Raw genomic sequence first — 57,671 nt, forward strand, 5'->3', positions numbered from 1 at the left:
GATCTCCGCTCCGTCGAACACTTTGGCGGCGATCGGCGCCGGCATCAAGGAGCTCAGCAGTTTGTGGATCTGGCTGCGCTGTTCGGTCAGCAGATCCTCCTTGACCGAGAGACTGCGGCTCATCTCGTTGAACATGCCGGTGAGTTCGCCGATCTCGTCGCGGGACTCGACCGGGATCTCGACGTCGAATTCCCCGGCGCCGATGCGCTGCACGCCGGCTTCGAGTCGACGGATCGGGCGCAGGAAAACCTGAGCGAGTACTACAGCGAGCAGGCAGACCAAAAAGACGATTCCGGTGGTGGCCAGAATCACGGTCCGGGTAAACGTTGCTTCCCGCGCGAAGGCCTCCGTGGTGCTGACTTTGGCCACGATTGACCAGTGCAGGCTCGTCATGGTGCCGATCGACGCATACGCCTGCAGGCACTCCTGGCCGAGGTAGTCCCGGGCGATCACGGTGCCGGACAGGCCTTCCTGGGCCTTCCTGTGCACCTCCCCGTTCACCGGCTGGATGAGTGTCGTCCCGCCCTGGCGGATCGCGATATCGGGAATGTCCGGCGGAGTGCCCGCATCGATGACGGACTGTCGGTATTTCTCCGGATCCTCCAGGAAAAGTCTTGAGTCAGAACGCATCAGGAACTCCGGTCCGGCCAGGACGGTCTCCCCTGTCTCACCCAGGCCGGCCTCAACCCACCTCTTGTCGAAGGTCATTATCTTGTTGATCTTGGTGATCGGGAATTGCAGTGCCAGAACCCCATCGGGCTTACCGGTGGCCGGAATCGGGGCGACCATCCAGGCTGTGGGCGCCATCGTGGCGGGCTGGTACAACTCGAAGTCGGTCAACACCACCCTGTCGGCCTTGTTGCTCGACATGGCTTCAAGGTAGGCGCCGCGCAATTTGGAAGCGTTATACGGGCCGTTGAGGATGTTGGTACCCAGATCGGCATTCTTGTAGGCGCTGTAGACCACATTGCCCCGCCCGTCGATCAGCAGCGCGTCCTCGAATGCGAACCGGGTCACGATCTCGCGGTAGAAACCGTGGTACTTCGCGTTAGCCGCCGACCATGCGCTGCCGTCGCGTTCGTCGTCCATCGCGATGGCGAGATCGTCTGTCGGGACTTTGGCGGTGTAAGTCGCCTGCAGATAGCGCTCGGCGTTGGATGTCGGCAGCAGTGCGCTGGCATCCAGTCTCGTGCCGCTGTACTTCTCGGTCTCCTTGGCGAAGTAGTCGTAGTAATCGACGATCGACTTCTGCATCTCCGGCGTCACCGTCGCGGTGGACAGCTTGTCGAACCCCGCACTGAAGTCGCGGAGGGCGTCCTGGGTCATGATGCCGTGGGTGTAGGTCACCAGTGCGCTCTTCAGGTCGGCGAGTTGGGTCCTCAGCTCACGCCTCTGCGCCTCCCGGATCTCGGTGAGCCGGTTGAACGCCCCCTCCCGCAGCGAATTGCGCCCGGTCTGATAGGCGATACCGCCGACCACCGCCGCGGCAAGGATGGTGCACAGGGCCAGCATCAAAATCAGCTTTGACTGGATGCTGATGCCGCTGAGCACCGTGCTGCCCGGAAGCCGGACCTGGCGCACAGCTGTCCTGAGCGTCGATCGGCCCGGAGCGTCCGGCTCCGTCATTGCGCTGCCTCCTCGGGCGGGGAGTTGCAGATTACCAGCAGATGTGACGTTTGTGACAGGAGTGACCTCTGGTTTCAGGCACGATAGGTCCATGACGACCACCGATTCAGAGTTCGACGAGACCGTCGACGTCATCGTCGCCGGGTCCGGCGGCGGTATCACCGGCGCGTACACCGCCGCCCGCGAAGGGTTGTCGGTGGCGCTACTTGAGGCCAGCGATAAATTCGGCGGAACCACGGCCTACTCCGGCGGTGGCGGGATGTGGTTTCCGTGCAACGCGGTCCTGCGTCGTGCCGGTTGCGACGACACCATCGAGAAGGCGCTCACCTACTTCCACGCTGTCGTCGGCGACCGCACCCCCGCTGAGCTGCAAGAGACCTATGTGCGTGGCGGGGCCGGGCTGATCGACTACCTGGAATCCGACGAGAACTTCGAATTCGCCGTACTGCCCTGGCCGGACTACTTCGGCGCCGCGCCCGAGGCCCGGACCGACGGCCTGCGGCATATCGTCGCTGCGCCGCTGCCGGGAGAGCGCCTGGGCCCCGACGCCGCCCTGGTCCGCGGACCTCTGGACAACGACCGGTTGGGCGCCCCCGCCCCGGACCTACTGATCGGCGGCCGGGCACTGATCGGACGGTTCCTGGCCGCCTTGCGGTCACTGCCCGCGGCCGCCCTGCACCGCAATACCGAACTCGTCGATCTGATCACCGACCACGGAGCCGGTGTGGGTGCCGGTGCGGGAGCCGTTGTCGGAGCCGTGGTGCGCCGGGACGGGACGGATATCCGGATCGGTGCCCGCCGTGGCGTGCTGCTCGCCGCGGGCGGCTTCGAGCGCAACGCTCGCCTGCGTGAGCAGTTCGGCGTGCCGGGGCGCGTCGAGGACAGCATGGGTGCGCCCGGCAATACCGGGGTGGCGCACGAGGCGGCGATCCGGGCCGGTGCCGGCACCGACCTGATGGAGCAGGCGTGGTGGTCCCCCGGCCTCATCCATCCGGACGGCCGGGCTGCATTCGCGCTGTGGTTCACCGGTGGCGTCTTCGTCAACCAGACGGGTCGGCGATTCGTCAACGAATCCGCCCCCTATGACCGGATCGGGCGGGCCATCATCGACGAGATGGATGCCGGCCGGCTGCAACCGCCGTTCTGGATGGTCTACGACAGCCGCTCCGGTGACCTGCCCCCGGTCAAGGCCACCAACGTGTCGATGGGCGACCCCGCGGATTATCGGGCTGCCGGGTTGTGGCGCACAGCGGACACCCTCGAGGACCTCGCCGCACTCATCGGCACACCGCCCTCCCAACTGGCTGCCACCGTGGCCCGCTACAACGAGATGGCCCAGACCGGGGTGGACAGCGATTTCGGCCGCGGCGACGAGGCGTACGACCGGGCCTTTTCGCGGGGCCGCTCGCCGATGACGCCGATCGATACGCCGCCGTTCCACGCCGCCGCCTTCGGGCTGTCCGATCTGGGAACCAAGGGCGGTCTGCGTACCGACACCCGCGCCCGGGTGCTGGACCGCGGAGGATCGGTCATCGGTGGGCTCTATGCGGCCGGCAACACGATGGCGGCGGTCAGCGGTATGACCTACCCCGGCGGCGGCAATCCGATTGGCGCCTCGATGCTCTTCAGTCATCTCGCCGCGCTGGACATGGTTGGACGGCCATAATGAGCGGCATGCGCAGAATCGGAGCGGGCGTGCTGATCTGGACGGCGGCGGTCGCCATTGTGCCCGCCGCGCCCGCCTCAGCCTCGGCGGACGGAGCGCTCAACGGCACCTACACGGCGACCTCCAACGGTGAGTGGGCCCGCACCAACGACGTCTTCCACAACGAACAGAGCGTGCGCGCCATCTGGACCATCTCGTCGCAGTGCAGCTATCCGGGGGAATGCACCGGGACGGTCAGCAGTGACCAGGGCTGGAGCACGCCGATCTACCAGACCGGCGGCCTGTGGTACGTCAAACATGTTGTGCCGAAATGGATCACGTGCTGGGACGGTTCGAACTATGACGGCTTCCAGGTCTATCACTTCAAGGGGATGACTTCCGGTGGCGACATGACCGACCCGACCGCCGACGTCCTGATCGGCGAGGACGGCACAACCGGCCCGAGTGGCGCCTGCGGTCGCAGCTATCCGCTCTTCGTCAACATGCCGTTCAAGCTGGCCAAACTGAGCTGATCCGGCTCAGCCGGTCTGCATCAGATCGGTCCAGTTCTGCGCACCGCCCGGCGAGACCATGCTGGTCTGGCGCCCCACATTGCCGTCCGGGGTGGCGAACTGACCGGTCGTGGGGTCATACGTCGCAACCGCCACCGACGGACCATTCGCACCCGGGGTGAAGGCACTGGGAGCGACCACGGGCACATTGCCTGCCGGTGCAGCCGGCGCCGGGCCGGGCGGCCTCGGGGTGCCATCCAGCGGACCGTAGATGTTGTCGTTCAACGTCACCCGGTCATCGAGACCGATGCCCTGCGAGATCAGGTTGGGGTCGATCGGGTACGGGCCGGTCACATGCTGGCGCATCGACAACGGCGAGAACGGCGCGTCACTCTCGCAGATTTCAACGGTGGGCGCGCGCTTCCCCGGCTGACCCATACACGGATAGTTGCGCGCACCGCGCACCGCGATCGGTGAATCCTGCGGCAGTTTGCAGTACAGCCCGTCCGGTGTGTCGATATCGGACAGGTCAGCCGGCGTACGCCACGACGAGGGCGGCAGGAACCCCACCGAGCAGGCCGGCGGGTCGTTGATGGTCAGGGTGAACTCACCCTGGGTGAACCCTGTCGGATTGTTGCGCGGGAGCCCGACCGCCTGGATCGAGGCGATGTACGGCGGCAGCAGCACCAGGAGCTGTTCCAGTGAGGCGTGGTAGGTGACGCCGACCTGACCCACGGTGACGAGGTTTGCCAGTAACACCGGCAGGGTGGGCTTGATCTGGGTGAGCAACTCAGAGGCCTCGTCGGCCGCAGCCGCGCCGTTGTTCAGCAGCCCGCGCAACTGCTCATCGTCGGCGGCGATCTGGCCGGTCACCCCAGCGAGGCTGCGCGACCACGTGCGCAGGGCATCAGCGGACGCAGCCTGACCGTCGAGCAGCGGCTTCCCGTCGTCGATCAGCGCCTTGGTCTGGTCGGCAGTCGCGTTGAGATCGTTGGTGAGCCGTGTCGAGGAATCAAACAGCACGGCGAGATCGTCGGCGGATCCGTTGAGGCCCTTGAACGATTCGTCGAGCAGCTTGGAGAGCTTCTCCTTCGGAATGCTGTTCAGCAGGGAGCTCACCTTGGTCAGCATCGGGCCGACCTTCACCGGGACGGTGGTGTTCTTCATCGCGATTACCGAACCGTTGTTCAGGTACGGAGCGGAGTCGGTACGCGGCTGCAGGTCCACGTACTGCTCGCCGACCGCCGACACGCTCAGCACGTTCGCCTGTAGGTCAGCGGGGATTTTCGGCGAGGTCTGCAGCGACAGGGTCGCCACAACACCTTCGCGAGTGGCTCGGACATCGGTGACCCGGCCGATCTGAACCCCACGGTAGGTGACGTTCGAGAACTTGTAGAGCCCACCGGTTCTCGGTAGTTCCACCTTCACCGTCATCCGGCCGATGCCGAGCAACGTCGGCACCTGCATGTACACGAAGAGCATCGCCGTGATACCCACAACCGAGGCGATCGTGAAGATGATCAACTGATTGCGCACGAAGCGGGTCAGCATCAGTTGCCTCCTGCATTCGGCGGTGTCAACGGCATATTCGCGGGCATATTCGCCGGCATGTGCGGCACACCCTCTGACCCGTCAGCCGCCACCGACGGTGCGGGCTGCGTGGCCACAGCCGAGGTTGCGCCGATCACCGGAGGCATCGCCACCCCGGCCGGCGGCGTGAACGGTGCGTTGAGCGGATCGTAGGTGTAGGTGGCGTACCACGGATCGCCGGGTGCCGGAACGAGTTTCGCGCCCTCCTGGCCCCAGCTGGTGCCCAGGAACAGAGTCTTCTTCAACCTCGGGATGGTGAAGTCGAAGATGATGAACTGATTGAGATAGTCACCGCGGATCGCCCGGTCGATGGTCTCCTGACCGTATGGGAACGCGGTGACGTAGCCGATGGCGCTGTCCAGTTGCGGCCCGACGTCAGCCAGCGAGCGTAGCGTCGGCTCCAGGTTCGTCAGGTTGCGCACCAGATCGGCCTTGGTGTCGGTGATCAAGCTGCCGGCCACCGAACCGAAACGGCCGAGTTTATCCAACGCTTCGGTGAGCCTGGGCCGTTCGGCGACCAGGACGTCCAGCGCCGGTGGTATCCGTTCCAGCGCGCGCGTCAGCACCTCGCGCTGTCCGGCGAAGGTTCCGGCCAGGCGATTCAGGGAATTCACGGTGGCGTTGATGCTGTCGCGCTGGGTGGCCAGAACGCCGACGAAATCGTTGAGTTGGGTGAGCAGATCGCGGAACTGCCCCTCATTACCGTTGAGCGCCGCATTGAGTTCGGTGACGATGTCTCCGAGTTGGCCTATTCCCCCGCCGTTCACGACAACCGACAGCGCCGAGAGCGTCTGTTCGGTCGACGGGTAGGTGGAGCTCTTGGTCAAGCCGAGCGTCGATCCCGGCTGCAGCCGGCCGCTCGGAGTCTGCCCCAACGGCGGGTTGAGGGCCAGGTGCATAGACCCCAGCAGGCTGGTCTGCCCGACGACTGCCACGGCGTTCTCGGGAATCACCACATTGGGCTTGACCGAGACATCGACGACGGCATGCCAGTCCCGCACCGTCATCGAGTTCACGCTTCCCACGACAACGTCGCCGATCAGGACCGGCGAGTTCGGTTCCAGCGTGCTGACATTGGCCAGCTCGACATGGTAGGTGCTGGCCTCCGGACCGCGGCCCACCGCGCCGGGCAGCGGCAGCGAGTTCAGCCCGCCGAACGAACACCCGGTGGCGGTGAGTGCGACACCGGTCGCGATTGTCATCGAGCGGCGCAATCCGGAGAGTGTCATGACGGCGACCCTCCGTTGGGCAGTGGCACCGGAGGCGGCATCGGTGGCGGCATTATCGGTGCCGAATCGGATTCGGCCGGCAGCAGAATGTCGTTCAGGGTGGACGGCGGTGTGCCGGGTTGCGCCCGGGGAACCCCCGGCGGAATCGGCGCACCCGGGAACAGCGCAGGTTGCGGATCGGCGGGCAGCCCGTTGGGAGCGTAGCTGCCGGCCTGGCCGCCGGGCGGTAGGCCCCAGCCCGCCGGCGGTGGGACATCGCCATTGAGACCGGTGTATGCCGACACCGCCGGCGGGGCTTCCGGCGGTGCCGGGCTGCCCTCTCCGCCGGGTGCCAGCTTCGGTTCGGAGTAGATCAGATTCCACGGACTCGGCGACTTACCCAGGTACGCGTTGAACGGGAACGGCAGATTGTTGAAGTTGATCAGTCGCAGTGCCGGACCGAGGTACTGCGAGCAGATCTTACCGGTCTCGGGACCCGTCGCGTTCTCGATCGCACCGATCGCCGCACACACAACCTGCAGCGGATTTGCGAAGTTCGCGAGGGCGAAACCGCCTACGGCGCTTTGAATATCGGGGTTATAGATGTTGTAGCTGTTACCTATTGCGTTCGGCGCGACGTGCAGCAGATTCTTCAGAGCCATCTCGTTGTCGGCGATATTGCGCACCAGGTCGCCGAGCCGGTCGATCTGCTCGGCGGTCTGGTCGCGGCTGCCGGCTACGAATCGCTTGACGTCGACCACTGCGCTGGACAGGTTGGTCAGCGCACCGTCGAGGTCGGAGCGGCTGCCGTCCAGCACGCTCGTTACGGTGGCCAGCCGATCCTGGAACTGGACGATCTGTGCGTTGCTGTCGCGGAGCACCGTGACGAAGGTCTGCAGATTCTTGATCGTGTCGACGATGTTGCCGCTGCCTTCTGCCAGCACGCGGCTCAACCCGGACAGTTGCTTGATGGTCTCGCGCAACTTGTCGCCGTTACCGTCCATGGCATCGGCTGTGCTGCTGATGAAGCGACCGACCGAGGTGGTCGACACATCGCTTGTCGGCCCCAGATCATTTGCCAGGCGGGTCAGCTGGGCCTTGACCTCATCCCACTCCACCGGCACCGCGGTGCGGTCGGTGTCGATCACTGCGCCGTCACGCATGGTGGGTCCGCTGGTCTCGTACGCCGGAGCAAGCTGGACATAGCGCGACCCGACCAGATTTTGCGCGACGATGACGGCTTTGGCGTCAGCAGGGATCGGAACGTCGCGATTGACCGATAGCGTCATCTTGGCTTTAGTGCCCTGGGGCTCAATACCCTTGATGGTGCCGACTTTGATGCCGGAAATCCGGACGTCGTCACCCGGATAGATCGCGGTGGCGCTGCTGAAGTATGCGGTGATGGTGGTGGGCTTGAGCACTGTGCCGCGCACCAGCAGCGCTGCGCCGGCCACCAGCACCACAGCCAGCAGTCCGGCCAGCGCGACATTGAACCAGTTCCACTTACGGGATGTCATGGCTGCTGACCTCCGCCCGTGACGGCGCCGCCACCCGGCGGAGAGGCGTTGCGCGGCCAGGGGAACTCCGCGCGCGGGCCGGCATTGTCGGGCGGCTGTCCGGCGTCGACCCCGCGGCGGAAGCCCAGCGCCCAGTCGAAGAACGGCTGCAGGGTCTGTGCCGGGTTGAGGTTGGCCACGAAAGCGTTGTAGTAGTAGCCGTTGTTGACCGCCTCGGCCTGAGTCAGCTGGAACTTCGCCAAGCCGGCCATCGCCTTGGCGATGTTGTCATTGTTTCGCTGCAGCATCGCCGAGACCGCGTTCAGCTTCTCCAGTGCTGGTGCGAGGTCTTTTTCATTATCAGCGACCAGCCCACTGAGCTGCTGCGACAGCGCCGAGGTGTTGGCCAACAGGTTCACGATCGCGTAGCGGCGCTGCTCCAGAACACCGAGCAGTTCATTGGCGTTGAGTATCAGCGTGTTGACCTGTTGGCTTCGTTCGGAGAGCACGGCGGTGACCTCCGAGGCGCTCTTCAGCAGGCCGCCGAGTGACTCATTGCGTTCGTTGAGCGCCTTGGAGATTCGGCTGACGCCCTCGAAGGTCGGTCCGAGCTGCGGGGCAAGCCGATCGATGGTCGTCGACAGCGTGTCCAGGGATCGGTTGAGGGCGGCGGTATCGGTGCCCTGGGTGTTGGTCGTGAACTCACTGACCGCATCGGTCAGCGAGTATGGGGATCCGGTGCGCGACAGCGGGATCACCTGGCTCTGCGGCAGAGTGCCAGTGCCATTGGACTCGAGGGTGAGCACCCGCTGACCCAGCAGGGTTCCGGTGCGGATGTGGGCGGTGGTGTCCGAGCCGAGCCGGACCTTCCCATCGACACTGAAGGTCACCAGCGCCTTACCCTGTTGCAGCCGGACATCGGAGACGGTGCCGACCTTGACGCCGGAGACCTTGACATCGTTGCCGGGGGTGATCCCGCCGGCCTCGGTGAACAGCGCCTGATGGTGAACAGTGGTGGCCAGCGACCAGAGCTTCTGCGGCTGCAGGCCCACGGCGATGACCATCATGATCAGAACCAGTCCGATGAAGCCGGACCGGATGAGGTTGGAACCGCGATATTTCAGCATCAGGGCTCACCGCATCTTCCGTTGTGCTGCATGAGCCACGGGAAGTAGGCGGTGCGTCCTTCCAGATCAGTAACCCGCACCGACATCCCGCACAGGTACTGGTTGATCCAGCTGCCGTAGGAGCCCAGCCGCACCAGTTTCTTGTAGTTCTTGGGCGCCTTCTGTAATGCGATGTCGACGCGCGCTTTGTCGGAATCGAGGATCGGGGCGAGTCGGGCGAGCTGGTCGACGGTGCCTGCCAATGGCGCCCGTGCTTCGGTGAGCAGGTCGGTCAACGATGCGGTACCGCTGTCCAGTGCGGTGATCGCATTGCCGATCGGGTCGCGATCGGAGGCCAGTCCGGTGATGAACTGCTGCAATTTGTCGACCGCCCCGGAGAACTTGTCGCCATCTTTGGCGATGGTGGCCAGGACGGTGTCGAGGTTGTCGACGAGTTGCTGAACGGTCTGCTGATTGTCGGCCAGCGAGGTGGAGAAGGCCGAGGTCTTGGCGAACAATGACTCGAGGTTGCCGTCCTGACCCTGGAGAACTTGAATCAGTGAATTCGTCAGCGCGTTGACGGCCTGCGGATTCAGCCCTCGGACAAAGGGTTTCAGGCCGCCCAGCAGTAGGTCCAGGTCCAGCGCCGGCATGGTGCGATCCGCCGGAATGCGGGAGCCCGGCGGGAAGATCTGAGCGGAGCCAGGAGCGTCAATCAACTCCAGATAGCGATCACCGACCAGGTTGAGGTAACGGACCGCCGCTTTGGTGCCGGAGGTCAGGACGATAGAGCGATCGGCCCCGAATCCCACGATCACCGAGTTGTCGGGTTGTAGCCGGACGCTGTTGACAGTGCCGATCCGCACCCCGGCCACCCGAACCGAGTCTCCGGACCTCAGGCTCGAGGCGTCCTCGAAGACCGCGGAATAACGATTGTCGACGCCACCGCGGTACTGGGCGAAGATGGCGAACAGCGCGCCGGTCAGCAGCAGCATCACTGCCACGAAGATGCCCACCTTGACGGTGGTTCGTCTCAGGTCTCGAGTCTGGGGGCTGGTCATCCCGGCTGACCGATCTGCGCGGTGTTGCGCGGCGGGCCGTCCAGCGGTCCGAACAGCGCCTGCTTGAGACCGTCAGAATTCAGCAGGATGCCCTGATTTCCGTACTGAGCCTGATTGGCGCCGATATCGGTGACCACGAAAGGCGGGCGCTGCTCGTACCCGACGTTGGGTAGATCGGTGCACTGCGGCCCACCCTTGGCGGCGACCTTGGGCAGGTTGCCCGGGTAGCGGTACCGCTCGCGGCCCAGGAAGAACCCCTGCAGCAGAACAGCTCCGGGGAGCGGAAGGCCGGGGCCGTTCGCAAGTGGAAGCATGCCGGTGACCCCGCAGGTGATGGCGGAGTTGTACTGGTTGGTGAGGTCGGTGGTCGGCACCAGTAGACGAAGGGCATCGGTCAGCGGTCCCCGGTTGGTGACCAGCACGTCGGTGCCGATATCGGCAAGTCCCATCGCGCTGACCAACAACGCGTCGAGACTGTCCTGCTCGTCGACGACCGTCTGGCTGATCCGGCTGGTGTTGTCCAGTGTCGCAACAAGATCCGGTGACGCATCGGCGAACGCGTTGAACACCGTCGGCGCCACGGCCAGTTCATGACTCAGGGTGTCCAGGCTTGGGTTGATCTTGGCCAGCGCGCTGTCCAGAGCCACCAGTGCCTTGCCGAATTTGTCCCCGCGTCCGGACAAGGACTTGGCCAGCGCGCCCAACGTCTGATTGAGCTTGGCCGGTTCCACATACGACAGCACCGAGACCAACTGTTGGAACACGGTGTTCAGCTCAACGGTGACCTTGTCGCCGCCCCGGATCACCGTCCCGGCTCGCAACGAGTCCGCCGACGGCGATGACGGTGGGATCAGTTCGACGTACTTCGAGCCGAACACCGTTGAGGAGGTGATTTCCGCCCCGACATTGGCCGGGATGACATCGATCGAACCCGGGTCGATCGCCAGGTGCAGTACCGCACCCCCGTCTGCCATCGGTTCGATCGATGCAACCTTTCCGACCGGGGCGCCGTGCAGCTTGACCTTCGCGTCGGGGTTCATCACGAGCCCGGCCCGGTCGGCGATCACGGTCACCGGAACCGTGTCGCGGAAGCTGTCCCGGAACAGGCCCACTGCGAGGGCGGCGACCACCACGAGCGCGAGAACGGTGAGTAACCCGGCCAGGGGCCGGGTGAATGAACGATCCCGCAGTTCGTGGGTGGTCACGGTCTATCCCGCCAAGCCCTCGTCCAGCGTGGTACCACGAGGCTGGCGATCGGCAGATGTGTTTGCCATTCGGCTCGCGGTTCTCCTCCGGACTGCAACGTGTTCTAGGACTTGTCGGCAATCTATGTGATGTGGGAGGGAAATAGTTCGGATTGCCTGACCTTTACCGTCGGTGTCCCCCCACAATTGCTCCATGGCCACTCTGCAGCGTTATACCGACCGTCGCGTTCTGATCACTGGCGCTGGATCAGGGATCGGGCAGGCCTGTGTACTGCGGATACTGGGCGAGGGCGGGCATGTGGTCGCTGCCGACATCAGCGAGGCGGGCCTGGCCGACACCGCCGGCAAAGCCGAGCAGGCCGACACAGCCGAACGGTTGACCACCGTCGTCATGGACGTCGGCAGCGAGGACTCGGTCAGGTCCGGGGTCGGGACGGCGGTCGCCGAGCTCGGCGCGCTGGACACGCTGGTCAACGTAGCCGGAATCCTGCGCTCCTCGCACTTCCTCGACACCACTCTCGCCGACTTCGAGCAGGTACTCCGTATCAATCTTGTCGGTACCTTCCTGGTCATTCGGGAATCTCTGCCGGCCCTGCGCCGCGGTACCGCACCTGCGGTGGTCAACTTCGCCTCGACCTCGGCGGCATTCGCCCATCCCTACATGTCGGCCTATGCGGCGTCCAAGGGCGGAGTCCAGGCGATGACCCACGCGCTGGCGGCGGAGTTCGGTAAGGAGGGCATCCGGTTCAACTCGGTCCAGCCGGGATCGATCTCGTCGGGGATGACAGACGGAACCGGCGAGTCCAAGCAGAGCGTGGGCCCGGGCCTACCCGCCGACGCCAACTACAAGCTGTTCGACAGGGTCGCACCGTTGCTGCGGCTGCCGGACCGGGCGATCTTCGCCGACCCGGGGGCGGTCGCCGCTGTGGTGGCCATGCTCGGCAGCCAGGAAGCCTTTTTCGTCACCGGCACCGAGGTCCGGATCGACGGTGGGGCGCACACCTGATCGCTGGTCAGGACCCATCGCCGGTACCGCGGCATTTCGCGCCAATCCGTTGTCGATTGTGTTGCGGATAGATCCGAAATCGGCCATGGTTAGCTCCACGGAATTCAGCGGCCACCTGAGACGGGCTGTCCAGACCGTCGGCTCAGTGCCCTCAGATAATGAGGGCCTTTAGATTTGAGGGAGGTCGGGACCCTGACCGAGACCGGCGCCGCCGCAACGGCGGTCATCGAGATCGACCATGTCACCAAGCGGTTTGACGACTACATCGCGGTGGCGGACGCCGACTTCTCCATCGCCCCCGGGGAGTTCTTCTCCATGCTCGGGCCGTCCGGATGCGGAAAGACCACGACACTGCGGATGATCGCCGGATTCGAGAGCCCGACCGAGGGCGCCATCCGCCTTGAGGGTGTCGATGTGTCCCATGTGCCTCCGAACAAGCGCAACGTCAACACCGTGTTCCAGCACTACGCACTGTTTCCGCATATGACGGTCTGGGACAACATCGCCTACGGGCCGCGCAGCCAGAAGAAGGACAAGGCCGCCATCGCCACGAGCGTCGACGAGATGCTCGAGGTGGTGCGCCTCACGGATTTCGCCCAGCGCAAGCCGGCCCAATTGTCCGGTGGCCAGCAGCAGCGGGTCGCACTGGCCCGCGCACTGGTCAACTACCCCAGCGCACTGCTGCTCGACGAACCGCTGGGGGCCCTTGACCTGAAACTGCGCCATGTCATGCAGTTCGAACTCAAGCGTATCCAGCGTGAGGTCGGCATCACGTTCATCTACGTGACACACGACCAGGAGGAGGCGCTGACGATGAGTGACCGCATCGCGGTCATGAACGGCGGGCGCGTGGAGCAGATCGGCACGCCCACTGATATCTACGACCGTCCGGCGACTGTGTTCGTGGCCGGGTTCATCGGGCAGGCGAACCTGTGGCACGGCCGCCAGACAGGGCGCGCCAACCGCGACTATGTCGAAATCAGCGTCCTCGGAACGACGTTGAAGGCCAAACCCGGTGACACCACCATCGAGACCGGCGGTGCGGCCACCCTGATGGTTCGCCCCGAACGGGTGCGGGTTTCGATGGACCGGCCGGCGGGCGAACTCGCCAGCGTCCCCGCCAAAGTCGTCGACCTGACATTCCAGGGGCCGGTCCTGCGACTGGCCCTGGTAGCCCCGGACGGTTCAGCCATCCTCGCCCACGTCGGCGCCGAACAGGATCTCCCGATGCTGCGCCCCGGCGATGACGTCTTCGTGTGCTGGTCGCCGGACGCCTCACTGGTGTTGCCCGCCGGCGATATTCCCACTCCGCAAGAATTCGAAGAAGAGCTCGACAAATCCTGATGAAAGGCAACCCGATGGCAGAAATCGACCCCCGTGTCCTGGCACAGATGGCCTCCCGGCGCCGGTTTATCGGCGGCGGTGCCGCCGCCGCTGCTGCGCTGATCCTCGGCCCTTCGTTCCTGGCCGCCTGTAGCTCAGAGAACAAGTCCGCCTCCGGTTCCAGCGCCCCGGCCGCACCTGACGACGATGGCAACCCCGCGAGCGGCAAGCTGCGGGTCTCGAACTGGCCGCTGTACATGGCCGATGGCTTCGTCGCGGCGTTCCAGACCGCCACCGGCCTGGTCGTCGACTACAAGGAAGACTTCAACGACAACGAGGAGTGGTTCGCCAAGAACAAGGAGCCGCTCTCGCGTAAGCAGGATATCGGCGCCGATCTGGTGGTACCCAGCGAGTTCATGGCCTCGCGACTGGAGAGCCTGGGCTGGCTGAACCCGATCAGCGATTCGCGCTGGACGAACAAGAAGAACATGCGAACCGATCTGCTGGACTCGAAGGCAGACGCGGGTCGCAAGTACACCGCGCCGTACATGTCCGGGATGGTCGGCATCGCCTACAACCGTGCCGTCACCGGGCGCGACATCACCAAGGTCGATGATATGTGGGACCCCGCGTTCAAGGGCAAGGTCAGCCTGCTCTCCGATCTACGGGACGGCCTCGGCATGTTCCTCATGTCACAGGGCAGTTCGCCGGAGGATCCGACGATCGAGACCGTGCAGAAGGCTGTCGACGTCATCAAGGAGCAGAAGGACAAGGGCCAGATCCGGCGCTTCACCGGCAACGACTACGCCGACGATCTCGCTGCCGGCAATATCGTTGTGGCGCAGGCCTACTCCGGTGATGTCGTGCAGTTGCAGCAGGACAATCCGGATCTGAAGTTCGTGATCCCGGAGACCGGTAGCAGCACCTTCGTCGACACCATGGTGATTCCGTACACCACGCAGAATCAGAAGGCTGCGGAGGCTTGGATCAACTACATCTACGACCGGGCCAACTACGCGAAGCTGATCGCCGCCACCAAGTACGTGCCCGTGCTCAGCGACATGACTGACGAGCTTGACAAGATCGATCCCGAGCTGGGCAAGAACCCGCTGATCAACCCGTCGCCGGAGACCCTCGCCAAGCTCAAGTCCTGGGCGCCGTTGACCGATGAGCAAACCCAGGAGTTCAACAAGGCCTACGCCGCTGTCACCGGCGGCTGATACGTGGTCGATCTCTAATGGCGGGAGTAGCCAGCAGTAACCGGCAGCGCAGCAGGGTCGCGCCCTATTTGATGATCCTGCCTGCGCTGGCCTATCTCGGGGTCTTTTATGTGGTGCCGTTCTTCTCGTTGTTCCGCACCTCGCTGTCGACCATGGGCGGTTCCATCTATCTGCCCAAGCTGACCTTCGCGTGGGAGTTCGGAAATTACGCACGGGGGCTCAGCGAGTACCGCGATCAGATCCTGCGATCCTTCGGCTATGCGTTCTGCGCGACCGTGCTGTGCGTGCTGTTGGCCTTCCCGCTGGCCTATGTGATCGCCTTCAAAGCGGGGCGGTTCAAGAATCTGCTGCTCGGACTGGTGATCCTGCCGTTCTTCGTGACGTTCCTGATCCGCACCATCGCCTGGAAGACCATCCTTGCCGATAACGGATGGGTGGTTGAGGCTCTGGGCACGGTGGGCCTGCTGCCATCCGAGGGCCGGCTGTTGTCGACGAGTTGGGCGGTGATCGGCGGACTGACCTACAACTGGATCATCTTCATGATTCTGCCGCTCTACGTCAGCCTGGAGAAGATCGATGCCCGCCTGCTGGAGGCATCTCGCGATCTCTACGCGACCAACCGGCGAATGTTCGGGAAGGTGATTCTGCCGCTTGCCATGCCGGGTGTGTTGGCCGGCAGCCTGCTGGTATTCATCCCGTCGGTCGGCGACTTCATCAACGCCGACTACCTGGGCAGCACCAAGACGAGCATGATCGGCAACGTCATCCAGAAGCAGTTCCTGGTGGTCAAGGATTACCCGGTGGCCGCAGCGCTGAGTTTCGTGCTGATGGCGCTCATCCTCGGTGGGGTGTTGCTCTACACCAGGGCGCTGGGCACCGAGGATCTGGTGTGAGGCTGCCATGACGGTTCAAGCGGTCACGGAACTGGCATCGCCGGGCCGTAGTTTTCGGGGCTCATTCAAACTCGGTGACGTCGCGTTGCGGCTGGCCGCCGGGCTGACCCTGCTGTTCCTGTTCCTGCCGATCATGGTGATCATCGCCTTCTCCTTCAACAAGCCCAAGGGGAAGTTCAACTACACCTGGCAGGGCTTCACGTTGGAGAACTGGGCGCATCCGTTCAAGTATCCGGCGCTGACCCAGGCGCTCAAACTGAGCCTCAACGTTGCGGCGGTGTCCACCGCAATCGCCCTGGTTCTCGGCACCCTGGTGGCTGTGGCGCTTGTGCGGCAACGCTTCCGGGGCCGCACCGCGGTGGACACCTTCATGGTGCTGCCACTGACCTCGCCCGAGGTGGTGATGGGCGCGTCGCTGCTCACCCTGTTTCTGTCCATGGGGTGGGCCACCGGCTACGTGACCGTCGTGCTGGCGCATGTGGCCTTCGAGATCAGCTTCATCGCGATGACGGTCCGGGCCCGAATCCGCGGATTCGACTGGACCCTCGAGGATGCCTCACTCGACCTGGGCGCAAGTCCCGCCCGCACTTTCTTCAAGGTGACACTGCCGTTGATCGTTCCCGGCATCGTCGCAGCGGCGATGCTGTCGTTCGCGCTGTCCCTCGACGATTTCATCATCACGTATTTCGTCAGTGGATCGACGGTGACCTATCCGCTCTACGTCAATGCGGCCACCAAGGCGGCCGTGCCCCCTCAGATCAACGTGCTGGCAACCGCCATCCTGCTGATCAGCCTGATACTGCTCGCGGTCGGTACCCTGTACCGGCGCAAGCGAATCGACGCTTAGCGCGTGTCGGTCGAGGCGATACTCGAGGCGATCCCACCGATTGCGGTCTACCTGACCGTCGGCCTCATCATCGGTGTCGAAAGTCTCGGTATCCCACTGCCCGGCGAGATCGCCCTCGTCAGTGCCGCGTTGTTGGCCTCCCGGGAGCACCTGGGCATCAGTCCGCTGTGGGTCGGTGTCGCAGCGACCACGGGCGCGATCATCGGTGACACCATCGGCTACGCCATCGGCCGTCGGTACGGTATGTCGCTGTTCGAACGGTTGGGCCGGCGGTTCCCCCAGCACTTCGGAACCGGACACGTCGCGCTCGCCAAGCAGCTGTTCAGCCGGTGGGGCGTCTGGGCCGTCTTCTTCGGCCGGTTCATCGCACTGCTGCGGATCCTGGCCGGGCCGCTGGCCGGTGCGCTGCGGATGCGTTACCGGTACTTCCTGGTGGCCAATGCAACCGGAGCGGTGTGCTGGGCCGGCGGCACGACCGCCGTGGTGTACTTCCTCGGGCTTGCCGCCGAGAAATGGCTGTCCCGATTCTCCTGGGTGGCGCTGGTGGTCGCGATCATCGCGGGGATCGCCATGACGAAACTGCTCAGAGACCGAACCGGCAGACTGATCGCCCAGTTGGAGGCCGAACACAGCTGGGAGAGCCTCCGCAGGGCCCGCTGAGTTCACGGGGCCCGCTGAGATCAGAGGGCCTGAAGCAGGCTGACTCCTTGCGCGCGCATCTCTTCCAGCGCTGCCGCTGATGACTCAGGTGCCACCCCGGCTACCAGGTCGACCAACACCCGGGTCGTGAAACCCTCACCGATCGCGTCCAAGGCGGTCGCCCGGACGCAGTAATCGGTCGCGATTCCGGCCACGTCCACTTCGTCGACACCGTGGGAACGCAACCAGTCGGCCAGCCGGACTCCGCCGGCTGAGCCTTCGAATCCACTGTAGGCCGCGGCGTATTCACCCTTCCTGAACACCGCCTCGACCGCAGTCGTGTCCAGGGCGGGGTGAAAATCCGCACCGACGGTTCCAGCCACGCAGTGCCGCGGCCAGGACGCTACGAAATCGGGCTGGTCGCAAAAGTGGCTGCCGGGATCGATGTGGTGATCCGCGGTTGCCACCACGTGGTCATAGCCGGGCCCGGTGGCCAGGTATGCGTTGATGGCCGTAACCACCGCTGCCCCGCCGTCCACCGCCAGGGATCCGCCCTCGCAGAAATCGTTCTGCACATCGACGATCAGCAGCGCCCGCATCCATGAACCGTATCGCTAGAATGGGAGTCCCGATGACGCACTTCGACTTCTTCCACACGGCCGAACTTCCGGTCCCGGCGGTCAGCGTCGATGCGGCCCGTGTCATCGCCCGGGAACACTTCGGCCTGGACGTGACGCCGACCGGACTGGGCAGCCAGCAGGATGCGAACTTCCTGCTTCATGACCCTCACGGTGAGCCGCTCGGGGTGCTCAAGATCGCCAACCCGGTGTTCAGCCGGATCGAGATTGAGGCCCAGGATGCCGCGGCGGAATTCATCGCCGCCGGCGAAGGCCTGCGCGCCGCGACCAACACCTCGGGTATTGCCGCGGTCGGTGGTGAACCGATTCTGTTCGCGCGGATCCTGCGCTATCTGGGAGGCGGAACTCTCAGCGGCCCGCGCTACCTGAGCCCCATCCACGTGGCAGGTATGGGCGAGGTGGCGGGCCGGACCAGCCGGGCTCTGGCGGCGTTCGAGCACCCCGGCGTCGACAGAATTCTTCAGTGGGATCTGCGGCACGGTCAGCGGACCGTCGAGGTGCTGCTGGGTCACCTCCGGGACCGGACGCGGCATGCGCGGGTGGAATCGGCAACAGCAGCGGCCTGGCAGGTCCTTTCTGAGGTCGCCGAGGATCTACCCGTCCAGGTGATCCACGGCGATATCACCGATGACAACGTGGTCTGTGATCCACACGGAATGCCCGACGGACTCATTGACTTCGGCGACCTGACCCGATCGTGGGCGGTGTCGGAGCTCGCGGTGACATTGGCCGCGGTGCTGGGCCATGAGGGCGGGGAGCCGGCGGCGGTGCTGCCGGCGATCGAGGCGTTCCACTCGGTGCGCCCGTTGAGCCCGGCCGAGTTGGACGCCCTGTGGCCCATGGTGGTGGTCCGCGCCGCCGTCCTGGTGGTCAGCGGTGTGCATCAAACCTCTATCGACGCCGAGAACGATTATGCCAGTGCAAATCTCGATCACGAATGGAGAATCTTCGAGCGCGCCACCGCCGTACCGATTGATGTGATGACCGCGCAGATCCGACACGCTCTCGGAATGGCACACACTATCGAATCGGTTACCGGCACAGTCCTGGTCGATGGACTGGATCCGAGTACCATCGTGCGACTCGATCTCTCGGCCGACGCCGAGGCGATGGACGGCGGCGCATGGCTTTCCCCCGATCTTGAAGAACGACTGGCCGCTGCGGCGCTCGCCGCCGGCGCGGGCGCGGCGATCTCCACCTTCGGACAGCCGCGGTTGACCCGTTCGGCCACGCTGAGCGCGACCACACCGGCCACCATCGCGACCGGCGTCCAACTGTGGCCCGCCGGAGAACTTGCGCTGTCTGCCCCGTGGGCCGGCGTGGTGGCGATCGAGTCGGATGGCCAGGAATCCAGTGCAGCGCTGACTGTCACCGGGACGTCCGGCGTGGTCGAGATCCGTGGCGCGATCGGCTTCGAGGTCAGCGACGCGCAGACGGTGACGGCCGGAGCGGCGCTGGGCACCGTCGATGGTCCGGTGTGGATCCAGTGCCGCCGCCACCCGGCGGAGGCTGAGGTTCCAGATTTCGTCCGGCCCGACTATGCGGCGGGATGGCTGCACCGGGTCAGTGATCCGGCGGTGCTGCTCGGGTTGTCGGCCGCCAACGCAGCCGCCGACGACGGTGTGCTGCTCCGGCAGCGGCGGGCCCGGGCCTTCGCGTCGGTCCAGGAGCACTACTACCGGCATCCGCCGCGCATCGAACGGGGCTGGCGGGAACATCTCATCGCCACCGACGGGCGCGCCTATCTCGACATGGTCAACAATGTCGCGATCCTGGGCCACGGACATCCGGAACTGGCCGACGCGGTTGACCGGCAGTGGCGTCGGCTGAACACGAATTCCCGGTTCAACTACGACGCCGTGGTGACCCTGTCTGAGCGGCTGGCGGCCACCCTCCCGGATCCACTGGACACGGTGTTCCTGGTCAACTCCGGCTCCGAGGCCGACGATCTGGCGCTACGGCTTGCCATGGCAACCACCGGCCGCCATGACATCGTCGCGGTCGCCGAGGCGTATCACGGTTGGACGTACGCCACCGACGCGATCTCCACTTCGGTCGCGGACAACCCCAACGCCCTGGCGACCCGGCCGCCGTGGGTACACACCGTGCCCTCCCCCAACGCATTTCGCGGCCTGCACCGCGGACTTGAGGCCGCGAAGTACGCGCCCGAGGCGGTGGCGGTGATCGAAGAGCTTGCGGCACAGGGCAAACCACCGGCGGCATTCATCTGCGAACCGTTCTACGGTAATGCCGGCGGGATGGCACTGCCGGACGGCTACCTCAAGGCGATCTACGCGGCGGTGCGGACTGCCGGCGGGTTGGCCATCGCCGATGAGGTTCAGGTGGGATATGGCCGTACGGGTCGTTGGTTCTGGGCCTTCGAACAGCAGGATGTGATCCCCGATATCGTCTGCGTCGCCAAAGCGATGGGTAATGGGCAGCCGCTGGGAGCGGTGATCACCACCGGGGCGATCGCTGACGCCTACCGAACCCAGGGCTATTTCTTCTCCTCGGCGGGCGGCAGTCCGGTGTCCTGCGTGGTCGGCCTGACTGTGCTCGACGTTCTCGAAAGGGATGGCCTACAGGAGAACGCGCTGGCCGTCGGTGATCACCTCAAGGCCCGGATCTCCGAGCTGGCGACCCGGCACCCACTGATCGGCACCGTGCACGGCAGCGGGCTGTACATGGGAGTGGAACTGGTCCGGGATCGCGGCACTCTGGAGCCGGCCGTCGCCGAGACCGCCGGCATCTGCGAACGGATGCGCGAACTCGGTGTCATCGTGCAGCCCACCGGTGACCGGCAGAATGTTCTGAAGATGAAGCCACCGATGTGCATCACCCGGGAATCCGCCGACTTCTTCGTCGACATGCTCGACCGGGTCCTCTGCACGGGTTGGTAGCCCCACCTGGCCCTTTCTGAGTTAGGGCAGCCTCGGATATAGAGTGGACACATGTCCAGAACGACCGTTGCGAGGCCGTGAGTGCGGATCGCGCTGCTGTCGTACCGGAGTAAGACGCACTGCGGCGGCCAGGGCGTCTACGTCCGCCATCTGAGCCGCGGACTGGCCGAACTCGGTCATCACGTCGAGGTGTTCTCGGGCCAGCCCTACCCGGAGCACCTCGATCCGCGGGTCCGACTCACCGAAGTCCCCAGCCTGGACCTCTATCGCGAACCGGATCCGTTCCGGACCCCGCGGCCCGGCGAGTTCCGCGATCACATCGATCTTCTCGAGGTCGCCACCATGTGGACCGCAGGGTTCCCCGAGCCGCGAACCTTCAGCATGCGGGTGGCGCGACTGCTGTCGGCGCGCAGAGGCGAGTTCGACGTCGTGCACGACAACCAGTGCCTGGGCGCCGCACTGCTCGATATCGCCGAGTACCTGCCGGTGGTCGCCACCGTGCATCACCCGATCACCAGGGACCGCGATCTTGACCTCGCGGCGGCCAAGTGGTGGCGCCGTCCGCTGGTTCGGCGCTGGTACGGGTTCGCCGGCATGCAAAAGCGGGTGGCCCGTCGGATTCCGGACCTGCTGACCGTCTCGTCGTCGTCGGCCGCCGATATCGCCGCCGACTTCCGCGTGAGTCCCGGCCAGTTACACCTGGTTCCGCTCGGGGTCGACACCAACTTGTTCAATCCCGATGCCGCCCAGCGTGTTCCGGGCCGCATCGTCGCAATCTCCTCGGCCGATCGGCCACTCAAAGGTATCGGAAACCTGCTCCGTGCGCTGGCCCGGTTGCGGGTCCACCACGATGTCGAACTGCAGCTGATCGCCAAGCTGGAGCAGGACGGACCGACCGAGAAGCTGATCGCCGAGTTAGGTGTCTCCGATATCGTCCGGGTCTCCGGCGGCCTGACCGACTCCGAGGTCGCCGCGCTACTGGCCTCTGGCGAGGTCGCCTGCATCCCGTCGCTGTACGAAGGCTTTTCGCTGCCCGCCGTGGAGGCGATGGCCAGCGGCACGCCGATCGTGGCCAGCAGGGCCGGCGCTCTGCCCGAGGTGCTCGGCACCGACGGCGAGTGCGCCGACCTGGTCTCCCCGGGCGATGTCGGCGAGCTCACCGCCGCACTCGGGCGACTGCTGGACTCTCCCGAACGCCGGGCCCGACTCGGCGCTGCCGGTCGCCGGCGCGCGGTCGAGGTCTTCAGCTGGGAGTCGGTCGCCGCCCAAACCGTGCGGATCTATCAGCAGGCGATCGATCGGGCCGGGGCGTAACCAATGCTGACCGTCGACTACGACCGTCTGGGAGTCGGCCCGGCGACAAAGGTGATCGATGTCGGCTGCGGCGCAGGCCGACACAGCTTCGAGGCCTACCGGCGTGGTGCCGACGTGATCGCCTTCGACCAGAATGCCGAGGAACTCGCCGACGTCGACACCATGCTGCAGGCGATGGGCGCAGCCGGCGAAGCGCCGAAGTCCGCGAAAGCCCAGGTAGTGGTGGGCGACGCCTTGGCCCTGCCCTATCCGGATGCGACGTTCGACACGGTGATCGCCTCCGAAATCCTTGAGCACATTCCCGATGACGACGCCGCAATCGCTGAACTGACCCGGGTTCTCAAGCCCGGCGGGTCCCTTGCGGTCACCGTCCCCCGGTGGTTACCCGAGCGGATCTGCTGGCTGCTGTCGGATGCCTACCACGCCAACGAGGGCGGTCATATCCGCATCTATCACGCTGATGGTCTGCGCGCGAAGCTTGAGGCTGGTGGACTGCGGTTCACCGGATCCCATCACGCCCACGCACTGCATTCGCCGTACTGGTGGCTCAAATGTGCTGTGGGCGTTGACAATACCGACAATGTCGCAGTGAAGGCTTACCACAGACTGCTGGTGTGGGACATGATGTCGCGTCCCGCGCTGACCCGGGTCGGCGAAGCGGTACTGAACCCGGTGTTCGGCAAGAGTGTCGCGCTGTACTTCGAGAAGCCGGTCCGATGATGCATCGCTCCGATCTCGTCGGCGTGCCCGGAATAGCCGGAGTCTTCTCCCCTGCCGACTGCCGGCAGACCGCGCAATCCATTGCGTCAGTCCAGTTGCGCTCCGGCGAGATCCCCTGGTCGGCCGGAGGTCACACCGATCCATGGGATCACGTCGAGTCCGCCATGGCGCTGACGGTGGCCGGACTGCTCGAGGAAGCGCGGGCGGCCTACGAGTGGAGTCGGACGCAGCAACGGAACGACGGATCCTGGGCCATCCAGTATCGCCGTGGTGCTGTGGAGGACGCCAACAGCGACAGCAACTTCTGCGCCTATATCGCCACCGGGGTGTGGCACCACCTGTTGATCACCGGCGACCGTGACTTCGCCGAACGTATGTGGCCCACGGTTCGCGGGGCGGTCGACTTCGTCCTGGGCCTGCAGGCGGGCACCGGCGAGATCTACTGGGCCCAGGGGCCGACCGGGGCACTGCCCGAGGCCCTGCTGACCAGTTGCGCCAGCGTGTATCACAGCATCCGCTGCGCACTCGCTCTCGCCGACGTCGTCGATGAACCGCAACCCGAATGGGAGGTCGCCCTGGGCCGGCTCGGCCATGCGATCACCGACCATCCGGGAGCGTTCACCGCCAAGCCGCGCTACTCGATGGACTGGTACTACCCGATTCTCGGAGGTGCGGTGCGCGGTCCGTCCGCGCACGGCCGGCTCGCCGAACGCTGGGATGATTTCGTCGTCGACGGTCTGGGCATCCGGTGCGTCGACGACCGGCCCTGGGTGACCGGGGCTGAGACCTGCGAACTCGTCCTCGCGCTGGACGCGATCGGCGATATTGATCGGGCGCACCAGCAGTTCGCGGCCATGCAGCATCTCCGGGAGACCGACGGCTCGTACTGGACCGGGCTGGTGTTCGCCGATGGGAAACGCTGGCCGGTGGAGCGCACCACCTGGACCGGCGCGGCGGTCATCCTTGCTGCCGACGCGCTGTCACGGACCACACCGGCAAGCGGCATCTTCCGGGATGCAGAGCTGCCCCGCGGGCTGGAAGGCGACTACGACTGCGCGTGCGTGTCGCGCTGATCGACCCGCTCCAGGACCCGTAGCGATCCCAGACTGCTGACCTCGGTGAACTCACCGGATTCGATTGCCCTGCAGTAGATGTTGTAGGGCGGGCGACCACCGTCGCGGGGATCGGGGAAAACGTCATGGATCACCAGCGCGCCGCCGATCGACACCCATTTCGCCCATCCGTCGAAGTCCTGCTGGGCGGCTTCTTCACTGTGCCCGCCGTCGATGAAGAGCAGATCCAGCGGTGCCCGCCAGTCGCGGGCCACCACCGTCGACTTGCCGATCACCGCGACGATGCTGTCATCGAGTCCGGCGGCGTCCAGCGTGCGCCGGAAGGCTGGCAGGGTGTCGAACCGGCCGCTGACCGGGTCGACCATCGAGGTGTCGTGGAACTCCCAGCCCTGCTGGTGCTCCTCCGAGCCGTGGTGGTGGTCGATGGTGTAGAGAACACTGCCGGATCGCGCGGCGGCCGCTCCGAGCAGGACGGTGGATTTACCGCAGTACGTGCCTATCTCGACGGCGGGTCCGCCGCGCAGGTAGTGGCAGGCGGCACCGAATAACGCCCCGCCCTCATCAGCCGGCATGAAACCGACGACCGACTCGGCGAGAGCGAACAGGCGCGAGGTCTGCGCGGCGGCGTCGTTCTCGGTCTGGGCCATGTCAAGAACCTAACCTGCCCGCATCAGAAGCAGTCGGACGCACCGTCGACAACGAACAACGCACCACTGGTGTAGGAGCTGTGTTCGGTGCACAGGAAGGCGATCGTCGGAGCGATCTCCTCGACACGGCCGAACCGGCCCAGCGGAATGAGCGCCACCTCGGAATCGATCAGCTCGGGAATCCCCTGCATCGGAGCCGTCATGGGAGTGTCGATCGTGCCAGGCGCCACCACGTTCACGCGGATGCCCTGATTCGCCCACTTCACCGCGAGCGTTCTGGTCAGCGCGATGATCCCGGCCTTGGCGGCGCTGTATCCGGGAACCATCGTCACCGCCCGCAGCGCCGACATCGACGACAGGTTCACCACCGCGGCGCCGCCGGCTGCGGTGGATGCCTTCAGCGCCCGCCGCAGTGCGACGGTCAGCCGGTAGGTGCCGTTGAGGTTGAGGGCAACGGAGGCATCGAATCCGTCTGGAGCAGACTCATCGAGTCCGCCGGGAAAGTTGGCGCCGGCATTGTTCACCAGGACATCGAGAACATCGAAGCGCTCTTTCACGGCATCGATCGATTCCGGATCGGTGAGCACCAGTTGCGCGTAGGTCATGCCGGAGAGGTCGGTGTCGTACTCCCCCGCACCGGCCCGGGTTCCGGTGACGGTGACATCGGCACCGGCATCGCGGAACAGTACGGCCGTCGCATGTCCGATACCGCTGGTGCCGCCGGTGATCAGCGCGTGCGTGCCGGTGAAGTCGAAGGTGATGCGGGCGGTCATGCGTTGTTCGCGATCTGCTTCTTGAGCCATGCTGTCTCCCAGAAATTGGTGCTGCCGGCCAGCAGTCGCTCATGCGCCGCCGTGAGGACCCCGCGTGCGCCGGCGTGGTCGGGATCGGTGTCCGTCACCTTCTCCGCTAGGTGAATCGCCTGCACGGGCCGGTCGGCGGCGAGGTGCACCTGCGCTCTGGCCACGAGTGCGTCAGCTCCGGCCAGCTCAACCAGATCGGCGCTGATGTCGACCGGGTCGACCGGATAGAGCTCGGTCGTCGACCGGTGATGGAACCAACCCGAATAGTTCTCCCAGATCGCTCGTACACCCCAGGGAACCGTGCCGTATCCCTGGCCCAGTTCGAGGTGTTCCGGCAGGGTGATCTCGCGCATCAGGGTGCGAACGTCCTTTCCGGCGTTCATCCCCTCGACCGTCGCGTCGTGGACGTAGCGGACCGCGTCACGCAGCCGGGTGAGCTCGAACTGGATCTGCGCCTTGCCGGTGATCGGCCAGAAGTGGCCGCTGAGAAGGACTTCGGGCTCCAGCGCGCGGACCCGATCGATCGAGTCGATCACGGTGAGCGCATCGCGGTAGCGGTCGCCGCGCATGGTGACCAGGTTCGGCATATGTCCGAACAGTGCGCCGAACACATTGCCGCACAGACAGATCTTCTCGTCAGGCAACCAGACCACCATCGAATCGTTGGTCTCGCCGCCCGGGGTCGCAATCAGCTCGAAGGTGCGTTCGCCCACATTGAGGGTGAGGGTGTCCTCGACGACGATGTCCGCCTTCGGGGTGCTCTGGCCGGGAAGCTTGCGCCCGAACCGCTCCTGGATCTTGGCGATGCCCACGGCCAGGGTGTTGGAAAAGGCGAATGCGCTCCGCGAGACCCGGTATCGGGCCAGTCGCTCATTGTCGTCGCGCCACTGCTCCCAATTGGCCTGCGCGACGATTTTCGTGTCGGGATCGCGCACGCTGTCCAGTCCGCCGACATGGTCGTAATGACCCTGCGTCAGGAGGATGAAGCGAACCGGGGATGAGTCGACGGAATCAAGACTGGCCCGGTGGACCGGGCCCTCGAAACCCATACCCGTGTTGACGATCACCCGGCCCTCGGATGTCGGGATCATGAAGACGTTAGTGAGTCCGGGCGAGCACCAGATACCGGGACTGACCTCTTCGATAACGTCGGGAACCGCGGGCACCATCGCCTCGGCGCCGGGGCGGGTCAGGTAGACGGGCTCGAAATCCGTCATCAACGGCTCCTTCTAGTTCTCGCCTGCGCGGCTGCTGACTTCGGGCCGGACATCGAACCGGTCGAAGTAGAAATCGAACCGGGACCGCACGTCCTCGGGCGTCACACCGAAATGCCGTTGCAGGTCATATCGGATGCTGCCGTGTTTACCTCGTGGATTGCTACCGAGATACCGCTGGAAGCTCTTGCGCACGCCGGGAGTCAACTCGACGCCGGCTCGTTCGTAGAGCAAGTCCAGGACGCTGAGCTCGTTGCCGTTGAGCTGATGAAAACTGATGTCGATACTGCGTTCGGCCGGCACCAGTTCCCGATCGCGAACCCCCGCGCTGAGCAGTCGGTGCACCCGGTCGGTCCAGTAGTCGACGAGCCATTCGGGATCGATGCTGGTGCGACGCAGACGATCGGCATAGGCCATCATCGTGATGGTCGACTGGATGACTGCGACCGGATCGCGGTGGGTGAAGGCGACGGTGGCATCGGGGAAGGTGGCCACCAGCGCGGGAAGTTGCTCGGAATGCTGTGGCGATTTGAGCACCCAGGTCTGGGGGCCCCGGAAAAATGTCAGTGCTTGCAGCACCTTCTTCATATAGGCGTAGTGCCGGGTCTGGTCCAGCGCAAGGTAGGTGTCGCGCCAACTCGGAACGCGGGCAAGCCACTCCAGGATGTAACTGGCGAGGTCGAGATCGAGGACCTCGACCTCCTCCTCGATCGCCTCGGGGAACTGGTCGTGCATGGCGGCCACCAGTGGCGCATTCGCCATCATCGCGTCATGTTCAACCCTGGCGCGGGCATATCGCGGATCGACCCCGAATACGTCGGGTCCGCGCCCACGGGCCGGAATGGGCTCCTGACTCTCCCAGTACGGCAGCGCCCGACGGCGCCGGTCGGCCGCCAGCAGGTTCACCAGGTGCGTGGTTCCCGTTCGCGGCATGCCCACGACGATGATGGGCTTCTCGATCTCGATCGCCTCGATCTCCGGGTAGCGGCGAATCAAGTCGGCCAGCGAGATCCGATTGCGTAACAGCCGAACAATCCGTGACCGCAGGGTCCCGCGGCCAAGCTGGGTCAGACCCGCGTCGGCTTCGACCGCACCCACATAGGCGCCGAGACGTGCCGCGAAGTCGGTTGTGTAGCCGAGATCATCGGACCCCGCACCGGTGATGGCCTCGTCGATCATCTGGTCGATGTCGAAGGTGACCGGCCGCGATTCGGTGTAGTCGAGAACCTGGCGCTGCACATCGGTCAGGCGGGGCGAGGTGAGATCGTCGAGATCGATGGCCTCGGCCGATGAACCCATATCGCAGCTCCACCATCTTGCGTATGTCGAAAGTTCGACATACCGTTCGATATTATGACGCCAAAGGTAAGCCTGGAGCGGCCGCAGAGTCAAGCGCCGTCACCGCCTACCGAGCGGGTCATCGCAGTGATCCAGCTCCTGGGCAGCGAGCCGGCCCGGCAGTTCACGCTGGCCGAGATCTGCCGCAGCCTGAACATCAGTCGCGCCACCGGACACGCCATCCTGACCACGCTCACCGCTCACGACTGGGTCACCCGCGATCCGGCCAGTGCGGAGTACGCGTGGGGTCCGGCGATGGCGAGTCTGACCAAACCCGCACAGTCCCTGATGTATCGCGGCGAACTCCAGGCCCTGGCCGCAGAGACCGGCACACAGGTATCACTCACCCGCCGCGAGGGCCGGACGTTGGCGATCGTGGAGACCGTCGGCGAGTGCCTCACCGGTCCCAGAATCAGCGCCGGCCTGCGCACGCCACTTGTGGCGCCATTCGGCCGTGACTACATCGCCGGCGCGAGTGCAGAGGCACAGACTTCCTGGCTGGAGGCCATCGGTGAGCCGGACCCCGGGTTGCGACGGCGGATGGCAGCCGTCCTCACCGAGATCCGGCAGCGCGGTTACGTCGTCGAACGGTTGACGAGAGAGTACGTTCGCGTCTACACGGCCCTGCGGGCACTCAGCGGTGATGGCGAAATCGACATGATCACAACCCAATTGGCACGAGCATTCGCCGATCTCACAACGATCGATGTACTGCCCGACGAGATGAACAGCACCGCGGGCCACAGCATCGCCACCGTTTCCGCACCCATCACAGATACCGAAGGAGCGGTGATCATGTCGGTCACCGCGGCGGTCTTCGCCACCATGTCCGGCGATGCTGTTGGCGAGCTCGGAGCAAAGGTGCGCGACACCGCGCACATCATCGAGCAGCGAGTCGCCCAGCACGGCCACGTCACCACTATCTGAAAGAGGACTCATGACCGCTGTCGACCAGGTTCGCATCCACGCCCCGGGGCAGGTCAGCCTCGACAACGTCGATCTGCCCGAGTGCGGTCCGCGGGACGCGATCGTCGAGGTTGGAGCCTGCGGCATCTGCGGCAGCGATCTGAGCTACATCAAACTAGGCGGCCTCGCCGGACCGAGTGGCGAGCCGATGCCACTCGGCCACGAACTGGCCGGCATCGTGAAGGCAGTGGGTGCCGAGGTAACCGATGTGGTGCCGGGTCAGCGGGTAGTCGTGCATCCGGCCGAGGAGATCGGCAGCGGGTCCAACGAAGGTGGATTGGCCAACGAGGTCTTCGTACGCAATGCGGCCAGGGGCGGACGGTTGTTCCCCATCCCCGACAGTATGCCGCTGACGGTCGCGGCCCTGGCCGAGCCCGTCGCCGTCGGCATGCATGCCGCCGAACAACTCCACGTCGACATCGACGACAAGGTCGCGGTATTCGGCTGCGGCCCGATCGGCCTGGCGGCGATCGCGAGTCTGGCCGATCGCGGACTGACCGATATCGTGGCGATCGACCTGTCTGAGGCCCGAAGGCGACTTGCGGCGCAACTCGGCGCCGCGGAGACGATCAACCCCGCCACGCAGAAGGTGTGGCGGGAACTTGAACGTATCCACGGCACCGCGCCATTGATGTTCGGGCACTCCGCGGCGACCACCGGTTTCATCGAAGCATCCGGGTCGCCGAAGGTGCTCACCGACATCATCAACCGCGCCGGTGCGGGCGCGCATATCAGCGTCGTTGCGCTGCATTACGACCCTGTACCGGTCAACTTCCTCAGTGTGCTGATGAAGGAACTCGTCATCCGGGGCTCGTTCGCCTACCCGGAACGCTTCAGTGACGCCATCGGCCTACTTCAGCGCCGCGACCTGTCCGCAATGATCACCGATCGCTTTGCACTCGGCGAGATCGACGCGGCGCTCGAGCTTCTCGCCGGCAGTAAGGAGTGCGGCAAGGTGATGATCGAGATGGGGCAATCGCGGTAGATTGGCTGTACTGCCCTTCCGGTTGAGGAGAAGCGATGACGACTGGTAACTACGACCCCAACTCCTTCGGAGATTCCAACATTCCCGGCTATCCCGGCGGCTATCCCCCACCACCGGATCCCCGCGGTGCGGGCTACCCCGCACCGCGGATCGGCTACGGATACGCGAGCAACCCGGGCGGGCTGGGCGTGCGGTGGGGCGCCCGGGTCATCGACGGGATCCTGGTCACGATCGCGGCCTGGGTGCTGGCGATGGTGGTCGGCGCATCGAGCAGCATCCTGGTGACCGGTTTGTTCACCGGCGTATTGATGTTCGTCTACTTCGTCGCGATGGAGGTGACGCAGGGTCGCACGCTGGGCAAGATGCTGCTCGGTCTCAGCGTGCGCGGTGTCGGTGGCACGGCCAAGCCCGACGTCAAAGCGTCGGCCATCAGGAACTCCTGGACCCTGCTGCCGGTGATCCCGTACGTCGGCGGACTGCTGGGCGTGATCGCCATCATCGTGATCGCCGTGACGATCAGCGGCAGCCCCACCAAACAGGGCAAGCACGACGAGTTGGCCGGCGGCACCCAGGTGGTGAAGGGCTAGTCCGTCACGGCCTGGTTGCGATTCCATTCGATCCAGCCGACGCCGTCGCGGCCATCGGTGGTCGACACCCTCACCCACGCCCGCGGAAAGAAGCTGACCCGACCATCGGGCGCTACCAGTCGGACCGGCGCATTGCCGAGTACCTCGATGCCCGCGCTGATCCCGCCGGGCTCGAAGGTCAGGGTCGTGCTCAGCGGCAAGCCGTTGTCGGCCAGTGCGGCAACGGTGCTCACCGACGTGGTCTCGACAACGGGTTGGCCGGGCCGCTGGATGTAGCCGACGCTGACCGGTGGCAGATCCGGCAGCCGGAGGTCGACCCCGTGCAGATGGGTGCCGTCCTGCAGATGCAGCGCGCTCCAGATCCAGTCCATGCTCCACCAGTCGCGTACCCCGTGGGAGTGATCCCGCTGCCCGGGCACCGCGTCGACGGTGAAGGTCCGCGCGCCGATGGTGATCGACCCCGAGACGGTGCAGGGAATCTCATATCGCGTGGCGATCCGGTACTCGAACGGCAGTCCCTCGGTATTCCAGGTGAGATCCATGGCCAGCTGCGCCGGCTCACCCGCTTCACCGTGCAGCAGGCCGGCCGGATCGACATAGGAACGAGCCGGGCCTTCCACCTCCACCCGGTATTCCCGCAGCGGAACAGTTGCGCCGTGGCGCATCCGGATGCCGCCGGAGTCGATGTCGTTGGGGTTCTGCGGAAGGGGGGCGTGAAAGTCAAGCAGGGCCACCGTGGCGATATCGGGACCACAGACCAATGCGTTGATCCACGCGACGTTCTGGTTCGGAATCAGCCCAAGCCGGATCCATCCGCCGATGCCCTGCTCTTCATCGGCGAAGTCCCAGTACCAGCTTTCGTTCCACAGTGGCTCCTCGCCGGGGGTGTGCGCCGATTCATCGGCCGGATCTGGTTGCAGCGCAGCATGATCTGACTGCGTCGGCAGCACATCGAGCGCCCCGGTGTCCAGCACGTGGCTGCTGTGGCGGTCCATCATCGTCAGGAACATCCGGTCGCCGCGCTCGGTGCGTTCGACCAGCATCGACGAGACGATGGCCATCATCACCCCGAAGAAACTCTGCCGGCGCACTCCCTCTCGAACCTGCTCAAGACTCACCGGCGGGTTGTCACCCAGACCCCGGTGGTAGGCGGCCAGCAGTTCGTCGTAGTGGGCGCGACGGACCTCGACCGGCAATGCACAGCCCAGGAAGTAGGCGAGGTCGGTCATGGCCGGGCCCCAGGTCACGGTCTGCCAGTCCACCACGGTCAGGTCGCGCAGCGAGCCGGGACGGCCGAACAGCATGTTGTCCAGCCGGTAGTCCCCGTGCACCAGTCCGTGCACCCGCTGATCGGCGGCCTCCTCGGCGAGATAGGCATCGAAACTGTCCACCAGCTTCTGCCCGACCAACCGCTGCTCGGGGGTGATGGCCTCGCCGTAGCGGTCGATGAATCCGGCGTACAGTCCGGTGATCAGAGCCTGATTCATCGGCGTTTCGCGGTTCAGCCAGGCCGCCTCCGCCAGTGCTGTACTGCCGATCAGCGGAGCCTGTACCCGTCCCAGTTGGGTCAGCGCGAGCGTGGCGTCGTCGATTGCGGCGCCGCGGATCTCGTCGCCGACCTCCGCGGGAGCGGCATCGTCGAGCAGAAGGGTGAAGACCCCGGTCTCCGGTTGGTAGGAGGCGTGATAGCACTGCGCGATCGGACCCCCCAGTAACGGCGCGACGTCCTGGTAGAAGCGAACCTCGCGCTCATACAGACCGAGCGCCTGTCCGGTACCGCGGCTCATCGGATCGCTCGCTGCGACCTTGAGCACCACCGAGGCCGGCCCCGTTCCCTCCTGGTAGCGCAGGCCCACCCGGTAGCACTCGCTCATCTGCCCGGTGCCGATACGTTCGACGGTGAACCCGCCGACCCGGCCCGCCCCGAGGGTGCCGGTCAGCCAATCGGCGGTCAGGTCTTCGGGGCGCTCAACGGGTACGGCGGCATCAGTCACGGCTCCAAAGTATCGGCCGGCGCACGATTCGTGAGCGAGAACCCGGCCCATGCCTCGCGGCGGTGCGGGTGCGGGTCATATTCGACATGGAGGTGACGGTCGAACACCAGGACGGGACGCTCCTCGTGGTTGTAGACCGGCCAGTCATCGCCCGGTGTCCCGGTCCTGGCGAACTCGTTCCAGCGGGTCTGCACCTGATGGCTGACCTTGACCGCGGCCCGCTGATCGACTCCTGCGGTCAGCACCGCGCCGACCCGGGAGCGGTAGATACCGAAGACCGCGAGGAGCTCGGTGGCATGGGTGGCGCCGAAACCCGTCCAATGCAGTGTTCGCGGTGCGTAGTCGTAGCGGTAGACGTAGGTGGGCGCCAGTTTCGCGTGTGCTTCGGCGATCTGCCAGACCGCGGTGGAGAAGAACATGTCGCCGCCGAACTGCACGCAGGCTTTCGGATCCGGGTAATGCGGATAGGCGGCCAGCACCCGTTGGCGGACGTCGGCCGGTGTGTGGACCAGGATCCGCTCGATCGCGTGCTCGGTCGTCGGCAGCAACTTCAGGAACCGGGTGAACAGCCGGCCCTCGTCGGCGTTGGTTCCGACGATCAGCGGAACCCGATGCGCCACACCTTGTCGCATCGCCTCGAAGGGATCCAGCGGCAAAAATTCGTCCCCGTGGGTGGGTCCAAGGGGCGCAGCCCCGACCATGTCCTCCAGGCTGGCCCGCATCACGACGTCGACTGCTGACACCAGATCGGCTGCCCCGGTTCGTTTCAGCGCGGCCGCGGGATCGCGCCGGTCAAGATTGAGAACCTCGACGAACCGCTCCGCGATTTCTGCCGACATCTCCCGCGAGGCGGACATACCCGCCGCGGGACTCTGTGAAATCGCCTGGTGGAAAAGCCCTTTCGCGGCCGGGACAGCCAGCAGGGTCGCAACGGCGTGCGCCCCGGCGCTCTCCCCGAAGATGGTCACGTTGCCCGGGTCTCCGCCGAAGACCGCGATGTTCTCCTTGACCCAGTTCAGGGCCATCACAAGATCGCGCAGGAACAGGTTGCTGTCGATCGGGTTCTCGGGTGTGGACAGCGAGGAGAAGTCGACGCAGCCCAGTGGCCCCAGGCGGTAATTCACCGACACGTATACACAGCCGCGACGAGCCAGCGGCGCGCCGTCATAGAGCGGCGTGGCGGAGCTGCCCAGCAGGTAGCCGCCGCCGTGGATGAAAACCATGACCGGCAGCGGCTCGCCGTCGGGTGCCGGACCCGCCCAGCGCGGTGTGACGACGTTGAGGGTCAGGCAGTCTTCGCTGCGCTTCTGGTATTTCCCGGGGCCGATCATCGTGTACGACCGCTTCTGCGGTGCACAGTTGCGGTAGGCGTGGGCCGAACGCACACCGGCCCAGGGCCGCGGCGGCTCGGGCGCCCGGAATCGCAGCGCGCCGACCGGCGGTGCGGCATAGGGAATGGACCGCCAGCGGTTCACCCCGTCTCGGGTGAATCCTTCGACCTCCCCGTGTGCGGTGGTGACGCGGACGGTGTGTTGATGCATCCCCTGACCGTAGCGCGGCTAGCCTGGCGCAATGCGGATCGCCGTCTTATTCGCCGCGTCGTTGCTGCTGGCCGGATGTTCGCAGGCACAGGACAGTCGACCCGGCGCGACACGGCTGACTCCGATCTCCCCGTCACACAGCCCATCTGCGACCCGGTCCACCGCGACCACCGCCCCGACGACGGCCGCACCCGCCCCGGGTGTCCCGGTCGCGGCGGCGCTGGCGTGGATCCAGGGCGCCGGCCCGATCGATGCGGCCGGGTTCCACGTCGCGCTGCGCAACGGCACCAGTACCCCGCTGGCCGATGACGTCGCCTTCACCACAGCCTCGGGAACCACCTGCATGACCGACACCAAACGCGGTGCAGGTCTGGCCTGCCTGGTCAACCTCACCGACCCTCCTCCGCAGCCACCGGATGTCTATGGCGTCTGGAAGGGCGGCTGGGTGGACTACGACGGCACCAGCGTGCAGGTGGGTTCGGCGCACGGCGATCCCGGCCGGTTCGCGCTCGGCCAGGGCTCCCCGCTACCGCAGGACCGGTCGCTGTCGTTCGGGGACTTCCGGTGCCGCACCGACGGCAGCACCCTGGTGTGCGGGAATTTCGCCCATCAGACCGCGGTTCGCTACAACGATGACGGGATAGACACCTACGGCTGCACCCGCACGCAGCAGCCGGCAGCCGGTATCGGAATTCAGTACCGCTGCTGAGGGCATCCGGGCTCAGCGCCACCCGTCGGCGGCCTTCGCCGCCCGCATCAGCTCAGCGCACAGCTTGCGCAGGTCGGTGGCCGCCGCACCTTCCTCGACGGCGGTCACCATGTCCTCGGCCGCGCAGCGCACCTGATAGACGCGGTCAGCCAGCTCGGCGGCCTCCTCGGCGGACAGCACCACCGCATCCTCCGGCACCGCCGTGCCCTTGACCTGGCCTCTTTGCTCGTAGGCCCGCTGGCGGCAGGACTGCCGGCAATACTGCCGGCGCCGGCCCAGGCCGCTGTCGGCGACCTCCCGACCACACCATCGACAGGGCTGCGGTCGGGTGCGGCGCGTCACGATTCGAGGGTAGACCGGGCGGCGGCGTGATCCCGGTACCATGGGAGTTACGCCGGGAACCGCGGCCGTCACGGCCTGCCCCCCTTCGGCGGAGATGAATTAAGGAGTAAACAATGGCTGATCGAGTGCTGAGAGGCAGTCGGCTCGGAGCCGTCAGCTACGAGACCGACCGCAACCACGACCTCGCGCCGCGGCGAGTCGCGCGGTATCGCACCGAGAACGGCGAAGAGTTCGACGTCCCGTTCGCTGACGACGCCGAGATCCCCGGCACCTGGGCGTGCCGCAACGGCCTCGAGGGCACCCTCATGGAAGGTGATCTGCCCGAGCCCAAGAAGGTCAAGCCGCAGCGCACCCACTGGGACATGCTGCTGGAGCGTCGTTCAGTCGAGGAGCTCGACGAGTTGCTCAAGGAGCGCCTCGATCTGCTCAAGACCAAGCGCCGCGGCTAGCGCGGCGTCAGCCCCGGGGCGAGCGCCCCAACCGGCCTTCGATACCCCAGCGGGCGGTCTTGAGCATCGCCTCGCGGATGTTGGATCCGCTCATCTTCGACACGCCCAGTTCGCGTTCGGTGAATGTGATCGGCACCTCGACCACGGTGAATCCGGCGTTGACGCTCCGCCAGGTCAGATCGACCTGAAAGCAGTACCCCTTGGAGTCCACCGCGGACAGGTCGATCTTTTCCAGCACCTGCCGCCGATAGGCACGGTAGCCCGCGGTGATGTCGTTGATCCCCACTCCCAGGAACAGCCTGGCGTAGGTGTTGGCGCTGCGGGAGAGCACCATTCGCCGCCATGGCCAGTTGCGCACCGTGCCGCCCTCGACGTAGCGGGATCCGATCGCCAGATCGGCGCCGTTGTCGATGGCGTCGAGGAGCCGGTAGAGCTGCTCGGGGGCGTGCGAGCCGTCGGCATCCATCTCCACCAGCACGCTGTAGCCCCGCTCAAGGCCCCACGCGAAGGCGGCCAGATACGCCGCCCCCAGCCCGTCCTTGGCGGTGCGATGCATGACGTGGACACGCTCGGGGTCGCTGGCCGCCAATTCGTCGGCCAGCCTGCCGGTCCCGTCCGGGCTGCTGTCGTCGACCACCAGAATGTGCACATCCGGGCGGGCGTTGTGGACCCGGCCGGCGATCAGCGGCAGATTCTCCAGCTCGTTGTAGGTGGGGATGATCACCAGGGTCCGCCGGCTGGGCAGATCAGCCGCGTGCCCGGGCGCCGCCGCCGGGGTCTTCTTGGCCCGGCCCTTTCCCTCGGTACTCATTGGACTCCCTTATCGCCCCTGCGGCGCGACAGCCGCACGAAAGCACCATTCTGCAGTATCGCCATCACCAGAGCCGTTACGGCCGCGGCGGTCAGGAGCCACTGCAGCGGAACCGCCCAGCGCGTCGCCGGCGTCTGAGTGGACCGCAGCTGCATTTCCACGTCGAGATAGGCCGGGGTGAAGAACGCGGTGCGGGCTATCTCCCGGCCGTCCGGTGCGATCGCAGCACTGATCCCGGTCGTGCCGGCGACCATCACATAGCGACCGTGCTCGACGGCCCGCAATGTGGCGAACGCCAACTGCTGCTCGCTCATGGCCTGATCGAAGGTGGCGTTGTTGGTCGGGACAGCGAGCAGTTGGGCGCCGTTGCGGACCGAATCACGCAGTGCGCGATCGAAGATGACCTCCCAGCAGGTGGCGACACCCACCGGGATCCCGGCCGGGTGCACCACTCCGCTGCCGCTGCCGGGCACGAAGTATCCGGCACGGTCCGCGTACGAGGACAGATGGCTGAAGAAGGACCGCCACGGCAGATACTCGCCGAACGGCTGGACGATCTGCTTGTCGTGACGCTCACCGGGGCCGGTGACCGGATCCCAGACGATGACCGTGTTGGAGTCGGCGGGGTTCTCCGGAGTCCACTGCGGGCTCGCCACTACCGCGCCGACCAGAATCGGAGCCTGGATATCGCGTGCGGCGATCGCGATCTGTTCGGCGGCATCCGGATTGGCAAGCGGATCGATATCCGACGAATTCTCCGGCCAGATGACGAAGTTCGGTGCCGGCGCGCGGCCGGCCCGGACGTCCTCGGCCAGCTGACGGGTTTGTTTGACGTGATTGTCCAGCACCGCACGACGCTGGCTGTTGAAGTCCAAGCCCAGACGTGGCACGTTGCCCTGGATGGCGGCGACGGTGACGATCGCCTCATCCCCGGCTCCGACAGCGCCCCGGCGGACACCGGGTGCAGCCACCGCCGTGCCGAGCAGCACGACGCAGATGCACACGGCCGGAACCACGATCGCTGTCACCGGGTCATGCCGGTCGCGTAGGCGTCGAAACACCTCTATCGTCAACGCGCACAGTGACGTTCCGAGCAGGGCGACCGCGAATGACACCAGCGGCGCCCCCCCGAGCTGAGCCAGCACCAGAAGGGGCCCATTCGTCTGGCTGAACGCCGCTACGCCCCAGGGAAATCCGCCGAACGGCACCGTGGACTTCAGCCATTCCTGCAGCGACCACACCAGCGCCAGCCACAGCGGCCAGCCGGGTAACCGCGCCACCAGGACCGCGAACAAGCCGAACACCGCAGTGAAGCACGCCTGGAGTATTGCCAGGGCGATCCACGGGAACGGACCCACCAGCCCACTGATCCAGGGCAGCAGCGGCAGGTAGAACGCCATCCCGAAAACGAATCCGAAACCGAAACCGGCTGCAGGCGTGGTTTTTTCATCAGCCACCAGAAAACTCAACAGCCCCAGCGCGGGAATCGCCGCCCACCACCAGCCGATCGGCGGGAAGCTGACGCACATCAGTAAGCCGGCCAGCAGCGCAAGGCCGAGTCGCAACAGCCGGTTAGCCATGGAGTACCGCACCACGGTGCACGGTCTGCAGGCACTGCGGTAGCCGGCTGCCCGGTACCAGGTGCGGCAGTCCGGGAACACGGGATCGTGGATCGGTCGACCAGCGCTGGACTGTGTCGGCCGGGGCGGCGACGTCGAGTTCACCGGTCTCCCACACCGCATATGAGGCCGGAGCTCCGGGGACAAGGGTGCCGGTAATGCCGTCGCGCACGCCACCGGCACGCCAGGCACCGCGGGTGGCGGCGGCGAACGCCGCGCGGACCGAGATCGAACTGCCCGGTGTCTGATGATGACTGGCCGCACGCACCCACTCCCAGGGGGCCATGCAGGTCACGGGGGTATCGGAGCCGAACGCCAGAGGCACGCCTGCCGATGCTAACAGCGACAGCGGATTGAGCCCGGCAGCGCGGTCGGTGCCGAGCCGCCGGGCGTACATACCTTCCGGGCCGCCCCAGCGGGCATCGAAGCTGGGCTGCATGGACCCGGTGATACCCCACGCGCCGAGCTTGGTGGCCTGCTCGGGCGACACCATCTCGAGGTGCTCCAGACGATGGCCGCACCCGGCGACCGCCGGCGCGCCGAACCGCTCGACGACGACCTCGAAGGCCTCGACGGCGACGGTGACGGCGGCATCACCGATGACATGAAAACCGGCCGTGATCCCGGCCTCGGTGCAGGCGCTCAGGTGGGCAACGACGGCATCGGCGTCCAGATGGCAGATGCCGCAGGTGTGTGCCGCGTCGTCGTAGGGCTCACGCAGCCAGGCGGTCCGCGATCCCAGTGCGCCGTCGATGAACAGATCGCCGGCCAGGCCGCGGGCGCCGGTGGTGGCGATGAGGGCTCGGGCCTGCTCGGCGGTCGAGACCGCCTCACCCCAGTAGCCGACGACCTCGACACCGTGGCCGCTGCTGCTCAGTTCCTGCCAGTCCTGCGCACCGCCGATGTCTGGGCCGGCGCATTCGTGGACGGCGACGATGCCCGCCGCCGCGGCCGCATCCAACGCGGCTCGGCGGGCTTCGTCGCGTTGCCCGGCGGTGAGCAGTCGTCGGGCCTCGGCGCGCACCAGGTGGTGGGCGGCGGCGGTCAGTGGCTGCTGTGGGTCGAAACCCACGACGGCCGGCAGACCCGCTACCGGATCACGGGCCGCACTGGAGGCCAGCGCGGAGTGCACATCGATGCGGGCGAGGTAGGCCGGGACAGTCCCGACGACGGCGTCCAGATCGGCGGTCGTCGGGGGCGCCGTCCAGCCGGTGTCATCCCATCCGTGACCCAACACCGGCCGGCCGGGATGTGCCGCAACGTGGTCGGCCAGCAGTCGGAGACAGTGCTCGGCACTGGTGGCTGCAGTGAGGTCCAGACCGGTCAGCGAGAGTCCGGTGGCCGTGAGATGGACATGGGCGTCGACGAAGGCCGGCGCGACGAAGGCGCCGCCCAGGTCGATGACCTCGGCATCGGGAAACTGCTCGCGCCCGACGCTGTCGCTGCCCAGCCACGCGACCACACCGTCGCGCACCGCCATGGCCGAGGCATCGGGGTGCGATGGGCTGTGGATGCGCCCATTGCACAGCAGTGTGGTCGAAGGCTTAACCGTCACCGAGTGCTGCCGCATCCTCGATGACCTCGCCGTGTGTGATCAACGCGGTCAGCCGCCGAGGCATCCCGGCCCGAGAAGTGCCTTCAGGTCCCCCATCAGAGCCGAGGATGGTGTCACCCGCAGTGACTGGTCCAACTCCAGCGTGGTGATCCGGTCGCCACTGATCAGTCGCAGGTGCACCTGGGAGGTGCCGGGGTGACGACTGAGCACCTGCTTGAGGGCGGTCACTTTGTCCAGCGTGCACTGCCGGGTGGGCAGGCTCACCGCCAGCGGCCGGTCCGGCTGGGCGTTGGAGAAGTCCGGCACCACCAGATCGTTGGCGATCAGGCTGATCCGGTCATCCTGAATACGTACCTTGCCGCCGACGATGACCACGGCGTCGTCGGCGATCTCGGCCCCGACCAGCGAGTAGGTCTGCGGGAAGAACATCACTTCGATTCCGCCGGTGAGATCCTCCAACAGCGCTGAGGCCCAGGGCATCCCGTTCTTATTGACCCGGCGGTTGACCGCGGCGAGAATTCCGCCCAGCCGCACCTGAGTGTCGTTGGCGACACTGCCCTCGAGGATTGTCGGGATCGCGGTGTCCGCCTGGGCCGCGAGCAGGTGGGCGACACCGTTGAGCGGGTGTCCCGACACATACAGGCCCAGCATCTCCCGTTCCAATGCGAGCTTGTGCTTGTCGTCCCACTCCTCATCGGGGACCTTCGTGGTGAAGACGGCATCACCGCCGGACCCGTCGTCTGAGCCGCCGCCGAACAGGTCGAACTGGCCGATCGCCTCAGCCTTCTTGGTGCCGAGCACCGCATCGACCGCGTCGGCGTGCACCAGGAACAAGCCCTTGCGGGCGTGTTTGAGTGAGTCGAACGCACCCGCCTTGATCAGGGACTCGGTCACCTTCTTGTTGCAGGCGCCGATATCGATCTTGTTGAGATAGTCGGAGAAGTCGGTGAAGCGGCCCTTCGCCGCGCGGGTCGCGATCAACGAGCTCACGACGTTGGCGCCGACGTTGCGCACCGCACCGAGACCGAACCGGATGTCGGTGCCCACCGAGGTGAAGTTCAGTTCCGACTCGTTGACGTCCGGCGGCAGCACCGTGATGCCGAGTTTGCGGCAGTCGGCCAGGTACACCGCCGCCTTGTCCTTATCGTCCCCGACCGAGGTGAGCAGGCCGGCCATGTACTCGGCCGGATAGTTCGCCTTCAGATAGGCGGTCCAGTACGAAACCAACCCGTATCCGGCGGCGTGGGACTTGTTGAACGCGTAGTCGGCGAACGGGAGGATGGTGTCCCACAACGCTTTCACAGCGGGCGGGGAGAATCCATTGGCTTTCATCCCGTCGGAGAAGCCCTCGAACTCCTTCTCCAGCACCTCGCGTTGTTTCTTGCCCATCGCCTTGCGCAGAATGTCGGCTCGGGCCAGCGAGTAGCCGGCCACCTTCTGCGCGATGCGCATGATCTGCTCTTGGTAGACGATCAGGCCGTAGGTTTGCGCCAAGATCTCCTGGAGCGGCTCGGCGAGCTCTGGGTGGATCGGCTTGATCGCCTGCCGCCCGTTCTTGCGATCGGCGTAGTCGTTATGGGCGTTCATGCCCATCGGGCCGGGCCGGTAGAGCGCAAGGACGGCGACGATGTCCTCGAACCCGGTGGGCTGCATGCGCCGGAGGAGATCCCGCATCGGTCCGCCGTCGAGCTGGAACACCCCGAGGGTGTCGCCGCGGGACAGCAGTTCGAAGGTCGCCGGGTCATCCAGCGTCAGCGACTCCAGTTCGAGGTCGATCCCCCGGTTGGACTTCATGTTCGCCAGCGCGTCGCCGATGATGGTCAGGTTCCGCAGGCCCAGGAAGTCCATCTTCAACAGACCGATGGCCTCACAGGACGGGTAGTCCCAGCCGGTGATGATCGCGCCGTCCTGGGGACGCTTCCACAGCGGGATCACATCAGTCAGCGGCTCGGAGCTCATGATCACCGCGCAGGCGTGCACCCCGGCATTGCGGACCAGGCCTTCAAGACCGCGGGCGGTCTCGTAGATCGTGCGGACGTCCGGATCGGTGTCGATCAATCCGCGAACCTCGGCGGCCTCCTTGTAGCGCTCATGGGTGGGGTCGGTGATTCCGGACAGCGGAATGTCCTTGGCCATCACAGCCGGCGGCAGCGCTTTGGTGATTCGGTCGGCGATCGCGAAACCTGGCTGCCCGTAATGGATTCGGGCCGAGTCCTTGAGCGCCGCTTTGGTCTTGATGGTCCCGAAGGTGATCACCTGCGCGACCCGGTCACTGCCCCACTTCTCGGCGGCGTAGCGCACCATCTCACCGCGCCGGCGGTCGTCGAAGTCGATGTCGATATCGGGCATCGACGCCCGCTCGGGGTTGAGGAACCGCTCGAAGAGAAGACCGTGCTCGATCGGGTCGATATCGGTGATGCGCAGCGCATAGGCGACCAGTGAACCGGCCGCCGAACCGCGACCCGGACCGACCCTGATGTCCACTGATCGGGCGTAGTTGATCAGGTCCGCGACGATAAGGAAGTACGACGGGTAACCCTTGTCGCAGATGACCTCGATCTCGTATGCCGCGCGTTCGACATACGCAGGCGGCACGCCGGCCGGGAATCGCCGGGCCAGGCCGGCGTCCACCTCGTGGCGCAGCCAGGTCGCCTGGTTGTGGCCCTCGGGTACCGGGAAGATCGGCATCCGGTCCCGCGGCGCCCACACATCGGCATAGGACTGCACCCGCTCAGCGATCAGCAGGGTGGAATCACATGCCTCCGGGATCTCGGCATCCCACAGTGCGCGCATCTCCGCGGCTGATTTCAGGTAGTACCCGTCACCGTCGAACTTGAACCGGTTGGGATCGGACAGGGTCTTTCCGGTCTGGACGCACAGCAGCGCCTCATGGTTGTGGGCCGCCTCGCGGGTGACGTAGTGACAATCGTTGGTCGCCAGTGGGCGGATCCCCAGCTTGCGGCCGACATCCAGCAGTCCGTCACGGACCCGGCGTTCGATGGACAGACCGTGGTCCATCAGTTCGAGGAAGTAGTTGTCGGCGCCGAAGATGTCCCGCCACCTGGCCGCCGATTCGAGGGCCTCGGCGCTCTGTCCGAGCCTCAGCCGCGTCTGCACCTCGCCCGACGGACAACCGGTGGTGGCGATGATGCCCTCGGCGTGTTCGGCGATGATCTCGGCGTCCATTCGGGCCCATTTGCCCAGCTGACCCTCGAACGATGCCAGCGATGTGAGCCGGAACAGGTTGCGCAGCCCGGTTGCGTTCTCCGCGACCATGGTCAGGTGGGTGTAGGAGCCGCTGCCGGAGACGTCGTCGCTCTTCTGCCCCGGGTCGCCCCAGAGAATCCGGCGGGTGTCCAGGCGGGATCCGGGGGCGATATAGGCCTCGACTCCGATGATCGGCTTGATGCCGACCTTGCTGGCTGCGGTGTAGAACTCGCTGGCCCCGAACATATTGCCGTGGTCGGTCATACCGATGGCCGGCATCTGCAGCCGCTGGGCCTCGGCCAGCATGGGCGAGATCTTGGCGGCACCGTCGAGCATCGAGTACTCGGTGTGGTTGTGCAGATGCACGAACGAATCGGTGGTGCCCATAGGCCCGTCAGTTTAGGGCGATCCGGCGACGCCTTCGGCGTGTCCTTCGGCCGTGTCCCGGCTTTAAGCCGTTAAGTCCCGTCCTTGAGCATGCGGGTGATGGCTTTTGCCTGCTCCTCGGTGAGGTCGCCGGAGAGCTGGATCACCTCACCGTCGATCGGGGCGGCGATCTTCGGGCCCCAGACGACGGTGCCGTCCCGCACGAAGGCCAACTGTTTGCCCACCTGACCGCCGGTGTACGGCCCGAACTGCTGGGCGGACTCCCTGGTGAGCGTCATCTGCACGATCTGGACGCCGGTCAACGGGTTGCGGAAGGTGTCGGCGTTGACCAACTGGATGCGGATGCCCTCCGGGTCCAGGTTGTAGACCGCGGTCTTGGGGATGTCGCAGATCCGCATCGGCTGATCCGGCGGGGCTGGAGCGGCCGGCGGGCACTGGTCCGGCGTGGTGACGAAAGCACTGATCACGGGACGAATCGGCAGCGGTTTGATGGTGAGGACCGGCGCCTTGCTGGTGGTGATGATCGGCTCGGCGTTCTTCTTCGCGTTCATCAGCCCCAACGACTGGACCAGGCCGGTCAGTGCGGGCAGGGTGGTGCCCAATACAGCGAGGCCGACCAGGACCCCCAGAATGATCCGCCGATTGCGCTTTTTGGTGTCGGTCATGATGCCTGCAAACTACCTGCCCGGCCGCCGAACGTGCGGACCAACCCGTCGGTGGTGAAGATCGCCAGCGCGATCCAGATGAGCGCGAAACCCGTCCAGCGCGTCGCCGACATGGGCTCCTCGCCGATGACAAGACCCCACGTCAGCTGCATGGACGGTGTCAGATACTGCAGCAGCCCGATGGTGATCAGCGGCAACCGCTGTGCGGCGGCGGCGAAGAGCAGCAACGGCAACGCGGTCACCGGACCGCAGAGCAGCATCAACCCGAGGTGGCCCGGCCCGTGGTCGGCGAATGTGCTGTGGCCGCCGACGTACAGGACTGCGAGATACACCAGAGCGAACGGGGCTGCGACCGCGGTCTCCACCGTCACGCTCACCCGCGGGTCGACCCGAACGACCTTCTTGACCGCCCCGTACAACCCGAACGAGACCGCCAGGCCGACGGCGATCATCGGCTGCCCGCCGACCCCGAGGGCCAGCAGGGCCACCGCGGCCACGGCGATCAGCAGGGCGGCCGATTGGGCGCGGTTGAGCCGCTCCCCGAAGATGACGACCCCGATCAGCACGCTGACCAGTGGGTTGATGTAGTAGCCCAGGGCGGCGTCGACGACGTGCCGGGAGTTCACCGCGTAGATGTAGATCAGCCAGTTCGTCGAGATCAGCACCGATGCGCAGGTCAGCAGCAGCCAGGTCCGACGGTCGAGACCACGCAGATCGGCGACCCGGCGCATTGCCACCATCAGCACGGCCATGAAGACCAGCGTCCACACCACCCGGTGGGCCAACACCTCCCCCGGCCCGGCTGGTTTCAGCAAGGGGAAGAACCCCGGGAACACGCCCCAGATTGCATAGGCGCCCAGCCCGAAAAGCAGGCCGCGGGCATCAGTGCTGCGCTGCTGGGCCGTCACCGGGATCAGATGGGTAACGGAGCCAGGAAGGCCGGAACGATTCCCACCGGGAGGAGGACCAGGGCGATCACGATCAGAACGAAAGCCCGCATGGTCCGGCGGGTGGGGGGCGCATCGACCTCAGGCTGGCGACTCGCATAGATAAGGAAGACGACCCCGATGTCCAGTGAGATCGACACCCACCATCGGACCCAGTCGACCCCGGTCATGAATACCGGCACCGTCAAGCAGAAGCCGAAGGCGATCAGGAGCCACTGCCGGCGAAGCAGCACCCACAGCCGGATCGGGCGCACACCTGATATCACTGCGATCGCGACGATCGTGATGGCCAGTACGCCGACGCCGTAGACGGTGTTGACGATCATCCCGGCTGGCCCAAGCCTGCCCACGTAGCGAATGCCGTCCAAGAAACCGCGGTTGTAGAACGGCGTGATGTTCCGGCACGCCCAGTCGTGATAATCGTCGTAGTAGCGGAAGCCGCTCAGCAGTTGACTCAGCGTCGGCTTTCCGGCCAGGGGATTGTTCACCTGGCCGTGCGGTATCAGGGCGCACAGCTCTTCGCCGACCCCGTGTTTGCCCAACAGCGCAACCACTCCCGCGATCACCAGGCCGGGCCCGAGCGCAAGTATGCAGCTGAGCCAAAGGGCTTTCTGCTCAAGCTGATTGGCCAGCACCACCAGAACCGCGATCACACCCAGCCCGAAGAGCAGCGGAATTGCTTCGTGAACCAGAACCAGAATTGCCATGACAACTCCGAAGACCGCACTGGTGATGAGTACGGACCGATCCGACCTGGCCCGCGCCACGGCAATACCGAACGCGATCACCACGGTGCCCCCGAAGATCGTGGCGCCGGCCTGCAGCAGTCCGAACGCGAACCCGAAGGGCAGAACAACAATGAGCAGGGCCAACTGCAACCGGCGCTCGGATCGTCCCGACTTCACGGCTATCCACCAGGCCAGTACTGTCAGCGCAATCCAGAATGCCCCGCTGGCAATCCAGCGACCCACCCGCTGTTTGAGGAAATCGTCGTCGCCGGGAAGTAAGCCGACGAGTTCACCGGCAAGCCCGCGCCGAACGTATCCCACCGTGTAGTCGATGGCGTAGTAGGAGTACCAGTAGGTATCGGGGATCAGCGTGAGATTCAGTGCCACGAGCACCGCCGCCCACACCGCCAGGACAATCGCTAGGACGATGTACAGACGTCTGTGACCCGAGGCTATGACGGGGCTGGCCATCGGACCTCCACTAGCTCAGGGCGCTCCCACGCCGGACCGCCCGGCGCGGTGTGGGAGCGAACATAGCAATCGGCAACCATCGCGGCCTCAATGCTCCGACCGCAGCACATCAAGCGCGTGCTGGAGGTCGGCCGGGTACGGGCTGGTGATCTCGATCTGCCGGCCATCGGCGGGATGGGCGAATGCCAGTGAACGGGCATGTAGCCACTGCCGTTCCAGGCCGAGCCGTTTGGCCAGCACCGGGTCGGCCCCGTACGTCGGGTCACCGACACAGGGATGGTGCAATGCGGCGAAGTGCACCCGGATCTGATGGGTCCGACCGGTCTCGAGGTGGATGTCGAGAAGGCTGGCCGCCCGGAACATCTCGAGGGTGTCGTAGTGGGTGATGCTGGGCCGGCCGGCCTCGGTGACCGCGAACTTCCAGTCGTTACCGCGATGCCGGCCGATCGGCGCGTCGATGGTTCCACTCGACGGATCCGGATGCCCCTGCACCACAGCGTGATAGCGCTTATCGACGGTGCGCTGTTTGAACGCTCGCTTGAGCACGGTGTAGGCGTGCTCGGACAGTGCCACCACCATCACCCCGGACGTGCCGGCATCGAGGCGTTGCACGATGCCCTGCCGTTCGTGGACACCGGAGGTGCTGATCCGGAACCCCGCCGCGGCGAGACCGCCGAGCACGGTCGGACCGTGCCAGCCGACGGTCGCATGCGCCGCGACACCGGGCGGCTTGTCGACCGCGACGATGTCGTCATCGGCGTACAGGATCGTCATCCCCTCGATCTCGACGGGCGTGTTCTGCACCGGCGGACGCTCCTCGGGCAACCGGACGGTCAGCCAGGCGCCGGCAACGAGCCGCTCCGACTTCCCCGCCACCGCGCCGTCGATCTCGACTCCACCGCTCTCGGCGACCGCCGCCGCCGCGGTGCGCGACAGGCCCAGCAGCCTGGCCAGCCCGGCATCCACCCGCATGCCGGCCAAGCCCTCGGGGACCGGCATCGAGCGCTCGGTCATTCGGCGCGGCCCGCGGCGTCGAATTCGTACCCGAACACCGAGAGCACGACGAGCAGAATCGCGCCACCGACAACAGCCGGGTCGGCCACATTGAAGACCGGCCACCATCCGATCGACAGGAAATCGACCACGTGCCCACGTAACGGGCCTGGCGACCGGAAGAAGCGGTCCGCCAGATTGCCCAGCGCGCCACCAAGGATCATGCCCAGTCCGATCGCCCACCACGACGACACCAACCGGCGGCCCATCCAGATGATGCCGCCGACCACACCGAGGGCGATCAGCGTCAGCACCCAGGTGTAGCCGGTCGCCATCGAGAAGGCGGCACCGGAATTGCGCACCAGCGTCCAGGTGACGGTGTCGCCGATGATCGAAACCGGTTGGCCGGGTGTCAGCAGCTTGACGGCCAGCACCTTGCTGATGACATCGAGGGCCAGGACCACGGCGGCGACCGCCAGCAGCAGCGGAAGTCGCCGTTTCGGCGGTGCCGCGGTGTCGGTCGTCTCGTCAGTCACATCCTCATCATCCCCTAACCGCGGCGGCTGCCATGATTGCGGTCATGCCGCGCCTTGTCGTCATCAGCACCGGCGGGACCATCGCCACCAGCGCCGACGCCGATGGGGTGCTACGTCCGAGTCGCAGTGGCGCCGATCTGACGGCCGGACTCGATGTCGAGGTCATCGATCTGTTCTCGCTGGACAGCTCACAACTGACGCCGGCTGACTGGCTGGGTATCGGCGCGGCGGTCAACGCCGCTGCCGCCGACGGCGCCGAGGGAATCGTGGTGACCCACGGCACCGATTCCCTGGAGGAGACCGCGCTGTGGCTGGAGCTCACCTACGGCGGACTGCCGCCGGTGGTGCTGACCGGCGCGGCCCTGTCAGCCGACGCCCCGAATGCCGACGGTCCGGCGAATCTGCGTGACGCGTGTGCTGTGGCGTCCAGTCCCCTGGCCAGGGATTGCGGGGTGCTGGTGAGCTTCGCCGGTGCGGTGTTCGCCCCGCTGGGAACCATCAAGATCGGGGGCGGCACGGTCTTCGGCGGTACTACGCCGGTGGGATCGGTTGTGGCGGAACAATTCTCGATGATGAGATCAAAGGAACGCGCCTATCTCGGAGCGGTTTCCACACCTGCCCGGGTAGATATCGTGGCGGCGTATCCGGGTGCTGACGGCATCGCTGTCGATGCGTGTGTGGCCGCGGGCGCTCGCGGCCTCGTCGTAGAGGCGATGGGCTCAGGAAATGCGGGCACCCCGGTTGTCGACGCGGTGCGCCGGGCCTGCGCGCAGGGCATCGCCGTGGCCGTCACCACGCGGGTACCGGGCGGCCATACTCACGCCACCTACGGACCCGGCCACGACCTGGTCGCGGCCGGCGCGACCATGATGCCGCGGCTGCGCTCCAGCCAGGCCAGGGTTCTGCTGATGGCCGCGGTGGGGGCGGGCCTAGCCGTCTCCGACGTCGTCGGGCGATGGGGCTGATCGGGTCTGGTCGTCCGGCCAGTCCAGGCTGTCCAGTGGGTTGGCGCTGGTCAACTCCGCGCCGACGGGGAAGGTTCGCATCAGTCCCGGCCCGCTGCCGCGGGTTTCGAACCGGACGCTGACCACACCATGACCGGCGCCCTGGACCCAGCCATGCCCGTATTCCGGATGCCGGACGTCGTCGCCGATCCGCCAGCCGGATTCCTCGATCGCCGGCTCGGGCACCGGTGCCTCGGAGAGTTCGACCTCCTGTTGTTCGAGTTCGGGGAACAGCGACTCCTGGCGGACATCGCTGAGACCGGAGAACCCGACGCCGAGTAGACGGATCGGTCCGACCTCCCGTGGGTCGAGCAGCAGCCGCCGTGCCGTCGCGGCCAGCGTCGCCGGTTCTCCGGTGGCGTAGGGCAGTGTTGCCGAACGGGTCAGCGTCGACATATCGGTTTTCTTCATCTTGACCGTCACCGTCCGCGCCCCGCGGCCATCGCGGGCCAGACGCCGGTGGGCGTGTTCGGCGATCGGCCCGATGGCATCCCGCAACTGCTCGATCGTGGTCAGATCCACGCCGAAGGTCGATTCGGCACTGATCTGCTTGGCCCCGGCCCGCTCAACCACCGGACGGTCGTCGATACCGCGGGCCAACCGCTGCAGGGCTGGGCCGATGGTGCCGCCCAGAATGCTGGCCACCTCCGCATCGGATAGCGCGGCGATCTGTCCGACGGTCGCGATACCCAGCCGGTGCAGTCGCTCCTCGGCCACCGGACCGATCCCCCACAGCCGGCGCACCGGCAGCGTCTCCAGCAGATGGTGCTCCTCATCACGCCGGATCACCCGCAGTCCATCGGGTTTGGCGAGTTCGGAGGCGATCTTGGCGATCTGTTTCCCCGACCCGGCGCCGACGGAGGCGATCAGTCCGGTCTCGTCGAGGATCCGCCGTCGCAGATCGGCACAGAACCGCTCGACATCTCCAGCGGTCGCGTCGGCCAATTCAGGAGGCTCACCGAAGGCCTCATCGAGAGAGAGCTGTTCCAGTACCGGCACAACAGCCCGGACGGTGTCGAGCACTCGGCGGCTGGCGGCGCCGTAAACCGCTCCCCGGGGCGGCAAGACCACGGCCGCCACACCGATCAGGCGACGCGCCTGATGCACCGGCATCGCAGACCGGGCGCCGAAGACCCGGGCCTCATAACTTGCGCCTGCCACCACACCACGGCCGCCCATACCGCCGACCAGGACGGGACGCCCGCGCAGGGTGGGCCGGGTCAGCTGCTCGACGGACGCGAAGAACGCATCCATATCGAAGTGCAGCACCCAGCGGGACATCTCAGGCTTTTGCGATCGCCACCCGGACACCGTCACCGATCTCCACCGGGTCGGTCGGTTCGCCGAAGTCGAACGCCGTTGCCAGGATCTCGCCGGCGATCAGATCGCAGTGTGCACGCGCCCATTCCGCCCGCTCGGCCGGTACCGACATCACCACGGTGATTCGATCGCTGACGTCCAGCCCGGATGACTTGCGTAGGTCCTGCAACTCGCGGATCCGGTCCTTGGCCCAGCCCTCGGCCTCCAGCTCCGGGGTGACGGCGCCGTCAAGCACCACCAGGCCGGCACCGTCCGGCAACGCCGCCGTCCACTCCGGATCTGCCGCCACCAGACGAGAGGTGTACTCATCCGGGTTGAGCACCACATCACCGGCGGTAAGCGTTCCGTCGGAGTTCACTACTCCCAGACCGGCCTTGACTGCCTTGATGACGTCCTGCACCGACTTACCAAGCCGCGGACCCGCGGCCTTGGCGTTGACGGCCAGATCGAAGCGCCCATGACCCGCTATATCGTCGGTGAGTTCGACGGCCTTGACGTTGAGCTCATCGGCGATCAGGTCGGTGAAGGGACGCAGGCGCTCCGGATTCTCCACCGCCACAGTCAGTTTCGGCAGTGGTAGCCGTACCCGTAGCTTCTGGGCCTTGCGCAGCGAGGAAGCAACCGAACACACTTCCCGCACCTGATCCATCGCGGCGACGAGTTCCGGATCGGCCGGCACCACACCGGACTGCGGCCAATCAGTCAAATGCACCGAACGCTCGCCGGTCAGGCCCCGCCAGATGACCTCGGTGGCCATCGGCAGCAGCGGTGCGGCAAGCCGGGAGGTGACCTCGAGCACGGTGTGCAGGGTGTCGATCGCGTCGCGGTCCTCCGACCAGAACCGGGAGCGTGAACGGCGGACGTACCAATTAGTCAGAGCCTCGGTGAACTGGCGCAGCTGCTCGCAGGCCCCGGAGATATCGCAGGTGTCCATGGCGACGGTCAGCGTGTCGCGGAGTTCGGCCAACTTCGCCAGGATGTAGCGATCCAGCACGTTGGCCGAATCGGTGCGCCAGTTACCGACTGCCGGCGCGTACAGGGCCAGGAAGCTGTAAGCGTTCCACAGCGGCAGCAGAACCTGGCGCACACCTTCGCGGATGCCCTGCTCGGTGACGATCAGATTGCCACCGCGCAGGATCGGCGAGGCCATCAGGAACCATCGCATGGCATCGGATCCGTCGCGGTCGAAGACCTCGTTGACGTCGGGGTAGTTGCGCAGCGACTTGCTCATCTTCGCGCCGTCATTGCCCAGCACGATGCCGTGCGACACACAGGTCTTGAACGCCGGCCGGTCGAACAGCGCGGTGGCCAGCACGTGCAGGGTGTAGAACCAGCCGCGGGTCTGGCCGATGTACTCGACGATGAAATCGCCGGGGTTGTGGGTCTGGAACCATTCGGTGTTCTCGAATGGATAGTGCACCTGGGCGTACGGCATCGAGCCGGAGTCGAACCATACGTCGAAGACGTCCTCGATACGTCGCATGGTGGCGTTGCCGGTCGGGTCATCAGGATTGGGCCGGGTCAGCTCGTCGATATGAGGCCGGTGCAGATTGTCGGGCCGGACACCGAAGTCCCGCTCGAGGTCGTCGAGGCTGCCGTAGACATCAATGCGCGGATAGGCAGGATCATCTGAGGTCCACACCGGAATTGGTGTGCCCCAGTAGCGATTCCGGGAGATCGACCAGTCCCTCGCATTAGACAGCCACTTGCCGAACTGGCCGTCCTTGACATGTTCGGGATACCAGGTGATCTCCTGGTTGAGTTCTACCATCCGATCCCGGAACTCCGTCACCTTCACGAACCAGGAGGACACCGCCCGGTAGATCAGCGGATTGCGGCAGCGCCAGCAGTGCGGATACGGATGGTCGTAGGTCTCGTGCCGGATCAGCACCGGTGCGTTGACCGCGGCCGGGCCGGTGCCGTTCTTCAGGTCCTTGATGATCGAGGCATTGGCGTCGAATACGTTGCGCCCCTGATAGTCGGGCACGCTCGTGTCGAAGCGGCCCTTGGAATCCACCGGGGTGACCGGCACGATGCCGACCGTGTCGGTGGTCGCCTTGTCGTCCTCGCCGTAGGCCGGCGCCATGTGCACGATCCCGGTGCCGTCCTCGGTGGTGACGAAATCACCGCGCAACACTGCGAACGAGTTGGCGGCATCGGCGAAATACGGAAACGGCGGTAGGTATCGCAGGCCGAGTAGCTGCTCGCCGGTGTAGGAGCCGAGTACCTCCGGCTCCTCCCCGATCTCGCGGGCATAGGCGGCCAGCCGGGGCTGTGCCAGCAGATAGCGGCGACCGTCCACCGCAACGAGGGCGTACTCGATCTCCGGGTTGACCGCGACCGCCTGGTTGGACGGCAACGTCCACGGCGTGGTCGTCCAGATCAGCAGATACGCGCCGTCGAGGTCGTGTCCGGGTGCATCCACCCGGAAGCCGACGGTGACCGCAGGGTCCTGGCGGCTCTGGTAGACGTCGTCGTCCATCCGCAGCTCATGGCTGGACAGCGGCGTCTCGTCGTTCCAGCAGTACGGCAGCACCCGGACGCCCTCGTAGGCCAGGCCCCTATCCCACAACTGCTTGAAGGCCCAGATCACCGATTCCATGAACGACAGATCGAGTGTCTTGTAGTCGTTGTCGAAGTCCACCCATCGGGCCTGTCGGGTGACGTAAGCCCGCCACTCACCTGTGTACTTGAGCACCGAGTCGCGGCAGGCGTCGTTGAACGCCCCGATGCCCATCGTCTCGATCTGGGCCTTGTCGGTGATCCCGAGCTGGCGCTGCACTTCGAGTTCGGCGGGCAGACCGTGGGTGTCCCAGCCGAATCGGCGTTCCACCCTGTAGCCCCGCATCGTCCGGTAGCGCGGCACGATGTCTTTGACATAGCCGGTCAACAGGTGACCGTAGTGCGGTAGCCCGTTGGCGAATGGCGGGCCGTCATAGAAGACGTACTCCTGGGCGCCGTCCCGCAGTTCAATGCTGGCGCGGAACGTGTCGTCAAGCGCCCAGTACTCCAGGACCTCACGCTCGAGTGCCGGAAAGTCGGGTGAGCCGGCCGCGGGCCTCGGATAACCGTTCTCGGTCACGGTGGGGGTCTCTCCTGTGCCGTTCCAGCACGGGGACGACGACGCGCGGTGCGCGAGCGCCGCGGTACCACCCCGCTTACGCACGACCCCTGGGCTGGCCGAACGTCGCTCTTCGTGGGCTGTGACGGGCCCCGACCGTCCGGTTCTACTGAGTCCCCGCCAATCGCATCGGCTCAGGACCGTTCTTCCGGAAGCTACCCGGTGATGGCCGGATCAACGCTGCTCGTGGATTCTACCGGTGGCAACGCGAGCAGCCTCCCGGACTCCTCCTTGCAGGTCAGTAGGATGGCCCGGTGATTGACCACCGTCCTCCGGCGCCGGAAACGGCTGCCGAGGGCACCGGTGTATTCGGCTGGATCGGCCGGACCGTCACCCGGCGGCCGCTGGTGGTCATCGGACTGTGGATCGCGCTGGCAGTGGCCCTGAGCCAGTTGTTCCCGCCACTGGGCGTGCTGGCTCAGAAGGCTCCGGCGGCAATCCTGCCGAATTCCGCTCCGTCGGTCATCAGCCAGAAGGAAATGGCCACCGCATTCAAGGAGGCCAGTTCCGACAACATCCTCCTGGTCATTCTGACCAATGAAGACGGCTTGACCTCTGCTGACGAAAAGGTCTACCTGACCCTGGTCGACAGGTTGCGGGCCCAGAGCGAGGACGTCGCGGCACTGCAGGATTTCATCAGCATCCCGCCGCTGAAAGAGGTGCTGGCCAGTAAGGACGGTAAGGCCTGGCTGCTGCCGGTCAACATCGTCGGCGAGATCGCCACCCCCAGGGCGATCGAGGCCACCAAGCGGGCCATGCAGACCGTCAGGGAGACCGTCGCCGGCAGTTCAGTGAACGCCTTTCTCACCGGTCCGGCCGGCACCTTCAACGACATACAGGACATCGGCGACCACGACCGCGTCATCATCGAGGTCGCGACCATCGTCGGCCTGCTCGCGATCCTGCTGATGGTCTATCGGAATCCGCTCACCATGCTGCTGCCGCTGATCACCATCGGGGTCTCACTGGCCACCGCCCAGGGTGTGGTGGCGGCCCTGGGCACCCTCGGGCTCAGCGTGTCCAACCAGACCATCGTTTTGCTCACCGCGATGCTGGCCGGCGCGGGCACCGATTATGCGGTGTTCCTGATCAGCCGATATCACGACTACCTACGTGCCGGGGACGACTCCGATGCCGCAGTTCGCAATGCGCTGAGCTCGGTCGGCAAGGTGATCACCGCATCCGCGGCCACCGTGGCGGTGACCTTCATCGGAATGGTCTTCACCAAACTGACGGTGTTCTACACCGTGGGCGTCGCGCTGGCCGCAGCCATCACGGTCGGCTGCATCGGTGCGCTCACATTCCTGCCCGCTCTGCTGATCCTCGCCGGGCGGCGCGGTTGGGCGAAACCGCGCAAGGATCTCACCAGCCGGTTCTGGAGGCGCTCGGGTATCCGCATCGTGCGCCGGCCGGGGGTGAACCTACTCACCAGCCTGGTGATCCTGACCATCCTGGCCGGTAGCTCCTTCCTGGCGAAGTACAACTACGACGACCGCAAGGCCCTGCCGTCCAACAGCGAGAGCATCCTCGGCTACGACGCCATCAGCGCGCACTTCCCCCTGAATGCCAGTCTGCCGCAATACATTCTGATCAATTCACCGGATGATCTGCGGACCGCCAAGGCCCTGGCTGATATGGATCAGATGGCAAACCGGATCAGCCAGCTCGCCGATATCGACCTGGTTCGCGGCATCACCCGCCCGACCGGAGCGACGTTGGATCAGGCCAAGCTGTCGTTCCAGGCCGGGGAGGTCGGCAAGCCGCTCAGCCAAGCGGCCGGCGTGATCAACACCAATACCTCCAGCCTCAATCTCCTTGTCTACGGCGCCGACCAGGTAGCCACCGCGCTCGCTGCGGTGCGCGCGCAGTTCGGCCCGACGGCGGCAGCCTTGGCCGGACTGGTGCCGTCGCTGGCATTTCTGCAGAACCAGTACGGCACCGGTAAGGCACTGCCGGGTTTCAATCTCGGCAGCGATCCGCTCAACACCATTCACGGCCTCGGCGGCAGCATGGGACGGATCGGTGACACGCTCACGACGGCCGACAGCGCTATCGGCCCGATCCTCAAGGGGCTCAATGCCAGCCCCGCGTGCGACGCGGACCTGTCCTGCGTCGCCGCACGTGCCCGGCTGCAACAGAGCGCCGATGCAAAGAACAACCCGATATTCCAGATTCCGGGGGCCACCCCGACACCGACCACGAGCAGCACGCCGACTCCGATCCGCTATCCCGCTGAGGTGCAGCCCACCCCGACGACCACTACGCCGGCTCCCACAACCACCCAGACTCAGCCGATCCCCGGCAAAGAAAAGCCCGAGGCCGGCGACCAGAATCCCGTCGCCGCGACAGGCACCGAGCCTCTCAGCCCCGGTATCGGAGGTGCCCTCACGACGATCGGCGATAACCTGCTGTCCACCGGGATCAACAGCCCGGCGGATCTGGCGAAGCAACTGACTGCGCTTCAGCAGGGAATCGACATGCTGGCGCAGGCCAGTCGCCAGGTCGCCATCGGTGTGCAACTGCTCGTCGACCAGACCAAGCGCCTCGGCGTCGGACTCGATCAGGCCTCCTCGTTCCTGCTGGCGATGAGGCGGGATGCCAACACACCATCGATGGCGGGCTTCTACATCCCGGCGGAGATCCTGACTGGCGAAGAGTTCAAGAGGGCGGCATCCATCTTCATCTCCCCCGACGGCCATACCGCCCGCTATCTGGTGCAGACCAATCTCAATCCGTTCACCCCGGCGGCCATGGATCAGGTCACCGCAATTCTGGAGACCGCGCGTGCCGCGCAACCGAACACCACTCTGGCCGACGCCACGATCTCGATGAACGGGCTCACCTCCATACTGCGGGACCCCCGGGATTATTACTACCGCGACCTGAAGCTGATCGTGACGACCACGATCCTGGTGGTTCTCAGCATCCTGATCGTGTTGTTGCGAGCGCTGGTCGCACCGCTGTATCTGATTGTCTCTGTGGTGTTGTCGTATCTGTCGGCACTGGGAATGGGCGTGCTGCTGTTCCAGGGCATCCTCAAACAGGAATTGCACTGGAGTGTGCCCGGATTGACTTTCATCATCCTGGTAGCGGTGGGCGCCGACTACAACCTGTTGCTGATATCACGAATCCGGGACGAGTCCCCGCACGGTATCAAGTCCGGCGTCATCAAGACCGTCAGCCAGACCGGCGGCGTCATCACCGCGGCCGGCCTGATCTTCGCCGCCTCGATGATCGGCCTTCAGTTCTCCAGTATCACCACACTGGTCCAGATCGGCTTCATCATTGCCTCAGGCATTCTGCTGGACACCTTCCTGGTACGCACCATAACCGTGCCCGCCACCGCGACCCTGGTCGGCAAGGCGAACTGGTGGCCGTCGAAATGGACGCCGGCCCCGTCGCGAGCGCCGGCTACGGCGCAGGCACCCCGCGACGTGGACTAGATATAATTTGGCAATGCTGCCAGCAGACCAGGAGCGAGAGGACACTGGGGCGAGTTCGAGTTTTTTGAACTATCTGCCGCTGCCTTCCAATCGGGCGAAGATCTACTACGCGGTCGCGATCGGACTTGTGATCTGGACCGTCGGCTACGTGGTGGTGCTGTCGAAAGTGATCGCCACGGCGATCTACTGGCTGTCCTACTATGCGGTGGACTACAGCGCGGGTTTTGTCAGACGCGGTCTCGCCGGACAGATCGTAACCATCTTCCCTTCGCAGCACTATTTCCCGGTGTCATACGGGCTGATGTGGGGATCCTTCGCATTCTTCTGCTCCGGCCTCGCTGTAGTCATGTGGCGAATCATGTACCGCGGGAACCGATCCGAGCGCCGATTGATGACCGCGCTCATCATCCCTGTGCTGCCCTTCGCCGTGACCTTCGCCGTATTCGGTCCTCGCCCCGAGCTCTATGCCGCAGGCTGCCTGTTGCTCTTCGCCACCGCTCTCACTCGTTTCACAACCAGTCGGGCGGCGCTGCTGTTAGCGGCGGCATTCGGAGTCGCCATAGCGGTATTAGCGCTCTTCCACGAGGCAATCCCACTGGAGTTCGCACTTGGCTCTGTACTCGCGATCTCCGTGCTGGCCGTCGACCTGAAGCCTGCGACACGAGCCCTGTGTATGTCGCTGGCTGTGTTACCAGGGCTGGTTTCGACCGTTGTCGTCACCACATTCGGTCGCCACGACGTCACTTCCGAGCTGTGCGCGAGAGTGCCGCACGGCATGGTTCGGGACCCGTGGAAGGTCCCCAGTGGCCGCAGCATCGACTACCTCCTGGGGCGATACGAAAGCACCTCTGACTACCACGACTGGGTCTGCGAGCGAGTCATTCCCTATTTCGGCGCCAGTTTCTCGGCAGGCGTGCGCAGTGTCGTCAACCTGGGCCTGCCGGCTCTTGTCGGAAGCTTCCTGCACGGCTTGATCGTGTGCGCCGGAACCCTGTGGCTGATTCAGTTCTTCACTCGCGTACGCGGACGCGATTTCCTACAGCGGATTCGAGGGGGGCTCTGGGCGCCCGTCATGGCCGCGGGCTTCATGATTCCAATCTTCGCGAGCGGGGTTGACTGGATCCGGTGGTGGACAATCATCCTGATCAATATCGCCGGCACCTACCTGCTGTTCGCCGCCGGCAGGAACGAGATGGAGACAGCGGTAACCAGACGTGACTTCAAGTGGTTCATCGGCGTTGTGGTGCTGCTGGCATGTATTCCGTTG

At 65.6% G+C, this 57,671-nt stretch carries 46 protein-coding genes (1 of these 46 running past the window's edge); 20 read left to right on the plus strand and 26 right to left on the minus strand.

Features of this window, described 5'->3' with window-relative positions; all coding sequences use genetic code 11:
• Positions 1-1,626: HAMP domain-containing protein (locus tag ACR2JI_RS02480; RefSeq protein WP_526387668.1), on the minus strand; the 1,626-nt coding region annotated here is incomplete at its 3' end.
• A gap of 91 nt (positions 1,627-1,717) precedes the next feature.
• Here ACR2JI_RS02480 and ACR2JI_RS02485 point away from each other — a divergent pair.
• Together ACR2JI_RS02485 and ACR2JI_RS02490 are read left to right on the plus strand one after the other, a co-directional pair.
• On the plus strand, positions 1,718-3,292 hold the full coding sequence (locus ACR2JI_RS02485) for an FAD-binding protein (protein WP_526387671.1): 1,575 nt from the start codon (positions 1,718-1,720) through the stop codon (positions 3,290-3,292).
• 8 nt (positions 3,293-3,300) lie between these two features.
• Positions 3,301-3,804: an Rv2253/PknI dimerization domain-containing protein gene (locus ACR2JI_RS02490; RefSeq protein WP_526387673.1), complete on the plus strand. Its 504-nt coding sequence runs from the start codon at positions 3,301-3,303 to the stop codon at positions 3,802-3,804.
• Between the two features lie 6 nt (positions 3,805-3,810).
• Here the strand turns inward: ACR2JI_RS02490 and ACR2JI_RS02495 are convergent, their stop codons facing one another.
• From ACR2JI_RS02495 to ACR2JI_RS02520, 6 genes are read right to left on the minus strand one after another with little or no spacing between them, the layout of a single operon-like run.
• The gene (locus ACR2JI_RS02495; RefSeq protein ID WP_526387675.1) at positions 3,811-5,334 is read right to left on the minus strand and encodes an MCE family protein; all 1,524 of its coding nucleotides are present in this window, start codon (positions 5,332-5,334) and stop codon (positions 3,811-3,813) included.
• Positions 5,334-6,602, minus strand: a complete 1,269-nt coding sequence (locus ACR2JI_RS02500; RefSeq protein WP_526387677.1) for an MCE family protein — start codon at positions 6,600-6,602, stop codon at positions 5,334-5,336. Before ACR2JI_RS02500 ends, ACR2JI_RS02495 begins: the two co-directional genes overlap by 1 nt.
• Complete coding sequence (locus ACR2JI_RS02505) at positions 6,599-8,098, minus strand: MCE family protein (RefSeq protein ID WP_526387679.1); 1,500 nt, start codon at positions 8,096-8,098, stop codon at positions 6,599-6,601. Before ACR2JI_RS02505 ends, ACR2JI_RS02500 begins: the two co-directional genes overlap by 4 nt.
• A complete protein-coding gene (locus ACR2JI_RS02510) occupies positions 8,095-9,204 on the minus strand; it encodes an MCE family protein (protein WP_526387681.1) in 1,110 nt (369 codons plus the stop codon). Before ACR2JI_RS02510 ends, ACR2JI_RS02505 begins: the two co-directional genes overlap by 4 nt.
• Entirely contained in the window at positions 9,204-10,244 is a 1,041-nt protein-coding gene (locus ACR2JI_RS02515) for an MCE family protein (protein WP_526387683.1), read from the minus strand. The genes ACR2JI_RS02510 and ACR2JI_RS02515 overlap by 1 nt, the downstream gene beginning before the upstream one ends.
• Positions 10,241-11,449 (minus strand): MCE family protein, encoded by a 1,209-nt coding sequence (locus ACR2JI_RS02520; protein WP_526387685.1) that lies wholly within the window; start codon positions 11,447-11,449, stop codon positions 10,241-10,243. The genes ACR2JI_RS02515 and ACR2JI_RS02520 overlap by 4 nt, the downstream gene beginning before the upstream one ends.
• A 193-nt stretch (positions 11,450-11,642) precedes the next feature.
• On the opposite strand from ACR2JI_RS02520, the gene ACR2JI_RS02525 reads away from it, so the two are divergent.
• The 6 genes from ACR2JI_RS02525 to ACR2JI_RS02550 all read left to right on the plus strand — a co-directional run bounded on the left by ACR2JI_RS02525 (position 11,643) and on the right by ACR2JI_RS02550 (position 17,398).
• Complete coding sequence (locus tag ACR2JI_RS02525; protein WP_526387687.1) at positions 11,643-12,455, plus strand: SDR family NAD(P)-dependent oxidoreductase; 813 nt, start codon at positions 11,643-11,645, stop codon at positions 12,453-12,455.
• A 315-nt stretch (positions 12,456-12,770) separates the two neighbouring features.
• Positions 12,771-13,799, plus strand: coding sequence for an ABC transporter ATP-binding protein (locus tag ACR2JI_RS02530; RefSeq protein WP_526387763.1), 1,029 nt, complete (start codon positions 12,771-12,773; stop codon positions 13,797-13,799).
• Positions 13,800-13,813: 14 nt separating this feature from the next.
• A complete protein-coding gene (locus ACR2JI_RS02535) occupies positions 13,814-14,998 on the plus strand; it encodes a polyamine ABC transporter substrate-binding protein (protein ID WP_526387689.1) in 1,185 nt (394 codons plus the stop codon).
• 17 nt (positions 14,999-15,015) lie between these two features.
• Positions 15,016-15,891: an ABC transporter permease gene (locus tag ACR2JI_RS02540; RefSeq protein ID WP_526387691.1), complete on the plus strand. Its 876-nt coding sequence runs from the start codon at positions 15,016-15,018 to the stop codon at positions 15,889-15,891.
• A 7-nt stretch (positions 15,892-15,898) separates the two neighbouring features.
• The gene (locus tag ACR2JI_RS02545) at positions 15,899-16,738 is read left to right on the plus strand and encodes an ABC transporter permease (protein WP_526387693.1); all 840 of its coding nucleotides are present in this window, start codon (positions 15,899-15,901) and stop codon (positions 16,736-16,738) included.
• Positions 16,739-16,741: 3 nt separating this feature from the next.
• Entirely contained in the window at positions 16,742-17,398 is a 657-nt protein-coding gene (locus ACR2JI_RS02550; protein WP_526387695.1) for a VTT domain-containing protein, read from the plus strand.
• A gap of 20 nt (positions 17,399-17,418) precedes the next feature.
• Here ACR2JI_RS02550 and ACR2JI_RS02555 read toward each other — a convergent pair whose 3' ends face one another.
• Positions 17,419-17,976 (minus strand): nicotinamidase, encoded by a 558-nt coding sequence (locus ACR2JI_RS02555; RefSeq protein ID WP_526387697.1) that lies wholly within the window; start codon positions 17,974-17,976, stop codon positions 17,419-17,421.
• A 32-nt stretch (positions 17,977-18,008) separates the two neighbouring features.
• On the opposite strand from ACR2JI_RS02555, the gene ACR2JI_RS02560 reads away from it, so the two are divergent.
• From ACR2JI_RS02560 to mmpH, 4 genes are all read left to right on the plus strand, one after another.
• Positions 18,009-20,915, plus strand: coding sequence for an aminotransferase (locus ACR2JI_RS02560; protein WP_526387699.1), 2,907 nt, complete (start codon positions 18,009-18,011; stop codon positions 20,913-20,915).
• 81 nt (positions 20,916-20,996) lie between these two features.
• Positions 20,997-22,229, plus strand: coding sequence for an MMP alpha-(1->4)-mannosyltransferase (gene manT / locus ACR2JI_RS02565; protein ID WP_526387701.1), 1,233 nt, complete (start codon positions 20,997-20,999; stop codon positions 22,227-22,229).
• A gap of 3 nt (positions 22,230-22,232) precedes the next feature.
• Positions 22,233-22,949 (plus strand): class I SAM-dependent methyltransferase, encoded by a 717-nt coding sequence (locus ACR2JI_RS02570; RefSeq protein ID WP_526387703.1) that lies wholly within the window; start codon positions 22,233-22,235, stop codon positions 22,947-22,949.
• Positions 22,946-24,022, plus strand: a complete 1,077-nt coding sequence (gene mmpH, locus ACR2JI_RS02575; protein WP_526387705.1) for an MMP endo-(1,4)-3-O-methyl-alpha-D-mannosidase — start codon at positions 22,946-22,948, stop codon at positions 24,020-24,022. Before ACR2JI_RS02570 ends, mmpH begins: the two co-directional genes overlap by 4 nt.
• On the opposite strand, the gene ACR2JI_RS02580 is transcribed toward mmpH, so the two are convergent.
• From ACR2JI_RS02580 to ACR2JI_RS02595, 4 genes are read right to left on the minus strand one after another with little or no spacing between them, the layout of a single operon-like run.
• A complete protein-coding gene (locus ACR2JI_RS02580; RefSeq protein WP_526387707.1) occupies positions 23,995-24,669 on the minus strand; it encodes an O-methyltransferase in 675 nt (224 codons plus the stop codon). The two genes, mmpH and ACR2JI_RS02580, sit on opposite strands and share 28 nt — an antisense overlap.
• A 23-nt stretch (positions 24,670-24,692) precedes the next feature.
• A complete protein-coding gene (locus ACR2JI_RS02585; RefSeq protein ID WP_526387765.1) occupies positions 24,693-25,442 on the minus strand; it encodes an SDR family NAD(P)-dependent oxidoreductase in 750 nt (249 codons plus the stop codon).
• Positions 25,439-26,689, minus strand: coding sequence for an alkyl sulfatase dimerization domain-containing protein (locus ACR2JI_RS02590; protein ID WP_526387709.1), 1,251 nt, complete (start codon positions 26,687-26,689; stop codon positions 25,439-25,441). Before ACR2JI_RS02590 ends, ACR2JI_RS02585 begins: the two co-directional genes overlap by 4 nt.
• Positions 26,690-26,701: 12 nt before the next feature.
• Positions 26,702-27,985 (minus strand): sulfotransferase, encoded by a 1,284-nt coding sequence (locus ACR2JI_RS02595; RefSeq protein WP_526387711.1) that lies wholly within the window; start codon positions 27,983-27,985, stop codon positions 26,702-26,704.
• A 54-nt stretch (positions 27,986-28,039) separates the two neighbouring features.
• Here ACR2JI_RS02595 and ACR2JI_RS02600 point away from each other — a divergent pair, with 54 nt between their 5' ends.
• Genes ACR2JI_RS02600 through ACR2JI_RS02610 form a run of 3 tightly spaced genes read left to right on the plus strand, consistent with a single transcriptional unit; the run spans position 28,040 to position 30,562 of the window.
• The gene (locus ACR2JI_RS02600; protein WP_526387713.1) at positions 28,040-28,951 is read left to right on the plus strand and encodes a helix-turn-helix domain-containing protein; all 912 of its coding nucleotides are present in this window, start codon (positions 28,040-28,042) and stop codon (positions 28,949-28,951) included.
• A 10-nt stretch (positions 28,952-28,961) separates the two neighbouring features.
• The gene (locus tag ACR2JI_RS02605) at positions 28,962-29,975 is read left to right on the plus strand and encodes a zinc-dependent alcohol dehydrogenase (protein ID WP_526387715.1); all 1,014 of its coding nucleotides are present in this window, start codon (positions 28,962-28,964) and stop codon (positions 29,973-29,975) included.
• Between the two features lie 35 nt (positions 29,976-30,010).
• On the plus strand, positions 30,011-30,562 hold the full coding sequence (locus ACR2JI_RS02610; protein ID WP_526387717.1) for an RDD family protein: 552 nt from the start codon (positions 30,011-30,013) through the stop codon (positions 30,560-30,562).
• Here ACR2JI_RS02610 and ACR2JI_RS02615 read toward each other — a convergent pair.
• Together ACR2JI_RS02615 and ACR2JI_RS02620 are read right to left on the minus strand one after the other, a co-directional pair.
• The gene (locus ACR2JI_RS02615) at positions 30,559-32,607 is read right to left on the minus strand and encodes a DUF7064 domain-containing protein (protein WP_526387719.1); all 2,049 of its coding nucleotides are present in this window, start codon (positions 32,605-32,607) and stop codon (positions 30,559-30,561) included. The two genes, ACR2JI_RS02610 and ACR2JI_RS02615, sit on opposite strands and share 4 nt — an antisense overlap.
• The gene (locus ACR2JI_RS02620) at positions 32,553-34,097 is read right to left on the minus strand and encodes a carboxylesterase/lipase family protein (RefSeq protein ID WP_526387721.1); all 1,545 of its coding nucleotides are present in this window, start codon (positions 34,095-34,097) and stop codon (positions 32,553-32,555) included. Before ACR2JI_RS02620 ends, ACR2JI_RS02615 begins: the two co-directional genes overlap by 55 nt.
• 31 nt (positions 34,098-34,128) lie before the next feature.
• On the opposite strand from ACR2JI_RS02620, the gene ACR2JI_RS02625 reads away from it, so the two are divergent.
• Entirely contained in the window at positions 34,129-34,806 is a 678-nt protein-coding gene (locus ACR2JI_RS02625) for a hypothetical protein (RefSeq protein ID WP_526387723.1), read from the plus strand.
• Positions 34,807-34,818: 12 nt separating this feature from the next.
• Here ACR2JI_RS02625 and ACR2JI_RS02630 read toward each other — a convergent pair whose 3' ends face one another.
• Positions 34,819-35,190, minus strand: a complete 372-nt coding sequence (locus ACR2JI_RS02630; RefSeq protein ID WP_526387725.1) for a hypothetical protein — start codon at positions 35,188-35,190, stop codon at positions 34,819-34,821.
• Positions 35,191-35,261: 71 nt separating this feature from the next.
• Between ACR2JI_RS02630 and ACR2JI_RS02635 the strand changes: the two genes are divergently transcribed.
• The gene (locus ACR2JI_RS02635; protein ID WP_526387727.1) at positions 35,262-35,597 is read left to right on the plus strand and encodes an RNA polymerase-binding protein RbpA; all 336 of its coding nucleotides are present in this window, start codon (positions 35,262-35,264) and stop codon (positions 35,595-35,597) included.
• Between the two features lie 7 nt (positions 35,598-35,604).
• On the opposite strand, the gene ACR2JI_RS02640 is transcribed toward ACR2JI_RS02635, so the two are convergent.
• The 9 genes from ACR2JI_RS02640 to lspA all read right to left on the minus strand — a co-directional run bounded on the left by ACR2JI_RS02640 (position 35,605) and on the right by lspA (position 47,516).
• The gene (locus ACR2JI_RS02640) at positions 35,605-36,408 is read right to left on the minus strand and encodes a polyprenol monophosphomannose synthase (protein ID WP_526387729.1); all 804 of its coding nucleotides are present in this window, start codon (positions 36,406-36,408) and stop codon (positions 35,605-35,607) included.
• Positions 36,405-37,988, minus strand: coding sequence for an apolipoprotein N-acyltransferase (lnt, locus tag ACR2JI_RS02645; RefSeq protein ID WP_526387731.1), 1,584 nt, complete (start codon positions 37,986-37,988; stop codon positions 36,405-36,407). The genes ACR2JI_RS02640 and lnt overlap by 4 nt, the downstream gene beginning before the upstream one ends.
• Positions 37,981-39,507, minus strand: coding sequence for an amidohydrolase (locus tag ACR2JI_RS02650; protein ID WP_526387767.1), 1,527 nt, complete (start codon positions 39,505-39,507; stop codon positions 37,981-37,983). Before ACR2JI_RS02650 ends, lnt begins: the two co-directional genes overlap by 8 nt.
• A gap of 123 nt (positions 39,508-39,630) precedes the next feature.
• Positions 39,631-43,176, minus strand: coding sequence for a DNA polymerase III subunit alpha (dnaE, locus tag ACR2JI_RS02655; protein WP_526387733.1), 3,546 nt, complete (start codon positions 43,174-43,176; stop codon positions 39,631-39,633).
• A gap of 71 nt (positions 43,177-43,247) precedes the next feature.
• Positions 43,248-43,841: a SecDF P1 head subdomain-containing protein gene (locus ACR2JI_RS02660; RefSeq protein ID WP_526387735.1), complete on the minus strand. Its 594-nt coding sequence runs from the start codon at positions 43,839-43,841 to the stop codon at positions 43,248-43,250.
• The gene (rarD, locus tag ACR2JI_RS02665) at positions 43,838-44,749 is read right to left on the minus strand and encodes an EamA family transporter RarD (RefSeq protein ID WP_526387737.1); all 912 of its coding nucleotides are present in this window, start codon (positions 44,747-44,749) and stop codon (positions 43,838-43,840) included. Before rarD ends, ACR2JI_RS02660 begins: the two co-directional genes overlap by 4 nt.
• Positions 44,750-44,754: 5 nt before the next feature.
• Positions 44,755-45,987 (minus strand): Rv1490 family membrane protein, encoded by a 1,233-nt coding sequence (locus ACR2JI_RS02670; RefSeq protein ID WP_526387739.1) that lies wholly within the window; start codon positions 45,985-45,987, stop codon positions 44,755-44,757.
• 87 nt (positions 45,988-46,074) lie between these two features.
• Positions 46,075-47,001 (minus strand): RluA family pseudouridine synthase, encoded by a 927-nt coding sequence (locus ACR2JI_RS02675; protein WP_526387741.1) that lies wholly within the window; start codon positions 46,999-47,001, stop codon positions 46,075-46,077.
• Positions 46,998-47,516 carry a signal peptidase II gene (lspA, locus tag ACR2JI_RS02680; RefSeq protein WP_526387743.1) on the minus strand — a complete coding sequence of 173 codons (519 nt, stop codon included), beginning with the start codon at positions 47,514-47,516 and terminating at the stop codon, positions 46,998-47,000. Before lspA ends, ACR2JI_RS02675 begins: the two co-directional genes overlap by 4 nt.
• Positions 47,517-47,560: 44 nt before the next feature.
• On the opposite strand from lspA, the gene ACR2JI_RS02685 reads away from it, so the two are divergent.
• Positions 47,561-48,481 (plus strand): asparaginase, encoded by a 921-nt coding sequence (locus ACR2JI_RS02685; protein WP_526387745.1) that lies wholly within the window; start codon positions 47,561-47,563, stop codon positions 48,479-48,481.
• On the opposite strand, the gene ACR2JI_RS02690 is transcribed toward ACR2JI_RS02685, so the two are convergent.
• Entirely contained in the window at positions 48,446-49,801 is a 1,356-nt protein-coding gene (locus tag ACR2JI_RS02690; protein ID WP_526387747.1) for a DNA polymerase IV, read from the minus strand. The two genes, ACR2JI_RS02685 and ACR2JI_RS02690, sit on opposite strands and share 36 nt — an antisense overlap.
• A gap of 1 nt (position 49,802) precedes the next feature.
• A complete protein-coding gene (gene ileS, locus ACR2JI_RS02695; protein WP_526387749.1) occupies positions 49,803-52,922 on the minus strand; it encodes an isoleucine--tRNA ligase in 3,120 nt (1,039 codons plus the stop codon).
• A 293-nt stretch (positions 52,923-53,215) separates the two neighbouring features.
• On the opposite strand from ileS, the gene ACR2JI_RS02700 reads away from it, so the two are divergent.
• Positions 53,216-56,404: an MMPL/RND family transporter gene (locus ACR2JI_RS02700; RefSeq protein WP_526387751.1), complete on the plus strand. Its 3,189-nt coding sequence runs from the start codon at positions 53,216-53,218 to the stop codon at positions 56,402-56,404.
• A 13-nt stretch (positions 56,405-56,417) separates the two neighbouring features.
• A protein-coding gene (locus ACR2JI_RS02705; RefSeq protein WP_526387753.1) for an Rv1490 family membrane protein crosses the window boundary here: on the plus strand, positions 56,418-57,671 show its 5' portion. The gene runs 42 nt beyond the window's last position; the window shows 1,254 of its 1,296 coding nt (coding positions 1-1,254); it begins with the start codon at positions 56,418-56,420; its stop codon lies off the right edge, out of view.

The organism is Mycobacterium sp., from assembly GCF_051006775.1.
Lineage (GTDB): Bacteria > Actinomycetota > Actinomycetes > Mycobacteriales > Mycobacteriaceae > Mycobacterium.

Excerpts from the sequence above, each read along its gene's own strand:
- ACR2JI_RS02485 (WP_526387671.1), top strand. The coding sequence starts at position 1,718 with ATGACGACCACCGATTCAGAGTTCGACGAGACCGTCGACGTCATCGTC.
- ACR2JI_RS02490 (WP_526387673.1), top strand. The coding sequence starts at position 3,301 with ATGCGCAGAATCGGAGCGGGCGTGCTGATCTGGACGGCGGCGGTCGCC.
- ACR2JI_RS02495 (WP_526387675.1), bottom strand. The coding sequence starts at position 5,334 with ATGCTGACCCGCTTCGTGCGCAATCAGTTGATCATCTTCACGATCGCC.
- ACR2JI_RS02500 (WP_526387677.1), bottom strand. The coding sequence starts at position 6,602 with ATGACACTCTCCGGATTGCGCCGCTCGATGACAATCGCGACCGGTGTC.
- ACR2JI_RS02505 (WP_526387679.1), bottom strand. The coding sequence starts at position 8,098 with ATGACATCCCGTAAGTGGAACTGGTTCAATGTCGCGCTGGCCGGACTG.
- ACR2JI_RS02510 (WP_526387681.1), bottom strand. The coding sequence starts at position 9,204 with ATGCTGAAATATCGCGGTTCCAACCTCATCCGGTCCGGCTTCATCGGA.
- ACR2JI_RS02515 (WP_526387683.1), bottom strand. The coding sequence starts at position 10,244 with ATGACCAGCCCCCAGACTCGAGACCTGAGACGAACCACCGTCAAGGTG.
- ACR2JI_RS02525 (WP_526387687.1), top strand. The coding sequence starts at position 11,643 with ATGGCCACTCTGCAGCGTTATACCGACCGTCGCGTTCTGATCACTGGC.
- ACR2JI_RS02530 (WP_526387763.1), top strand. The coding sequence starts at position 12,771 with ATGCTCGGGCCGTCCGGATGCGGAAAGACCACGACACTGCGGATGATC.
- ACR2JI_RS02535 (WP_526387689.1), top strand. The coding sequence starts at position 13,814 with ATGGCAGAAATCGACCCCCGTGTCCTGGCACAGATGGCCTCCCGGCGC.
- ACR2JI_RS02540 (WP_526387691.1), top strand. The coding sequence starts at position 15,016 with ATGGCGGGAGTAGCCAGCAGTAACCGGCAGCGCAGCAGGGTCGCGCCC.
- ACR2JI_RS02545 (WP_526387693.1), top strand. The coding sequence starts at position 15,899 with ATGACGGTTCAAGCGGTCACGGAACTGGCATCGCCGGGCCGTAGTTTT.
- ACR2JI_RS02555 (WP_526387697.1), bottom strand. The coding sequence starts at position 17,976 with ATGCGGGCGCTGCTGATCGTCGATGTGCAGAACGATTTCTGCGAGGGC.
- ACR2JI_RS02560 (WP_526387699.1), top strand. The coding sequence starts at position 18,009 with ATGACGCACTTCGACTTCTTCCACACGGCCGAACTTCCGGTCCCGGCG.
- ACR2JI_RS02570 (WP_526387703.1), top strand. The coding sequence starts at position 22,233 with ATGCTGACCGTCGACTACGACCGTCTGGGAGTCGGCCCGGCGACAAAG.
- mmpH (WP_526387705.1), top strand. The coding sequence starts at position 22,946 with ATGATGCATCGCTCCGATCTCGTCGGCGTGCCCGGAATAGCCGGAGTC.
- ACR2JI_RS02580 (WP_526387707.1), bottom strand. The coding sequence starts at position 24,669 with ATGGCCCAGACCGAGAACGACGCCGCCGCGCAGACCTCGCGCCTGTTC.
- ACR2JI_RS02585 (WP_526387765.1), bottom strand. The coding sequence starts at position 25,442 with ATGACCGCCCGCATCACCTTCGACTTCACCGGCACGCACGCGCTGATC.
- ACR2JI_RS02590 (WP_526387709.1), bottom strand. The coding sequence starts at position 26,689 with ATGACGGATTTCGAGCCCGTCTACCTGACCCGCCCCGGCGCCGAGGCG.
- ACR2JI_RS02595 (WP_526387711.1), bottom strand. The coding sequence starts at position 27,985 with ATGGGTTCATCGGCCGAGGCCATCGATCTCGACGATCTCACCTCGCCC.
- ACR2JI_RS02600 (WP_526387713.1), top strand. The coding sequence starts at position 28,040 with ATGACGCCAAAGGTAAGCCTGGAGCGGCCGCAGAGTCAAGCGCCGTCA.
- ACR2JI_RS02605 (WP_526387715.1), top strand. The coding sequence starts at position 28,962 with ATGACCGCTGTCGACCAGGTTCGCATCCACGCCCCGGGGCAGGTCAGC.
- ACR2JI_RS02610 (WP_526387717.1), top strand. The coding sequence starts at position 30,011 with ATGACGACTGGTAACTACGACCCCAACTCCTTCGGAGATTCCAACATT.
- ACR2JI_RS02615 (WP_526387719.1), bottom strand. The coding sequence starts at position 32,607 with ATGGGCCGGGTTCTCGCTCACGAATCGTGCGCCGGCCGATACTTTGGA.
- ACR2JI_RS02620 (WP_526387721.1), bottom strand. The coding sequence starts at position 34,097 with ATGCATCAACACACCGTCCGCGTCACCACCGCACACGGGGAGGTCGAA.
- ACR2JI_RS02625 (WP_526387723.1), top strand. The coding sequence starts at position 34,129 with ATGCGGATCGCCGTCTTATTCGCCGCGTCGTTGCTGCTGGCCGGATGT.
- ACR2JI_RS02630 (WP_526387725.1), bottom strand. The coding sequence starts at position 35,190 with ATGGTACCGGGATCACGCCGCCGCCCGGTCTACCCTCGAATCGTGACG.
- ACR2JI_RS02635 (WP_526387727.1), top strand. The coding sequence starts at position 35,262 with ATGGCTGATCGAGTGCTGAGAGGCAGTCGGCTCGGAGCCGTCAGCTAC.
- ACR2JI_RS02640 (WP_526387729.1), bottom strand. The coding sequence starts at position 36,408 with ATGAGTACCGAGGGAAAGGGCCGGGCCAAGAAGACCCCGGCGGCGGCG.
- lnt (WP_526387731.1), bottom strand. The coding sequence starts at position 37,988 with ATGGCTAACCGGCTGTTGCGACTCGGCCTTGCGCTGCTGGCCGGCTTA.
- ACR2JI_RS02650 (WP_526387767.1), bottom strand. The coding sequence starts at position 39,507 with ATGGCGGTGCGCGACGGTGTGGTCGCGTGGCTGGGCAGCGACAGCGTC.
- dnaE (WP_526387733.1), bottom strand. The coding sequence starts at position 43,176 with ATGGGCACCACCGATTCGTTCGTGCATCTGCACAACCACACCGAGTAC.
- ACR2JI_RS02660 (WP_526387735.1), bottom strand. The coding sequence starts at position 43,841 with ATGACCGACACCAAAAAGCGCAATCGGCGGATCATTCTGGGGGTCCTG.
- ACR2JI_RS02670 (WP_526387739.1), bottom strand. The coding sequence starts at position 45,987 with ATGGCCAGCCCCGTCATAGCCTCGGGTCACAGACGTCTGTACATCGTC.
- ACR2JI_RS02675 (WP_526387741.1), bottom strand. The coding sequence starts at position 47,001 with ATGACCGAGCGCTCGATGCCGGTCCCCGAGGGCTTGGCCGGCATGCGG.
- ACR2JI_RS02685 (WP_526387745.1), top strand. The coding sequence starts at position 47,561 with ATGCCGCGCCTTGTCGTCATCAGCACCGGCGGGACCATCGCCACCAGC.
- ACR2JI_RS02690 (WP_526387747.1), bottom strand. The coding sequence starts at position 49,801 with ATGTCCCGCTGGGTGCTGCACTTCGATATGGATGCGTTCTTCGCGTCC.